51 protein-coding genes and 2 CRISPR repeat arrays (1 of these 53 running past the window's edge) are annotated in these 56,504 nt (G+C 73.3%); of the genes, 17 read left to right on the top strand and 34 right to left on the bottom strand.

The features are described from left to right. The 3 genes from ACFCY1_RS33785 to ACFCY1_RS33775 form a co-directional block, all read left to right on the top strand. Positions 1-138, top strand: partial view of a carboxymuconolactone decarboxylase family protein gene (locus tag ACFCY1_RS33785; protein WP_375877060.1) — the 3' portion only. 474 nt of this gene lie to the left of the window's left edge; 138 of the gene's 612 nt are visible here — the last part of the coding sequence; its start codon lies off the left edge, out of view; its stop codon occupies positions 136-138. Further along, positions 135-1,001 (top strand): RNA polymerase sigma-70 factor, encoded by an 867-nt coding sequence (locus ACFCY1_RS33780; RefSeq protein ID WP_375877059.1) that lies wholly within the window; start codon positions 135-137, stop codon positions 999-1,001. The genes ACFCY1_RS33785 and ACFCY1_RS33780 overlap by 4 nt, the downstream gene beginning before the upstream one ends. Before the next feature lie 111 nt (positions 1,002-1,112). Continuing rightward, positions 1,113-1,988, top strand: coding sequence for a class I SAM-dependent methyltransferase (locus tag ACFCY1_RS33775; protein WP_234348398.1), 876 nt, complete (start codon positions 1,113-1,115; stop codon positions 1,986-1,988). A 90-nt stretch (positions 1,989-2,078) separates the two neighbouring features. Next, positions 2,079-2,693: a CRISPR direct-repeat array (repeat unit 29 nt; unit sequence GTTGCAAGCCCTCCAGGGCTGATCACGAC). 89 nt (positions 2,694-2,782) lie between these two features. Here ACFCY1_RS33775 and cas2 read toward each other — a convergent pair. From cas2 to cas6, 8 genes are read right to left on the bottom strand one after another with little or no spacing between them, the layout of a single operon-like run. Beyond that, a complete protein-coding gene (cas2, locus tag ACFCY1_RS33770; RefSeq protein WP_049652019.1) occupies positions 2,783-3,046 on the bottom strand; it encodes a CRISPR-associated endonuclease Cas2 in 264 nt (87 codons plus the stop codon). A gap of 6 nt (positions 3,047-3,052) precedes the next feature. Beyond that, complete coding sequence (gene cas1b, locus ACFCY1_RS33765; protein WP_375877058.1) at positions 3,053-4,033, bottom strand: type I-B CRISPR-associated endonuclease Cas1b; 981 nt, start codon at positions 4,031-4,033, stop codon at positions 3,053-3,055. Further along, complete coding sequence (locus ACFCY1_RS33760; protein ID WP_049652021.1) at positions 4,033-4,554, bottom strand: CRISPR-associated protein Cas4; 522 nt, start codon at positions 4,552-4,554, stop codon at positions 4,033-4,035. Before ACFCY1_RS33760 ends, cas1b begins: the two co-directional genes overlap by 1 nt. Beyond that, positions 4,551-6,944, bottom strand: a complete 2,394-nt coding sequence (gene cas3 / locus ACFCY1_RS33755) for a CRISPR-associated helicase Cas3' (RefSeq protein ID WP_375877057.1) — start codon at positions 6,942-6,944, stop codon at positions 4,551-4,553. The genes ACFCY1_RS33760 and cas3 overlap by 4 nt, the downstream gene beginning before the upstream one ends. A 20-nt stretch (positions 6,945-6,964) precedes the next feature. After that, complete coding sequence (gene cas5 / locus ACFCY1_RS33750; protein ID WP_375877056.1) at positions 6,965-7,672, bottom strand: CRISPR-associated protein Cas5; 708 nt, start codon at positions 7,670-7,672, stop codon at positions 6,965-6,967. Then, positions 7,669-8,730, bottom strand: coding sequence for a type I-B CRISPR-associated protein Cas7/Cst2/DevR (gene cas7i, locus ACFCY1_RS33745; RefSeq protein ID WP_375877055.1), 1,062 nt, complete (start codon positions 8,728-8,730; stop codon positions 7,669-7,671). Before cas7i ends, cas5 begins: the two co-directional genes overlap by 4 nt. Next, a complete protein-coding gene (locus ACFCY1_RS33740) occupies positions 8,731-10,089 on the bottom strand; it encodes a hypothetical protein (protein ID WP_375877054.1) in 1,359 nt (452 codons plus the stop codon). It abuts the gene before it with no gap. Between the two features lie 50 nt (positions 10,090-10,139). Then, complete coding sequence (gene cas6, locus ACFCY1_RS33735) at positions 10,140-10,904, bottom strand: CRISPR-associated endoribonuclease Cas6 (RefSeq protein WP_375877053.1); 765 nt, start codon at positions 10,902-10,904, stop codon at positions 10,140-10,142. A 212-nt stretch (positions 10,905-11,116) separates the two neighbouring features. Continuing rightward, positions 11,117-11,666: a CRISPR direct-repeat array (repeat unit 29 nt; unit sequence GTCGTAATCAGCCCTGGAGGGCTTGCAAC). A gap of 1,835 nt (positions 11,667-13,501) precedes the next feature. Here cas6 and ACFCY1_RS33730 point away from each other — a divergent pair. Further along, on the top strand, positions 13,502-14,092 hold the full coding sequence (locus ACFCY1_RS33730; protein WP_375877052.1) for a hypothetical protein: 591 nt from the start codon (positions 13,502-13,504) through the stop codon (positions 14,090-14,092). A 333-nt stretch (positions 14,093-14,425) separates the two neighbouring features. Here ACFCY1_RS33730 and ACFCY1_RS33725 read toward each other — a convergent pair whose 3' ends face one another. The 6 genes from ACFCY1_RS33725 to ACFCY1_RS33700 all read right to left on the bottom strand — a co-directional run bounded on the left by ACFCY1_RS33725 (position 14,426) and on the right by ACFCY1_RS33700 (position 22,963). After that, on the bottom strand, positions 14,426-15,829 hold the full coding sequence (locus ACFCY1_RS33725) for a serine/threonine-protein kinase (RefSeq protein ID WP_375877051.1): 1,404 nt from the start codon (positions 15,827-15,829) through the stop codon (positions 14,426-14,428). 12 nt (positions 15,830-15,841) lie between these two features. Then, positions 15,842-16,603, bottom strand: a complete 762-nt coding sequence (locus ACFCY1_RS33720) for a serine/threonine protein kinase (protein WP_375877050.1) — start codon at positions 16,601-16,603, stop codon at positions 15,842-15,844. Between the two features lie 142 nt (positions 16,604-16,745). Beyond that, positions 16,746-18,830 carry a family 43 glycosylhydrolase gene (locus ACFCY1_RS33715; RefSeq protein WP_375877049.1) on the bottom strand — a complete coding sequence of 695 codons (2,085 nt, stop codon included), beginning with the start codon at positions 18,828-18,830 and terminating at the stop codon, positions 16,746-16,748. A gap of 119 nt (positions 18,831-18,949) precedes the next feature. Further along, positions 18,950-20,425, bottom strand: coding sequence for a hypothetical protein (locus ACFCY1_RS33710; protein ID WP_375877048.1), 1,476 nt, complete (start codon positions 20,423-20,425; stop codon positions 18,950-18,952). After that, complete coding sequence (locus ACFCY1_RS33705; protein WP_375877047.1) at positions 20,422-21,966, bottom strand: peptidoglycan DD-metalloendopeptidase family protein; 1,545 nt, start codon at positions 21,964-21,966, stop codon at positions 20,422-20,424. Before ACFCY1_RS33705 ends, ACFCY1_RS33710 begins: the two co-directional genes overlap by 4 nt. Before the next feature lie 13 nt (positions 21,967-21,979). Continuing rightward, on the bottom strand, positions 21,980-22,963 hold the full coding sequence (locus ACFCY1_RS33700; RefSeq protein WP_049655836.1) for an alpha/beta hydrolase family protein: 984 nt from the start codon (positions 22,961-22,963) through the stop codon (positions 21,980-21,982). A 284-nt stretch (positions 22,964-23,247) separates the two neighbouring features. Here ACFCY1_RS33700 and ACFCY1_RS33695 point away from each other — a divergent pair, with 284 nt between their 5' ends. Continuing rightward, entirely contained in the window at positions 23,248-24,612 is a 1,365-nt protein-coding gene (locus ACFCY1_RS33695; RefSeq protein ID WP_375877046.1) for a wax ester/triacylglycerol synthase family O-acyltransferase, read from the top strand. Between the two features lies 1 nt (position 24,613). Here ACFCY1_RS33695 and ACFCY1_RS33690 read toward each other — a convergent pair whose 3' ends face one another. From ACFCY1_RS33690 to ACFCY1_RS33650, 9 genes are all read right to left on the bottom strand, one after another. Beyond that, entirely contained in the window at positions 24,614-25,015 is a 402-nt protein-coding gene (locus tag ACFCY1_RS33690) for an NUDIX domain-containing protein (RefSeq protein ID WP_117486925.1), read from the bottom strand. Between the two features lie 69 nt (positions 25,016-25,084). Next, positions 25,085-25,690, bottom strand: coding sequence for an NUDIX hydrolase (locus ACFCY1_RS33685; RefSeq protein WP_375877045.1), 606 nt, complete (start codon positions 25,688-25,690; stop codon positions 25,085-25,087). A gap of 70 nt (positions 25,691-25,760) precedes the next feature. Then, complete coding sequence (locus ACFCY1_RS33680) at positions 25,761-26,429, bottom strand: HAD family hydrolase (protein ID WP_049655842.1); 669 nt, start codon at positions 26,427-26,429, stop codon at positions 25,761-25,763. Then, positions 26,426-27,730 (bottom strand): MFS transporter, encoded by a 1,305-nt coding sequence (locus ACFCY1_RS33675; RefSeq protein WP_375877044.1) that lies wholly within the window; start codon positions 27,728-27,730, stop codon positions 26,426-26,428. The genes ACFCY1_RS33680 and ACFCY1_RS33675 overlap by 4 nt, the downstream gene beginning before the upstream one ends. A gap of 104 nt (positions 27,731-27,834) precedes the next feature. Further along, the gene (folE, locus tag ACFCY1_RS33670) at positions 27,835-28,368 is read right to left on the bottom strand and encodes a GTP cyclohydrolase I (RefSeq protein ID WP_049650735.1); all 534 of its coding nucleotides are present in this window, start codon (positions 28,366-28,368) and stop codon (positions 27,835-27,837) included. A 104-nt stretch (positions 28,369-28,472) separates the two neighbouring features. After that, positions 28,473-29,555 (bottom strand): phosphoribosyltransferase, encoded by a 1,083-nt coding sequence (locus ACFCY1_RS33665; RefSeq protein WP_375877043.1) that lies wholly within the window; start codon positions 29,553-29,555, stop codon positions 28,473-28,475. Positions 29,556-29,584: 29 nt separating this feature from the next. After that, positions 29,585-30,079, bottom strand: coding sequence for a thiamine pyrophosphate-dependent enzyme (locus tag ACFCY1_RS33660; RefSeq protein WP_375877042.1), 495 nt, complete (start codon positions 30,077-30,079; stop codon positions 29,585-29,587). An 86-nt stretch (positions 30,080-30,165) separates the two neighbouring features. Then, the gene (locus ACFCY1_RS33655) at positions 30,166-30,675 is read right to left on the bottom strand and encodes a thiamine pyrophosphate-binding protein (protein ID WP_375877041.1); all 510 of its coding nucleotides are present in this window, start codon (positions 30,673-30,675) and stop codon (positions 30,166-30,168) included. Between the two features lie 9 nt (positions 30,676-30,684). Beyond that, on the bottom strand, positions 30,685-30,990 hold the full coding sequence (locus ACFCY1_RS33650) for a hypothetical protein (RefSeq protein WP_375877040.1): 306 nt from the start codon (positions 30,988-30,990) through the stop codon (positions 30,685-30,687). A 513-nt stretch (positions 30,991-31,503) separates the two neighbouring features. Between ACFCY1_RS33650 and ACFCY1_RS33645 the strand changes: the two genes are divergently transcribed. The 7 genes from ACFCY1_RS33645 to ACFCY1_RS33615 all read left to right on the top strand — a co-directional run bounded on the left by ACFCY1_RS33645 (position 31,504) and on the right by ACFCY1_RS33615 (position 39,717). Next, positions 31,504-32,670 carry a type III PLP-dependent enzyme gene (locus ACFCY1_RS33645; protein ID WP_375877039.1) on the top strand — a complete coding sequence of 389 codons (1,167 nt, stop codon included), beginning with the start codon at positions 31,504-31,506 and terminating at the stop codon, positions 32,668-32,670. Next, positions 32,667-33,791, top strand: a complete 1,125-nt coding sequence (locus ACFCY1_RS33640) for a hypothetical protein (protein ID WP_375877038.1) — start codon at positions 32,667-32,669, stop codon at positions 33,789-33,791. Before ACFCY1_RS33645 ends, ACFCY1_RS33640 begins: the two co-directional genes overlap by 4 nt. Next, a complete protein-coding gene (locus ACFCY1_RS33635) occupies positions 33,788-34,633 on the top strand; it encodes a hypothetical protein (protein ID WP_375877037.1) in 846 nt (281 codons plus the stop codon). The genes ACFCY1_RS33640 and ACFCY1_RS33635 overlap by 4 nt, the downstream gene beginning before the upstream one ends. Before the next feature lie 10 nt (positions 34,634-34,643). Beyond that, positions 34,644-35,744, top strand: a complete 1,101-nt coding sequence (locus tag ACFCY1_RS33630) for a Gfo/Idh/MocA family protein (protein WP_375877036.1) — start codon at positions 34,644-34,646, stop codon at positions 35,742-35,744. Positions 35,745-35,748: 4 nt separating this feature from the next. Continuing rightward, complete coding sequence (locus tag ACFCY1_RS33625) at positions 35,749-37,635, top strand: amino acid adenylation domain-containing protein (protein WP_375877035.1); 1,887 nt, start codon at positions 35,749-35,751, stop codon at positions 37,633-37,635. Positions 37,636-37,707: 72 nt separating this feature from the next. Further along, complete coding sequence (locus ACFCY1_RS33620; RefSeq protein ID WP_375877034.1) at positions 37,708-38,907, top strand: cytochrome P450; 1,200 nt, start codon at positions 37,708-37,710, stop codon at positions 38,905-38,907. 30 nt (positions 38,908-38,937) lie between these two features. Beyond that, entirely contained in the window at positions 38,938-39,717 is a 780-nt protein-coding gene (locus ACFCY1_RS33615; protein ID WP_375877033.1) for a hypothetical protein, read from the top strand. Positions 39,718-39,861: 144 nt separating this feature from the next. On the opposite strand, the gene ACFCY1_RS33610 is transcribed toward ACFCY1_RS33615, so the two are convergent. Next, the gene (locus ACFCY1_RS33610; RefSeq protein ID WP_375877032.1) at positions 39,862-40,692 is read right to left on the bottom strand and encodes an SAM-dependent methyltransferase; all 831 of its coding nucleotides are present in this window, start codon (positions 40,690-40,692) and stop codon (positions 39,862-39,864) included. Positions 40,693-41,007: 315 nt separating this feature from the next. Here ACFCY1_RS33610 and ACFCY1_RS33605 point away from each other — a divergent pair, with 315 nt between their 5' ends. The 3 genes from ACFCY1_RS33605 (at position 41,008) to ACFCY1_RS33595 (ending at position 42,994) form a co-directional block, all read left to right on the top strand. Next, positions 41,008-41,571 (top strand): RNA polymerase sigma factor, encoded by a 564-nt coding sequence (locus ACFCY1_RS33605; RefSeq protein WP_147409059.1) that lies wholly within the window; start codon positions 41,008-41,010, stop codon positions 41,569-41,571. Then, positions 41,568-42,266 (top strand): hypothetical protein, encoded by a 699-nt coding sequence (locus tag ACFCY1_RS33600; RefSeq protein ID WP_241853123.1) that lies wholly within the window; start codon positions 41,568-41,570, stop codon positions 42,264-42,266. Before ACFCY1_RS33605 ends, ACFCY1_RS33600 begins: the two co-directional genes overlap by 4 nt. A 155-nt stretch (positions 42,267-42,421) precedes the next feature. Further along, positions 42,422-42,994: a MarR family winged helix-turn-helix transcriptional regulator gene (locus ACFCY1_RS33595; protein ID WP_375877031.1), complete on the top strand. Its 573-nt coding sequence runs from the start codon at positions 42,422-42,424 to the stop codon at positions 42,992-42,994. A 3-nt stretch (positions 42,995-42,997) separates the two neighbouring features. On the opposite strand, the gene ACFCY1_RS33590 is transcribed toward ACFCY1_RS33595, so the two are convergent. The 10 genes from ACFCY1_RS33590 to ACFCY1_RS33545 form a co-directional block, all read right to left on the bottom strand. Then, a complete protein-coding gene (locus tag ACFCY1_RS33590; RefSeq protein ID WP_375877030.1) occupies positions 42,998-43,732 on the bottom strand; it encodes a gamma-glutamyl-gamma-aminobutyrate hydrolase family protein in 735 nt (244 codons plus the stop codon). Beyond that, on the bottom strand, positions 43,729-45,216 hold the full coding sequence (locus ACFCY1_RS33585; protein ID WP_375877029.1) for an aldehyde dehydrogenase: 1,488 nt from the start codon (positions 45,214-45,216) through the stop codon (positions 43,729-43,731). Before ACFCY1_RS33585 ends, ACFCY1_RS33590 begins: the two co-directional genes overlap by 4 nt. Positions 45,217-45,353: 137 nt before the next feature. Next, positions 45,354-46,802 (bottom strand): APC family permease, encoded by a 1,449-nt coding sequence (locus ACFCY1_RS33580; protein ID WP_049650721.1) that lies wholly within the window; start codon positions 46,800-46,802, stop codon positions 45,354-45,356. Positions 46,803-46,942: 140 nt separating this feature from the next. Then, positions 46,943-47,560: a TetR/AcrR family transcriptional regulator gene (locus tag ACFCY1_RS33575; protein ID WP_049650720.1), complete on the bottom strand. Its 618-nt coding sequence runs from the start codon at positions 47,558-47,560 to the stop codon at positions 46,943-46,945. Between the two features lie 27 nt (positions 47,561-47,587). Then, complete coding sequence (locus ACFCY1_RS33570) at positions 47,588-48,433, bottom strand: fumarylacetoacetate hydrolase family protein (RefSeq protein ID WP_074005209.1); 846 nt, start codon at positions 48,431-48,433, stop codon at positions 47,588-47,590. 12 nt (positions 48,434-48,445) lie between these two features. Next, on the bottom strand, positions 48,446-49,384 hold the full coding sequence (locus ACFCY1_RS33565) for a 3,4-dihydroxyphenylacetate 2,3-dioxygenase (RefSeq protein WP_117486940.1): 939 nt from the start codon (positions 49,382-49,384) through the stop codon (positions 48,446-48,448). Then, positions 49,377-50,840, bottom strand: coding sequence for an aldehyde dehydrogenase (locus ACFCY1_RS33560; protein WP_375877028.1), 1,464 nt, complete (start codon positions 50,838-50,840; stop codon positions 49,377-49,379). Before ACFCY1_RS33560 ends, ACFCY1_RS33565 begins: the two co-directional genes overlap by 8 nt. Before the next feature lie 53 nt (positions 50,841-50,893). Then, positions 50,894-51,700: an acetoacetate decarboxylase family protein gene (locus tag ACFCY1_RS33555; protein ID WP_049650716.1), complete on the bottom strand. Its 807-nt coding sequence runs from the start codon at positions 51,698-51,700 to the stop codon at positions 50,894-50,896. Between the two features lie 10 nt (positions 51,701-51,710). Continuing rightward, positions 51,711-53,033 carry an NAD(P)/FAD-dependent oxidoreductase gene (locus tag ACFCY1_RS33550; protein ID WP_375877063.1) on the bottom strand — a complete coding sequence of 441 codons (1,323 nt, stop codon included), beginning with the start codon at positions 53,031-53,033 and terminating at the stop codon, positions 51,711-51,713. An 84-nt stretch (positions 53,034-53,117) separates the two neighbouring features. Continuing rightward, complete coding sequence (locus tag ACFCY1_RS33545) at positions 53,118-53,306, bottom strand: ferredoxin (RefSeq protein WP_049656520.1); 189 nt, start codon at positions 53,304-53,306, stop codon at positions 53,118-53,120. Between the two features lie 422 nt (positions 53,307-53,728). Between ACFCY1_RS33545 and ACFCY1_RS33540 the strand changes: the two genes are divergently transcribed. Next, positions 53,729-55,084: a glutamine synthetase family protein gene (locus ACFCY1_RS33540; protein ID WP_375877027.1), complete on the top strand. Its 1,356-nt coding sequence runs from the start codon at positions 53,729-53,731 to the stop codon at positions 55,082-55,084. A 26-nt stretch (positions 55,085-55,110) separates the two neighbouring features. After that, the gene (locus ACFCY1_RS33535; RefSeq protein ID WP_117491489.1) at positions 55,111-56,400 is read left to right on the top strand and encodes a cytochrome P450; all 1,290 of its coding nucleotides are present in this window, start codon (positions 55,111-55,113) and stop codon (positions 56,398-56,400) included. The last annotated feature ends 104 nt before the right edge of the window (positions 56,401-56,504 follow it).

Here is a 56,504-nt window from a genome sequence, read left to right as displayed (position 1 = left end):
AGGAACAACACCGCGAACGGCGTCCGGTCGCAGGGCTTCTCCGACTCCTGCGGGATCCCGCTGGCCCGGCCCACCGTCACCGCCGACGATGCCGCCGACACCGCCGCTGACGTGTCGGCCGGAGTGAGGCCGGCATGACCGAGGACCCCTTCGTCGCCCACCGCAGCCTGCTCTTCACCGTCGCCTACGAGCTGCTCGGCTCCGCCGCCGACGCCGAGGACGTGCTGCAGAAGTCCTGGCTGCGGTGGGCCGGGGTCGACCGCGCCCAGGTGCACGACCCGCGCTCGTACCTCATCCGGATCGTCACCCGCCAGGGCCTCAACCGGTTGCGGACGCTCACCCGTCGACGCGAGCAGTACGTCGGCGAGTGGCTGCCGGAGCCGCTGCTCACCAGCCCCGACGTCGCCGAGGACGTCGAACTCGCGGAGAGCGTCTCGTTCGCGATGCTGACCGTGCTGGAGACGCTCGGGCCGACCGAGCGGGCCGTGTTCGTGCTGCGCGAGGTCTTCGAGCTGCCCTACGAGGAGATCGCCGAGGCCCTCGGCAAGACCCCGCCCACCGTCCGGCAGATCGCCCGGCGCGCCCGCGCGCACGTGGCGGCCCGCCGGCCCCGGGTACGGGTCAGCCGCTCCGAGCAACAACGGGTGGTGGAACGGTTCCTGACGACCCTGCGCATCGGGCGGCTGCAGGACCTGATGGAGGTGCTGGCACCGGACGTCGTCCTGATCGCCGACGGCGGCGGGATCGCGGCCGCCGTACCGGCCCCCGTGCACGGGGCCGAGGCCGTGGCCGCGCTGCTCGCGCGCACCGGGCGGCTGCCGGTCCCGTTCGACACCACCGCGGTGTGGCTCAACGGCGCCCCGGCCGGCCGGATCGACATCGGCGGCGAACCCTCGGTGGTGAGCCTCGCGGTGGAGAACGGCCGGGTCACCCGGGTCTACATCGTGCGCAACCCGCGGAAACTGACCCGCCTCGACACACCGGCCGACCTCACCCGGTAGCCTCTCCCCGTTCGCGTGGTGGTGCCCCGAGCCCGCTCGGAGCACCACCACGCTCCCCCACCGCTCCCTGGACGCTCCGCCATCACGTACCGTGTTCGGACCACCACAGGTTTGGGTACGTACCTCGGCGCGCCCGACGGCCGGGCGCCCACCGAGCAGGAGACCCAGCGGCCCATGGACCACAACCGCATCCCCCCGACCGTACGCCGGACGTACGGCGTCGACGACCTCAGCACCGCCCCGTCGTTCGCCGGAGGCTTCATCAACTTCGGCTACTGGCAAGGGATCGACCTCGCCGACCCGACCTCCGAGGACCGGGTGCGCAGCCAGGAACAGATGTACCGGCGGGTGCTGCGGGAGTTCCCGGAGCCGCGGGAGCGGCTGCGGCTGGCGGAGGTGGGCTGCGGCCGGGGGCTGGGCGCCGCCCTCGCCCTGCGGGAGTTCCGGTTCGCGGGCGTGACGGGCGTGGACATCCACCCCGACCAGATCGAACGGGCCCGCGCCGTCAACGCGAGAGCCCTGGCAACGTACCCCGATCGGCTGGCGTACACCCTCGGCTCGGCGGACGAACTCCCCTTCTCCGACGGCTATCTGGACGGCGTCTTCTCCGTCGAGGCCGCCCAGCACTTCCGCGAACTGACCGGCTTCGCCCGCGAGTCCGCCCGCGTCCTGCGCCCCGGCGGCCGGCTCGTCGTCGCCACCTTCTTCACCGCCCCCGGCCCCGACGTCGCCGAACGCCTCAAGATCCTCCTCGCCAGCTTCGCCGACGGCCTCGACATCGCCCACCCCCTCGACGACTTCACCACCTCCCTCACCCGCACCGGCTTCACCGACATCACCACCGAATCCATCGGCGCCGACGTCTGGCCCGGCCTCGACCGCTACCTCACCGACGCCGTCCCCGCCGCCCACTGGACCCGCCACTTCCTCCCCGCCTGGCGCGACGGCCTCCTCGACTACCACGTCCTCACGGCCATCCGCATCTGACCTCCGGCGCCGGTCGGCCCTGGGCCCGCTGCGGGCCCAGGGTCGACCACAACTGGTCCTGGTCGGCGGCTACGCCGGATCCGGGAAAACGTTGCAAGCCCTCCAGGGCTGATCTCGACGCGTGGAGACCCGGGCTCGGTTCGGCTACCACACCAGGTTGCAAGCCCTCCAGGGCTGATCTCGACCTGTCCCGAACAGCACGGTGGCGCGGGTCCACCAGCGTTGCAAGCCCTCCAGGGCTGATCACGACGCTCCAAGAGTGGGCCGACCGGTGGGGCGACGGACCGTTGCAAGCCCTCCAGGGTTGATCACGACGCGGTTCGGGTGGCGCCGGAAACGCGGGCCCCGCGCGTTGCAAGCCCTCCAGGGCTGATCACGACCTCACGCCGCCACCTCCGATCCGGTGGCGGGCACCAGTTGCAAGCCCTCCAGGGCTGATCACGACTCCACCAAGCTCGGCGAACGCGGCCTCACCGGCACACTGTTGCAAGCCCTCCAGGGCTGATCACGACCAGCGTCTGCTCGGCATCGTCGCCCGGCAGATCGCGTTGCAAGCCCTCCAGGGCTGATCACGACGATCCTCGGCGAACGCGGGTACCGGGTCCTCGTGATGTTGCAAGCCCTCCCGGGCTGATCACGACCGCGGAGAAGTCCGTCCTGGGCGGCATGATGCTGTGTTGCAAGCCCTCCCGGGCTGATCACGACCCGAGGGTAAAGCCCAAGGTCAGCGCACCTACGGGCGTCGCCGTAGGCAGCGGAAGCGCGGCGACCGGCCGGTACTGCAGCGGCACTGGTCACAGGATCTCGCCCGGCCCGCCGAGGGTGGCGCCGAGTGTTGCCCTGTCGATCATGTCCGGGGAGCGGGCGGTGTAGGTGACGATGCTGTCGTAGCTGGGGTCGATCACGCTATTGAGGGTGTGGGTGAGGGCGCGGTACTGGGCGGCGGTGAGTTCGCCGTGGAAGACGCTGCGCTGGGTCCAGTGGAGGTACTTGCGGCAGGTCTTCAGCACTTTCGGGTTGCGTTCGGCTGCGGTGTCGTAGACCAGGATGACGAACATCGGCGGCTACCACCAGGGCCGGAAGGGCTTGTACGGCGTGCCTTCCAGACACAGCCGGACGAGCTTGAGTGCTTCGAGGTGGATGAGCTCCTCGTAGCTGACCTTTCGCTTCAGCGTCCGGTGGTGCACCGTCGTCGCGAGTTCCTCCCGGACGAGGGCGGCGATCTTCTTGCGGCCGTCCACACTGAGTGCGGCGCGGCCGACTTCCGTCTCGAAGTCGCTGGGCTTGAGGTGCTTCTGGCCGGCGGCCCGTCGCAGTAGCCGTTCGGCGAGCAGGGGTTTGAAGGGTTCGGCGAGGTCGAGGGCGAGGGTGTTGCGGCGGCGGTCGGTGTCGCTGTGCAGGAAGCCGATGGCGGGGTGGAGCGGGGTGCTGCGCAGGGCGGTGAGGACGCGGGCGTAGGTGAGGGCGTTGAGGTAGCTGATGAAGGCGTTGCCGGCGTTGGTGGGTGGTCGGCGGTTGCGTCCGTTGAGGCGGAGCCAGGCGGGGAGGCGGGTGTCGAGGACGGCCCAGGCGGTGCGGCGGAAGTTGCCTTCCTGGCCCATGAGTTCGTCGGTGTCGTGGCAGTCGGGCAGGGCGGTGCGCAGGGTTTCGAGTGCCGGGTCGAGGAGGTCGGTGTCGAGGGCCCAGCGGAGGTTCTCGGCGGTGGCGAGGAGAATTCCGCGCGCGACCGGGAGGCGTTGCGCGGGGTCGCCGGTGATCTCGACCTGTCGGCGGAGGACGGTGGCGGAGGACATGGCCTCGGCGGGCGCGAAGTGTCCGGCGTAGTTGCCGTAGTGGTCGAGGATGTGGACGGTGACGCCGTGGCGGCTGAGGAGGGACATCACGGAGGTGTTGAGGTCGACGTGCTCGAAGGCGACGAGGTCGCGGATGTCCGTGATGGGGATGCGGACGGGGCTGCCGTCGGCACGCTCGATGCGGATGCTGTCGTCCTCGCGGCGGATGCGGCAGGGTCCGGTGAGCCAGTAGGTACGGCCGACGGCGGGCATCAGTCTCCCCAGCAGTAGTCGAGGTAGGAGCAGCCGCGGCAGGCGGCACGGGTCCGGCGGTCGGGGGGTTCGGCCGAGGCGATGACGGCGCGGGCCTCGTCCTCGGCGGTCTCGGCCGCTTCCCGCGCCTCTTCGTTCCAGGGGACATCGGTGGTGCGGCGGATGAGGGGGTAGTGGACGGTGCCGCCGCGCACGTTGACGCCTCGGCGCTCCAACAGCAGGCAGTAGTGCCGGACTTGGGCGTCGTGGGCGGGTGATGGGCTGCGGGAGGACTTGGTCTCGTGGATGACGGCCCCGGCGGTGACCCAGTCGATGCGGGCTTCGCCGAGGTCGACGTCCCGCCGTCGCGTGAACGTGGTCTCGCTCACGACCTCCCCGAAGGCGACGAGGTCGCTGCCGCCTTCGGGCCGGTAACCGCGCGTGTAGAGCCAGAGTTGGCGCGGGCAGTGGCGCAGGTACTTGATGTGGACGCCGCCGAGGCCCTGGTCGTCGCCGAGTGGACTCGCAGGGATGGGTTTCACAGGATCGTCTCCGTTTCGGCGGGCGGGCGGAGGCCCAGGACGGGGTCGTACTCGCCCTTGACGAGATGGACGCCTAGCGACCGGTCGAACGCGTGGCTGTAGATCTTCAACTGCCCGTAGCCCAGCGGGATGAGCAGTCCGGCGGCGAGGAGCGGGTCCGCCTTCCTGCCGACCGCGAGTCGGCGGTACTCCGCGGTGTCCTCCTCCAGGAGCACCTCCACGGTGTCGAAGCGTTCGCCGAGGGACTTCGCGTACTCGGTGCGGTCGTGGAAGGGGTCGGCGAAGGTGAGGAACTCGGCGGTGAACCCGTCGCGGGCCTCCCGAGCCCTCTCAGCCCACTTGTGGCCCCAGTCGGTGTCGTAGGCGAGGGCGAGGAGGCGGTCGATGTCCTGTTCGCTGAGGTCGGTGGCGCCTTCCCCCGCCAGGGTGGTGAGCGCCGACCAGGCGGCCTCCACCGCGCCCTGGTCGTACGGGCGGTGGCCGTCCGTCCGGTGGACCCGGAACTCGACCGCCCCGTCCGGGTGGAGGCCTCGGCGGTTGACGCGTCCGGCGCGCTGGGCGACGGCCTCGATAGGGGCGTTCTCCACCGCGCCCCGGTCGAAGTCGAGTTGCAGCGAGACCTCCACCGTCTGCGTGGCCACGACCAGACCGCCTCGACGCGGCGCGTCGTCGGACCGGCGCTCGCGGTGGCGTTTCAGGAGTCGGCGTTCGATCTCGTCGCGGTCCTTGTTCTTGAAGCGCGAGTGGAGGAGCAGCGCGGCGTCCGGGTCGTCGGGGCGCTGCTCCCGGGCGTGGTCGGCGAGGGCGGCGAAGAGGGCCTGCGCCGCGGCAACCCTGTTGACGACCGCCAGCACGCTGTGCCCCTCGTCGATCCACCCTTCCAGCCGCGCGATGCTCTCCGGGTCCGTCAGCGCGAGCTCGTCGACGACCAGTCGGTGCCGCACCGGCGCCGTCCCGGGCTCGGCCCGGTGGCAGGTGACGGGCTGGCGCAGGCTCTCGTCGACGATGGTCAGCAGCGGCGGGGCGAGAGTCGCGGACAGCACGGCGATCCTGCTGCCGAGTTGTTCCCACAGCCGCATCGCGGCGCAGAGCCGGCCGAAGGTCTCGGGGTCGTAGGCGTGGAGTTCGTCCAGGACGAACAGGGAGTTGGCCTGTTCGAGGAGGACGGAGGAATGGGTGGGCCCGGCGATGGCGGCGGCGAGGAGTTGGTGGGGCGTGGCGACGCGCAGGCGTTGGGTGAACAAGCGCATGGCGTTGGCACGGGCGCGGGCTTTGCGGGCGTCGTCCTTGGTGGGGCCGCTACAGCAGTCGTCCTCCGACGCCTCCGTGAGGAGGGTACGGGCGAGGGCGCCGTGGAGGAGGCCGATGTCGGGCTGCTTCTCCCCCGCGGCCGGGTGGAGGGTGTGCTGGAAGCGACGTCGGGCGGCGTTGAGGGAGGCGCGGTAGGGCAGGGTCCACACGACCCTGGGCATGCCCGCCATCGTCGCCAACTGCCGGGCAGCCCAGGAGAGTCCGGCTTCGGTCTTGCCGCTGCCCGTGGGGGCGATGAGGACGAGGTGGCCCACGGTCGTACCGGCGTCGTGCTGGTGCCGGTGCGGCGGGTACGGGAGCCGCGCGAGGTAGTCGGTGGGCAGCGGCATGTGGGTCTGGAGGTCCACGTGGGCGGAGCCGGCGTGGTCGGCCAGGGTGAGGGCGCCCTGGGCCAGGACGGCGAGCAGGCCCTGGTGGGCCTTCACCGGGAGCCTCCAGGCGGTGAGGACGTCCTGGAGGAGCAGGCGGGCCCGGTCGGCGAGCACCGGGTCGTTCGGCCCCGGTGGTGCGGGTTCGGTGCCGAGGGAGCCGGCCAGCCAGGCCAGGAGTTCCTGGTGCAGGCCGCGCGGGACCTGCGGCCGTGGGCCGTCCGGGCCGGGCACGTGGCCGAAGGCCTCGTCCCAGCGGGTCCGTTCGTTGTAGAGGCGGGACAGGGCGGGCTTGCCGCCGCCGAGGGAGGACGCCGCGTGGAGCGGCCGGTGGTGGCCGGCGACGAGCGTGGCGATCAGCAGGCGCTCCTCGCCGCCCCACCCCGCTGCCAGGGCCAGCAGGTCGACGTAGGCGAGGGAGAGGACCTCGTGGCGCTCGCCCCAGGGTTTGCCGCCGGGTTCGACCTGCCGTTGGAACAGTTCGGCGATCTTGCCCGCGTCGTGCAGCAGCGCCGCGACGCGTACAAGGCTCCAGAACTGCGGTTCGGTGGCGATGACGCCGGCGGCCCCGATGCGCGCCTCCAGCTGGGCGACCGCGTCGTGGACGGTGCGCAGGTGGGTGGTGAGGCGTTCGGGGTCTTCCCGGGGCAGCGACTTGGCCCGCAGGTCGGTGAGGGCGCGCCTTCGTGGTGGGGTCAGGGGTGGGATCAAGGGTGGGGCCAGGGGTGGGGTCAGGGGGTCAGCAGCCATACGGCTTGGGTGTCCTCGTTACTGGTGGGTGCTTCTCGGTAGGCGCCGCGGACCGGTGCCGCCCCGGCGGGTTCGTCGCACCATAGGTACGGCGACCAGCGGGTGGTGAGGCGGTCGGCGGAGACGGTATCGGCGAGGCGGTGCTCGTGGGCGGAGGGCACGTCGTGGCCGTCGGCGGGGGCGAGGGCGTGGCCGACGACCGCCCGCTCGGCGGGTTCGAGGACGACGTGAGCCAGTCCGGTGAGGTGGACGAGGTCCTGGGAGCGGCCCAGGCGCAGGGCGTGACGAGGCCGACGCAGCGCCCGGGCGAACCGGTCGCCGTCCGCTCCCGGTTCGGGCAGCCACAGGGTCAGGTGGACGTCGGCGAGGAAGGGCCGGTCCTTGGCCGTCGTACCGCCCTTTCCGGCCCGGATGCGGCCGCCGGCGGACGGGTTGCTGCCGTCGGCGGCGATCGGGTGGTAGGTCTCGGTGTCGGTACCGTGGCCTTCCGACCAGGCCGCCATGCCGAGGACGAAGGGTTCGGCGTACGCGCCGGTGGCGGCCGCCAGCAGCCCGCGGACGGTGGACGGCGGCGGCACCGGGAGAACGCGGGTGACACCGGGGAACAGCGGGTCCCGGAAGGAGGCCACGGGCGCGTGGAACGTCGCACGCAGGGCCCGTACCGGCCCGCCCGGTGGCGCCGGGGTCATCGCGGCTCCGGGTCGTCGAACCAGCCGTCCAGCTCGCCCGCGCGCAGTTCCTCCGCCAGCTTGAGCAGAACAGTCCGGGGGTGGTCGACGACGATGGTGCCCTCGGCCAGCTGCCGCTCGCACTGCTTCTCGAAGTCCTCGCGCGCCTGGTCGCGGAAGCCGGGCCGCCAACCGATCCGTACCGGCCCCTCCCACTCCCCCGCCCACGCTTCGAGCTCCTGGACCAGGACGTCCCCGCGCACCCGCACCCCCGTGTCGGGGTCGCTGTCGATCACGTGGCCCAGCGGGTTGATGCCGCCCTTGAAGGGGACCAGGACGATCAGCGCGGGCACCCGGTCGCCGTAGTGCAGGGCCTGCTTCGCCCCGCCGCTCAGGTGCGCGATCGCCTCGGGCAGCAGCGCGGCCCGGCGGCGCCGCTCCTCCAACGGCAGCCGGACAGCCGGCTGGTCGCGGAACGATCCGGTGGTCGCGCCGAGCGCGGCGGCCTCCGCCACCTGGAGCGCCTGCTCCTGGGTGAGGTAGTTGGGCCGGCCCACCCCGTCCGCGCCGGGCAGGGTGAACGTGCCGATCCTCGGGAGGTCGAGCAGGAAGGGCGCGGCGAGGTCGGCGGTGTAGAACTCGTGTCCGTGCAGCACGGGTTCGGTCACCCCCCGGGACATGACGCCGAAGTCCTCGGTCGGGTAGGCGGGTTCGACGGACATCAGGGTGCCGAGCATGAACGGGCTGTCGCGCAGGGTGGTCGCCGCGTCGTCCTTCCTCGCACCCGCCCGCATGTAGCCGAACAGGTCGTCGTCCGGGTAACGAACGGGATCCGCCTGGGTGTTGGCCTTCTGCGCCTTACCCTGCGCCTTGCCGACCCGGGTGACGGGGGACGGTACCGAGCCGCGCTCGACCATGGTCTCCCGGATCCAGCGACGCGCCGCCTGCGCGGACACGTACGGGTACTTGCGGCCCCTGACCCGCGCGAACTTGACGCGGGACACCGTCTCCTCGCTCCGCCCGTTGTTGGGTGCCCCGGCCTGCACGGAGAGCACCATCATCCCTGCCAGGTAAGCCATTTACGCCCGCTCCATCTCGTATGCGTCGTACTCGTCCTCGGCGTCCACGCCGAACGCCGGTTGCTCCGCCAGCTCCTCGATCTCGCGTTCCTGCTGCGGGTCGGGCTCCTTGCCGCTGATCGCGACCCCTCGGCGCTGGAGCATCACCGACACCAGCGCGAACAGGAGCATCCGCTGCTCCCAGGCGCGCGGCCGGCGCCCGATCAGCGGCTTCCACAGCTCGGGGCCCGCCAACGGCGTCTTGTTTCCGTCCAGTTGCAGACGCGTGTAGGCCTTCACCATGAGCGCGCCGAGCTGGTAGTCGTTGAGCGCGGCCCTGCGGTACTCGGCCAGGCGCCCGCGCGAGCCGTCCTGGGCGATCCAGTCGGCGATCAGCGTCGCCACCGGTTCAAGATCCGTTTCCATTCCGAAGACCTCCTCGGCGTAGGTGAAGGCAAGCCGGACCAGGGCCTCGCGGTCGTCGACGCTCCACGCGCCGTCGGGATCCGCGAGGAGGCGGTGCACCTGCCCGAGCAGCGGGCGACTCCGCCCGTCCTCCGCCTCGAACAGCAGCCGCGCCGCCTCACTCGCGCCGCTCCTCCCGGCGTCCGGCCAGGCCAGGACACGACGCAGCAGGTGCCAGCCACGACGCAGCGGCGCGTTGCCGTCGACGGTGGCGAGGAAGGCCGGGACAGCGCGCCGGGTGCGGGTGACGCGCAGCCAGGGCTCCTGGTTGTCGTTCTTGAAGCTCCACAAGGTGGTCGCGCACAGGCCGTCGGTGGCGTCCCGCAGCCCGGCGAGGACGACGAGCTCGGGCCTGGCCCCGGCGGGCATCCCGGCGAAACCGGCCTGCATGACGCGACGGGCACGCCGTACGTTACGGCGGGCGAACTCCCGCTCGGCGCCCGGTTCCTGGCAGGACAGGACGGTGGCCGAGCCGGCCGTCACCCAGGCGCCGTAGGGCAGCGCCCACATCGTGATCCGGCACCCCCGGCAGACCGGCCAGCCGGGGACGCCGGGCGGCAGGGTGTTCAGGGCCTTGCTGGTGTCGAACAGGGGGAGATTCGACTTCGCCCAGACCACCGCCGTACCGGCGCCGCAGAACGTGCACGGCCGCACCGGCCCGGACTGCGGGGCGTCCGGGGCGAAGAGCCTTTCGATGTCCGGCCTCAGCACGTTCGGGTCGGAGGGCCGCTTGCCGTGTGTGGCCTTCGAGTTCGGGTACAGCGCGAACAGGACCTTCCACCAGTCGTAGCGGCCGCCGCTGTCCTTGGGTGCCGTCGCGGCCGCCAGCACGTCCGCCACCAGGGTGGACGCCATGGCGTCGAGGTCTGCGGCGCTCACCCGGCCCGGGACGTCGCGCTCGGCGATGACGGCCACGGCCCAGGCACCCGCCCGCTGCAAGGGATGACCGGACGCGACGAGGGCCGTCACCGTACCCACCCGAAGCCCTGGATCGTGTCCAAGCCCAGCCCCCAGGAACGGATCGCGTTCACGAACCGGCCGTCAGCCTCCATCGCCACCCGCACCCGCGCCCCGATCCGCGGCGCCCCACGCACCGTGAACCGCCGCCGGGGGCCAGCTTCCAGCACCCGCAGACCGTGCGGGGCCGGCAGGCCCAACACGTCCGCCTTGTGCGCCAGGTTGTGCTGGAGGCGGTCCAGGTAGTGCTCGTCGCCCGGGAGCAGGTTCCAGCTCTCGTGCTTGAGCACGACCGGCGTCATCGTCTCCAACTCCGCCGGCCCCTCCCCCGGCGGCAGCACCGCATCCATGTCCACCGCGACCCCGCGCACCCGCAACCGCGTTGCGCCCCACACCAGTTCATCGGCCCCGGCCAAAGCGCGCACCAGCACGGACGCGATCTCCGGCACCGGCGACCCGAACCACACCGAACCGTCCCGCGACGTGGAGTACACGCCCCTCTTCCGCGGCGCCCCCAGAAACAGCGGCCCGGCCACCCCCACCGGCTTCAACGGCTTCCCCCGCCACCCGCCGTCGTGCAGGGCCTGTGCCAGGGCCTCGTCCTGCCCACCGAGCAACCCGTACACCACACCCCGCGCCGCCCCGTGCACGTCCTCCCACCGCACACTCGACGCATCCGGCGTCACATCGACCCTCACCCGCACCAGACTCTCCCGACCCGCGTGCCGCAACCCGAACACGCCGCAAGGTAGTCGGGCGTGAACGATCGACACCGCATTCCTCACGATTTGGAGCAATAGCCAGCCATATGTGCTAGAGGCCCCGGCGTCACCGCCACCAGCCCCGCGACGGGAATAGCGTCCACCCGCAGAGGCACCAGCCCCAAAACGCCCTGACCTGCCACGATGCACTACCGCCGAGTCGCCGCAACGGCTTCGCCGCACGCCAACCGCGCACGTCGCTGGGCCTGGTGCTTTACCCTCGGGTCGTAATCAGCCCTGGAGGGCTTGCAACTCAGGTCCGCCGCGGTGAATACGGCGGCCGCGTCCCGTCGTAATCAGCCCTGGAGGGCTTGCAACGCCGTGGTGGGGTCCGCCTTGAGGCCGTCCGGGGTGGTCGTAATCAGCCCTGGAGGGCTTGCAACGCCGGAGGTCCTGATGGCCAAGAAGATCAGCAAGAAGTCGTAATCAGCCCTGGAGGGCTTGCAACCCGCCGGCTACGACTGGACGACCCGCCTCACCCCCGGTCGTAATCAGCCCTGGAGGGCTTGCAACGCTACAAGGCCTCCGCCTGGGGCGGCCAGCTGTCCCGTCGTAATCAGCCCTGGAGGGCTTGCAACTTGTAGGCGGCCATGCTCCACGCCCGGGTCTCCCGCGTCGTAATCAGCCCTGGAGGGCTTGCAACGGGATCAAGGAGGCGAGGCCCCGGGACAGAGGCTGGGCGTCATAACCAGCCCTGGAGGGCTCGCAACACGGTGTGGGTAATGCGGTCGGCGCCGAGCTTCATGTAGTGATCAGCCCTGGAGGGCACGCAACGGGGCGAACGGGCTCACGAGGCTCTCCCGATAGGGGCGGTGATCGTTGCTGAGCTCCGACGAAGGCCGCTAGCCTTGGCGGGCCGACACTCGTACGGTGCCGTCGTGGCGCCGGTCAGGTTCGTTCTCATCAGCCCTAGAGGGCTTGCAATGAGCGCGCCATAGAGTTGGCCGAGAGGCTGGCGGCGGTGAAGTCCTCGGGCGGACACCGCCGCTGGCCAACACGCTCATCCGAACCAGTCTCGACAGCTCCGCGACCAACGCTCAGGGTCGACGTAATCACCCATGCGCGGTGCCAGTCCGCTCCCGGTGCCACTGCTCCCGAACTTGCTCGCAGGTTGATTCATCGGAGCGAGTCATCTAGTTCGCTGATGAGCTCACCGGCATCGCGAGGGCCCACCAATCAAGACGGGCGTCCCACGATCGGGTGACATCAGCCCCGGGCCGGACTGCTCCCAAACCACACTCATCATCCGACACTTAGCCTCTCACCTGCGGCTTTATCAACTGTCGGATGCAGCAGCCAAGCCCAGCGGCCAGCAAGCCTTGGGCTGATCCATGAAGGACCAACCAATACTGGTGCTGCCCTGAGCGCGAAGACCCCAGCACTATGCGCGGCTTGTCGCCAAGGCCTCTGTCCCGTGGGGGGATGACCAGGTGAACGTCTCGGAATCCGTTCTCGTGCTCGTCGACGCGCTGCTGGCCGCCGTCGTGCCGGGCGCTGCGGTTGCCCGCGTAGCGCCATCCGCAGCGATGCGTCCGGATTGGCATCGCGAGCGGCGCGTTCAGGGACCGCATCCCCTCACCCCGCTGTGCGCCCGCCGGCGGCGGCGGCTGGAAGCCCGAATAGATCCTCCGCCAGCCGCGTGCGTCCTGAGGTCGGGTACCGAAGGTGTGCCGGAGCCGCTGGCCATCGCCTGTGGAGTCGCCCGGCTCCGGGTACCTCTGGTTCCCCGGGCTCCCGGGAGGGCCGACGCGGCCGGTCGTTCCGGGGTGGGCGCCCACGGGCTGGGTGTCGGCCCGGCCGCGTGATCTACACCCCTCCAGCATGTCGATTCACTGGAGGATGGAAGTGCGGTTCATGGAATTGCTGTGGCAGGACGAAGCTGCGGTCAAGGTCGTGGGAGTAGTCCTGAGCATCGTGTTGGAGTGGTCCCTTCAGTTCATCAAGGGCCGCGCCAGGCGGCGGGCGGATCTGCCGCCCGGCACAGCGGTGGAGCCATCCGTACGGCGCCCGCGCCGTACCCGGCGATCGTCGCGTCGGGTGGCCGAGTTGAAGCGGTCGAGGACTCGGTTCGACCGTGCCCCGAAGCCGCGTCCGAAGGGGGGTGGCCGGAACAGTGCCCGGCTGCGCCGGCCCGGGCAGCGCCGCCGTCCCGGCAGGCGTGCCTCTTGACCGCGGGCACGATCGGCCCGTGCGCCCGGAACTGGATGCCGGGCGTTCCGTAGAGCCGGTTGCAACGCCGTAGCGGGCTGCCAGGGTACAGAGTGGCCTCCAGCCCGCCCACCGACGGGTTACACGGGAGTGTGCGCCGGCGGCTCCGGAGGATGCAACTCCCCTGCCGGGGCGACATACTGGATGTCCCCCTGGGAAGCCCCGGGCGTGCGGCCTCGTTCGCACGCCCGCGCTCTGCCTCCTCTGATGTACCGCCAGAGGCGATCGGCGGGTCCCGGCCCCGGAGGTCCGGCCACAAGGGGACCATGAGACTCCGTGGATCGTGCGGGCCCGTCCGTGGGTCCGCTTCGTCGTCGTCCGTCGTGCCTCCGGTGCGGCGCTCCCGTGCGCACCGTGCGCGCCGGGTGCTTCCGCTCGGGCGGCCGGGCGTGCTGCTCGGGGTGCCTGTGGCGTTGTGCTGTCTGCTCGCGGCGGCGGCTCCCGCCCACCCCGCCGTCCCGAGGACGGCCCGCTCCCCGACCCTGGCCGACCAGCCCCACGGCCAGCAGGCGTACGGCAAGGCCGACATCTACCTCTTCAAGGTGCCCGAGGGCGTCACCTCGCTGAACCTGTACGCGCTCGGCCCGGGGGGCGGGGGCGCGCCCGGTGGCGGAGGTGGGGGTGAGGGCGGCGGAGGAAGCGGTAACTGGACCTTCCTCGGCAGCGCCACGGGCGGCGGCAGCGCCGGAGGGGCCGGTGGCGGCGGCGGGGGCGGCGGAGCGGCCCTGGCCTGCACCGCCGTGCCGGTGACCCCGGGCATGCGCCTCGTGGTCATCGTCGGCCGGGGCGGCGTCCCCGAAGGTCGGAGTGGCGATGGCGGTGCAGGTGGTGGGGGCGGTGCGGCGGGCGCCACTCTGCGCCCGGCCGAACCCGGTGCTGCGGGGACGGCGGGGTCCGTCGGCGCGAGGCCCCGCAATGGCGGGGACACCTTCGTCCGCGTTCACAACGGTTCTGCGATCACCGGATCCTCCGGGGCGGGGACGGAGGCGTGAGCGGCGGCGCGGGCCGGGGCGGTGGCGGCGGCACCGGCGGCAGCAGCGGCGGGGCAGGGGCGGGAACGGCGGCGCACCACCGCCCGGCCCGGACGACCAGTCGGGTACCGGTGGCGGCAGCGCCAGGAACACCGCTGTGAGCACCGGCGGTGACGGGTACGTCCTGATCACCCGGTAGCCCGCTGCCAGGGCATTTCCCGCCCGTTCCGTCCGCACACCCACTGCGCGGACGGGACGGGCGCGGTCGCGACGGGCCTGGTCGGCGGCGGTGCGGCCGTAGGACGGTGGCGACCTCGCGGCCGGGGTCGGGAAGACCGATGGCGCGTAGGGCGGTTATGGGCAGCGGAGCAGGGCGGGGCGGTCGCGGGTGCGGACGGCGGGGAGCCAGGCGGGGGTGTGGCCTGGGAGGCGGATGCGGTACCAGAGGGTGGAGGTGAGGTCTTCCTCGTTGATGACGGGGAGGCCGGTGGGGAGTTGGCAGTCGGCGTCGAGGGTGTCGTTGTGCCAGACGCGGACGGGGCCGACGTTGTCGGCGGTGTAGGGGCGCAGGGGGTCGACGGCGAGGCCGAGGCTGCACTGGGGGTCGCGGTCGGTGCGGTCCTGGCAGCCGCGTTCGGCGTTGAAGACGCGGACGTGGGCGGGCTGTCCGGGCGGCGGTTCCGGGTGTGGCCAGAGGGCGGTGGCGGTGACGGCGGCCGTGGCGCAGGAGGCCAGGGCCAGCAAAGCGGTGCTCGGACGGCGCGGGCGGCGCGGGCCCCGGTCGGCGCGGATGCGCGCGAGCAGGCTCTCCGCCGTGTGCGGGGCGCGGGCGGCGTGGGTGGGGGCGAGGCAGTCGGCGGCGAGGGCGCGCCAGAACGGGGGGACGGCGGCGGCCAGTCGCAGGGCGGCGCGGCCTTCCGCGTACTGTTGGGCGGCGGCGCTGCGGGCGGTGGGGGTGACGCCGGGGAAGGGGCGGCCGCCGTCGGCGAAGACCTCGTGGATGACGATGCCGAGCGCCCAGATGTCCGCTGTGGTACGGACTTTGACGCCGTGTTCGCCGAGCGGTTCCGTCCAGCGTTCCGGCGGGAGGTAGTCGGGGGTGCCCATCGGGGAGCAGTGGCCGTGGGTGCCGGTGAGTTCGATGGCGAGGCCGAAGTCGGAGAGGCGGACCTCGCCGTCGGCGCCGATGAGGACGTTCTCCGGTTTGAGGTCGGTGTGGACCCAGCCGGAGCGGTGCAGGTGGGCCAGGCCTTCGCAGATGCCGGTGACGATCCGGGCGCCCTCGGCCTCGTCGACGCCGAGGGCGAGCAGGTCGCGCAGGGTGCAGCGGGCGCGTTCCATGACGAGGACGATCGCGCCGTCGAGGGTGGGCTGGTCGGGGGCGGCCAGGACGAGGGTGTCGAGCAGCCGGACCAGTCGGGGGTGCGGGGCAGTGCGGCCCAACTCGGTTTCGCGGCGGGCGGCTTCGGCGACCTGGCGGGCCTGGCGGGGGGCGAGTCCGGCGGTCGGCAGCACCTTGAGGGCGACCGTGCCGTCCGCGTCGTCCGCGCGGCCGGCCCCGCCGTCGGCCCGGCGGGCGGCGTAGACCGTCGCCCAGCCGCCCTCGCCGAGCAGCCCGGTGACGGTCCACTCGCCGACCCGGTGGCCGGCCGGCAGCAGTTCCTCGCCGTCCCCGGGGAAGTCCTGCTCGGGGACGCCCTCGCTGGGGACGCCCTCCCTGGGGACGGCCTCCCCGGGAAAGGCCGGGTCTTGCGGCATCTCCGCCCCTCCCTACCGTCCGGTGCGGGCGGGTTCGGGGGCCGGCAGGAGCGCGAGGTGCTCCTCGCGGACGATGCCGAACTTCAGCGCGATCCCCACCACGGCCTCGCGTTTGCCGCTGCGGCGGTCCGCGCGGTCGCCGTCGGGCAGGTCGATGCGGAGCTTCTCGTCGGCGAGGTAGTCGAGGTGCGAGCTGACGGCGCGGGCGGTGAGCCGGGCGCAGGCGGGGTGGCCGTGCAGCCGGGCGACCACCTGCGGGGTGGTGGGGACGGCGGCCGGGGAGCGGTCGCGCAGCCACGGTTCGCAGAGTGCGACCAGGACCAGGAAGTAGGTGGCGGTCTCGTCCAGCGAGTACGCCGTCATGGTGCGGCTCTCCCGGGAGCCGCCGTGGGCGTCCGGGTCCAGGTAGACGTGGTCGGGCGCGAACACCTGGAAGGAGAGCGGGGTTTCCCGCCGGGAGGGCAGCACCACCCGGGAGAACTCGAAGGGGATCGGCGCGCCGATCCGCCGTGGCGGCACCCGCAGGTACTCGCCGGCGCCCTCCGGGTTCTCCACCAGGTAGGCGTGGGTGTTGCTGAGGTTGCTCAACTGCCAGTGGTCGTCGGTCGCGTGGATCTCACCGGCCAGTCGGGAGACCGTCTCGTCGCCGAGGCGCAGCTCCACGGGGATGCGGGCGGAGCCCCGGCCGAAGCGGGCCCGTTCTCCCGGACCGAGCCGTAAGGTCACCGTGTCGTCGCCGTTCCCCTCCGGCAGGTGGACGACAATCCCGCTCACCGCTCCTCCGTCCCGCGCACCGCTCCCCCGTTTCGCGCGCCGGCTCTTGCCGGACGGACGAACGGTACCTCTTCGCGTACGACAATAAACCGGATGCCGCAGGCTACTTGACAAAGCGGGAGCGGAGGGTACAGGCGTTCGGTCAGCGCATCGGCGCCCCCGAACGCACGGGTGCCACCGCACCCATCGGCGCCCCCGACCGCAGCGGCGCCACCAGCCGGTCGCCGAAGGCGGCCCACGGCCGCCAGCCGCCACCGGGCCGGTCCTGGACGCGGGTGCGCACCCGGCCGTCCTCGGCCACCGCGAAGACGTGCAGCCGCCCGGTGGAGTCGGCCGCGGCCGAGGGCGGCGCCGCGAGCACCAGGCCGGGCTCGCCGAAGTCCTCGCCGAGCACGTCCGTCGGTGCCCAGGCTCCGGCGGGCGCCGACTGCCAGCGGTGGGCGAGGCGTTCGCCGCCCGGGGAGAGGGTGAAGGCCTCCAGTCGGCCGTCCGAGCCGGCGATCACCGGCGGCGCGGCGGTGGACCAGCCGAGCAGCGGCTGCCAGGCGTCCCAGCCCCCGCTGGGCACCGACTGGCGGCGGTGGAAGGCGGCCGTGCCGGACGGGGCGATCGCGGTGACGTTCAGCCGCCCGGTGCCGTCGCGGGCCACCCTGGGCGCGGCCCCGGCGGGCGTCCCGAAGGGCTCCCAGGCGGACCAGGTGCCGCCGGGCGAGGTCTGCCAGCGGTGCAGCAGCGCGGCGCCGCCGGGCGCGAGCGCGAACACCTCCAGCCGGCCGTCGGCGTTGGCGGCGACGGCCGGCGGCGCGCCCGCCGGGCCGCCGAAGCCCGGGTCCCAGTCGTCCCAGCCGGTCGAGCCGGGCGAGGACTGGCGGCGGCGGGCGATCAGGGCGCCGCCGGGGGCGAGCGCGAAGACCTCCAGCCGGTCGTCGGCGTTCCGGGCGACGGCGGGGGCGGCGCCGGCCGGGCCGCCGAAGGCCTCCCAGTCCGACCAGCCGCCGTCGCTCCGCTGGACGCGGTGGTGCAGGGCGGCGCCGTCGGGGGCGAGCGAGAACACCTCCAGCCGGCCGTCGGCGTTGCGGCCCAGGACGGGCACCGCGCCGGCGGGTGTCCCGAACACCTCCCAGTCCGACCAGGTGTCGGTGTCCGGGCCGGTCTGGACCCGGCGCAGCACCGACCGGTCGGCGGCGTCGAGGGCGAACACGGTCAGCCGGCCGTGGACGTCCGGGGCGGCGACGGGGTTGTCCGGGCTCTGCCAGGGCGGCGGGGTGGACCGCCAGTCCAGCGGGGCCAGGTAGAGGCCGCGCCGGAACCAGCCGGCGGTGCTGGCCCACCACTGCCGCCCGTCGGTGACCACCTCCACCGCGTGGCCGGGCACATGGCCGGCGTAGCCGTCGAGGGAGAAGCGGAACGGGTCCTGGGAGGCGAGGACGTCGGTGCCCTCATAGCCGTTCCGCGGTCCGATGAACAGGTAGTACCAGCCGTCCCGGGCCACCACGAAGGGCGACTCGGTGACCGAGACGCCGTCCGCGGCGGTGGCCGAGTCGGCGAAGGCCACGCCGGGCTCGCCCCAGGTCAGCAGGTCGGCGGAGCGCCGGTAGCAGACCTGGTGGCGGCCGCCGGGGCCGGACAGCTCGGTGTAGTACATCACCCACTCGGCGCCGATCCGCAGCACCATCGGGTCGCGCGCGGCGGTCCCGCGGAACAGCGGACCGGACGGCAGCCTCGTCCAGGTGGACAGGTCGGTGGAGGTGGCGGCGTTGACCGCCGCCCCGGCGCGTCCGCCCGCCGCGTAGAACATCCAGTGCACGCCGCCCGACTCGACGACGTGCGGGGCCCACAGGTGCTCCTCGCCGAAGTACGAGGCGTCGACGGTCAGCGCGTCCGGGTGGCTCCGCCACGGCCCGGACGGGGAGGGCGCCGAGGCGTGCGCGAGCGAGACCTCGGCCGCGCTGTCGGGCGCCTGCCCGGGCGGCGCGCTGTCGCCGACGATGCTGAACAGGTGCCAGCGCCCGTCGGCCTGGACCAGGGTGTGGTCGTTGAGGTAGCGGCGGCGCGCGGTGGACGGGTCGTAGACGTGGTCGAACGGGCCGGCGCCGACCCAGGCGGCGCCGACGGAGGCGCCGGTCGGGACGGCGTAGGCCGCCGGGGCGGTACGGCCCGCGAGCGGGAGCACGAGGGCTCCCGCTCCGGCCGCCCGCAGCAGGCCGCGCCTGCTGATCGGGTGCATCACTGCGCTCCAGAGGGTTTCCGGCGGGGCTTCCGGCGTCGTCAGCCGGCGGGGGGTCCGGGTGTGGCCAGTCGGCGGCGGGTCCGGGTGTGGTCAGCCGGCGGCGGGTCCGGGTGTGGTCAGCCGGCGGCGGGTCCGTGGGTGGTGTTCAGCCAGGCCCACTCGGACCAGGTGGAGAAGCCGGTCTGCCACTTGTGGTGCACGCCGTCGGTGTTGGCGCCGAAGACCTCGATCCGGCCATCGGCGTTGTTCGCCGAGCCGATCTCGGTGCCGCCGGTGCCGAAGGCGTCCCACTGGCCGTACGGGGCGTTCAGGCCGGTCTGCCAGATGTGCTGCGCCGTACTGCCGTTGATGGCGAACACCTCCACCCGGCCGTCCGGCGAACGCCCGCTGGTCAGCTGCGCGTCGGCGGGACCGCCGGTGGCCTCCCAGCCGGACCAACTGGTCGGGTCCGTCTGGTACTTGTGGTAGACGCCGGCCGGACCGGAGGCGAAGACCTCGAGCCGGCCGTCCTGGTTGTGGCTGACGGTGAGGTCGTGGCCGCCGGTGCCGAAGGTGGAGTCCCAGGCGGACCAGCCGCCGTTGACGGCGGTCTGCCACTGGTGCTGGAAGACGCTGCCGTTGAGGGCGAAGACCTCCAGCCGCCCGTCGGGGGCCTTGCCGAGTTCGATCTCGCTGTCGGCGGGGCCGCCGCCGGTACCCTCCCAGCCGGACCAGCCGCTGTTGGGCGCCGTCTGGTACCGGTGGAAGACGCCGACCGGTCCCGAGGCGAAGACTTCGAGCCGCCCGTCCTGGTTGGAGCCGACGGCGAGGTCGTGGCCGCCGGTGCCGAAGTCCTCCCACCCGGACCAGGCGCCGGACGGCTGGAGCTGGTAACGGTGCTGGAGGGTGGTGCCGTTGAGGGCGAACACCTCCAGCCGACCGTCCGCGTTCAGGCCGATGGCGAGTTCGGCGCCGCCCGGGCCGCCGAGGTCCTCCCACTCCGACCAGCCGCCGTTGATCGCGGTCTGCCAGGCGTGCGAGACGCCGTTCTTCCCGGCCGCGAAGACTTCGAGGCGTCCGTCGGCGGACCGGGCCGAGACCACCCGGCCGGACTCCGCCGGGTACTCCAGCGGTGCGGGGCCGGGCTCGTGGTGGCCGAGCCGGTCGACGGCGGCCTGGGCCTCCTCCAGGTGCCGCACGTGGGCGCGCGCGCTGTAGGTCGACCACTGGTGCCAGTCGAGGCCGCCGTTGGAGATCCGGTAGGCCGCGTCGGCGTTGCACTGGGCGTCGTAGGCGCAGGCGTCGGAGACCTCCTTGTGCCAGTGGTCGTTGATCTCCCACAGGCCGCGGTCGATGGAGTAGTCCGGCTGGTTGCCCTGGCGGTTGGAGGCCAGCGGGTTGCAGCTGGACTCGGCGAGGCCGACGGCGATCGCGGTCACCAGGGCCTCGCCCCGGAAGCCCGCCTGGTAGGCGACCTCGGCGCACAGGTCGCTGCCGGTGGCGGCCGGGGCAGAGGGCGCGGCGACCGTCAGGCCCGCCGTGACGCCCAGGGCGGCGATCGCGGACAGCAGGGCGCGGTGGGGCGCCCGGCGGGCGTGCTGCGGTCCGGTCACGGGGTGGCTCCTCGACTGGCGGCGGGCCCGGGAGTGGTGTTCAGCCAGGCCCACTCGGACCAGGTGGAGAAGCCGGTCTGCCAACGGTGGTGCACGCCGTCGGTGTTGGCGCCGAACACCTCGATCCGGCCGTCGGCGTTGGCGGCGGCGCCGATCTCGGTGCCGCCGGTGCCGAAGGTCTCCCACTGGCCGTACGGGGCGTTGAGGCCGGTCTGCCAGATGTGCTGCGCGGTGCTGCCGTTGATGGCGAAGGCCTCGACCCGGCCGTCCGCGGTCAGTTCGCTGGTGAGCCGGGAGTCGGCGGGGCCGCCGGTGGCTTCCCAACCGGACCAACTGGTGGGGTTCGTCTGGTACTTGTGGTAGACGCCGACCGGCCCCGAGGCGAAGACCTCCAGGCGGCCGTCCCGGTTGTGGCTGACGGTGAGGTCGTGTCCCCCGCCGCCGAAGGTCGCGTCCCAGGCGGACCAGCCGCCGTTGACGTCCGTCTGCCACTGGTGCTGGAAGGTGTCGCCGTTGAGGGCGAAGACTTCGAGGCGGCCGTCGGGGGCCTTCCCGAGCTCGATCTCACTGTTGGCCGGGCCTCCGCCGGTGCCCTCCCAACCGGACCAGCCGCCGTTGGGCGCGGTCTGGTAGCGGTGGAAGACGGCGGCCGGTCCCGAGGCGAAGACTTCGAGCCGCCCGTCCTGGTTGGAGCCGACGGCGAGGTCGTGGCCGCCGCCGCCGAAGTCCTCCCAGCCGGACCAGGCGCCGGACGGTTGGAGCTGGTAACGGTGCTGGAGGGTGGTGCCGTTGAGGGCGAACACCTCCAGCCGGCCGTCCGCGTTCGGACCGATGGCGAGTTCGGCGCCGCCCGGGCCGCCGAGGCTCTCCCACTCCGACCAGGCCCCGTTGACCACGGTCTGCCAGGCGTGCGAGACACCGCTCGCCCCGGCGGCGAAGACCTCCAGGCGCCCGTCCGCGGACCGGGCCGACACCACCCGGCCGGACTCGGCCGGATACACCAGCGGCGCGGGCCGGGGACCGCTCCCGGGGACGCAGGGCACGGTGACGCCGCGCTCCGTGAGGTACGGCTCCGGGTCGGTGCGCTGGGACGCGTTCGGGTCGGCCCAGACCCGCAGGTGCAGGTGCGGGCCCGTGGAGTTGCCCTCGCTGCCCATCAGCGCGATCTGCTGGCCGGCCCTCACGTCGTCGCCCTCGAACACGTCCCGCCGCTGCATGTGCCCGTACTCGGTGATGGTCCCGTCCGGGTGCAGGATGCGGATCCACTGGCCGTAGTCGGACACCGGGCCGGAGATGACGACCTTGCCGTCGCCGACCGCGTAGATCGGGGTGCCGCGGTTGTTGGCGATGTCGATGCCGTTGTGCTCCGCGGTGTAGTGCTGGGTGATGGCGCCGTCGGTCGGGCAGGCCGCCGCGAACCCGGCGGCAACAGCGGGAGCAGCGGTAGCGGCGGGAACGGCGACAGCGGGAGCGGCCGGGACGGCGACCGGCAGCAGCAGGGCCACCACGGCCAGGGCCCGCCGCGAGGTGCGGGAGATCATCGGTGCGGCCCCCTCACGCCTTGCGGAGGCGGCCGATGATGCCGTCGATGTCGCGCCGCATCATGTCGGGCCGGATGAAGTGGCCGCCCGACTCCTCGTGGGCCTCGTACGGGATGCCGGCACCGTCGAGCAGGGCGCGGAACTCCCGCTGCCCGGCCAGCACCGCGGTCTCGTTGAAGGTGTCGAAGGGGTTGGTCGGGTCGGGGCTGGTGCCGGCGACCAGGAAGATCCGCTTGTTGCGGTAGCTCTCCAGGCGCTCGACCGGGTTGTCGGCGGTCACCCTGGCCTGGTCCCACAGCGGCGCGCCGTAGATGGTGCCGCCGGCCAGGTCCTTGACGGCGGCGGAGACGTTGGCCCAGTGGACGACCGCGCCGTTGTCGCGGCGCAGGCTGGCCGGGCCGGAGTGGGCGCTGACCGAGGCGAAGTGGCCCCAGTACTTGGCCGCGTACTTCAGGGCGCCGAAGCCGCCCATGGAGAAGCCGGAGACGGCGCGGCCCTCGGGCTCGGCGAAGGTGCGGAAGTTGGCGTCGACCCACGGGATCAGCTGGTTGATGTGGAAGGACTCCCAGTTGCGGGGGCCGACGTTGGTGCTGACCGGGTTGGAGTACCAGCCGGCCTGCCCGCCGTCGGGCATCACCACGATCAGGGGCTTGCCGATGGTCCAGTCGCGGACGCCCTGGCGGTCGAACTCGATGAAGTCCTGGAGGCCGCCGTGCAGGAGGTAGAGGACGGGGTAGGTGCGCCCGCTGGTGTGGTAGTCGTCGGGGAGCAGCACGTTGACGGCCGGGTCCCAGCCGATCTCGGCGGTGTGGAAGCGGTAGTACCACATCCGGGCGTCGGCCTCACCGCGGTCGGTGATGTGCAGGCCGAAGCCGTCGTCGGCGGCGTGGGCGGTCGAGGCCGTCGCGAGGACGCTCGCGCCGCCGAGCGCCAGCGCGGCGCCGAGCCCGCCGGCGGACTTGAGGATGCTCCTGCGGGTGGGGTGGTTCGCGGTCACCGTGACCTCCTGAGGGCGCGTGTCGGCGGCCGGTCCGCGACCGCCGGATGTCCGTCGTTCGGACGGTTCGGACGGTAGCCACCCGCCGAGGGGCGCGGAATCCGGAACCATACGGACTGACAGCGGCGGGGCCGGGCGCGGAGACTGGTGCGTTCCCGGAGCGTCGGGTCGTCGGCCCGCGGACAGGTGCCGATTCGGCCGCGCGTCCCTGTCCGACGGTGCGCTCTTGTCCGGCGGTGCCGCCGCCACCAGACTGGTGACCGGACGCGGACAGGAGGGGTGCTGTGGCCAGGATCAGGATGCCCGACCGGGTCTTTCTCGCCTTGGAGTCCGCCACCACTCCCCAGCACGTGGCGCTCCTGGCCACCTTCGGGCCGCCCGCCGGTGCCGAACCCGGGCCGTACGTACAGCGCCTGTTCGAGCGGCTCGTCGCCGCGCCCGTCGCGGCCCCCTTCACCTTCCGGCCGCGCCACGCACGCTGGGGGGCCTTCGACGGCACCTGGGAGGAGCTCGCCGGGCAGGACGTCGACCGGTCGTACCACCTGCGCCGCTCCGCGCTGCCCGCGCCCGGCGGCGAGCGCGAACTGACCGACCTCGTCTCCCGGTTGCACGCCCGGCCGCTCGACACCACGCGGCCGCTGTGGGAGTGCCATCTGATCGAGGGCCTGGCGGACGGCCGGTTCGCCCTGTACGTCAAGGTGCACCACGCGCTCACGGACGGGCTCGGCGTCCAACAGCGCCTGCGGCGCATGCTGAGCACCGATCCGCGGGACGAGGGGCTGCGCCCGCTGTGGAGCATCGCCGCCCCCGCCGACCACAGCACCGGGGCGGAAGGACCGACGGCCCGCGGGCTCGCGGCCACCGCGCTGGGCCTCGGCCGGGCCGCCAGGACCATGGCTCGGGGCGTGCGGGCCAGGGCCGACCGCACCCGCGCGGTGCCGTTCCTGGTCCCGCGCTCCCCGCTGAACGCCGCCGTCGGGCGGCAGCGCCAAGTGATCACCCGCAGCTACGAGTTCGACCGGTTCCGGGCGGTGGCGAAGGACGCCGGAACGACCGTCAACGACGTCCTGCTGGCGGTGTGCGGGGGCGCCCTCCGGCAGTGCCTGGCCGCGGCCGGGGCGCTTCCGGCGCGGTCCCTGACCGCTGGCACCCCCGTCTCGACGAGGGAGGCGGGCGACGCGTCCACCGCCAACTCCTTCGCCATGACGGTCATGAGCCTCGGCACCGACGTGGCCGACCCGCTGGAGCGGCTGCGCGCCGTGGCCCGGTCCAGCGCGCTGGCCAAACGGGAGCTGGGCGAGCTGCCGAAGGGCTCCACCGGGCTCTACGGGGCCCTGTTCACCTGGCCGTTCGTCGCGCAGAACGTGCTGGGCCTGGGTGGCGCGACCCGCCCCCCGTACAACGTCGTGGTGTCGAACATCCCCGGCTCCGCGCAGCGGATGTACTTCGCCGGCTGCCCGTTGGCGACGGTCCACCCGCTGGGCAGCGTCTGCCACGGGGTCGGCCTGTTCATCGCGGCCCGCTCGGCGGGCGGCCGGTTGAACCTGGGCCTGGTGGGGGACCGTTCCCTGCTCGCCCCGCTGGACGGGCTGGGGGACGCGCTGGGCGACCAACTCGGCCTCCTGGAGGACGCGTTGGAAAGAACGTAGGTCAGCGCAGCAGCCCGTCGGCCCGCAGCCGGTCGAAGATGATCCGGTCCACGGGGGACGTCCGGTGCCGGTCGGCGTGGGTGAGCCACACCAGCTCGGCGATCTCACTGGCCGGCGCGAGCACCCCCTCGTACGCGGCGGTGTAGCAGGTCATGCGGACGACCACGCCCTGGCCGTGCCCGTGGGCCTGGGCCTCGAAGACGCCCAGCAGGGCGGCCGAGTCCCGTACGACGGCGACGGACAGCTCCTCCTCGATCTCCCGGCACAGCGTGTCGAGGTCGCTCTCCCCCGGCTCGCGCTTCCCCCCGGGCAGGTAGTAGGCGTCCTTGCCGTGGGAACGCGTGCTCAGCACCAGGCCGTTCTCCAGGTGGATCCACGCCACCTTGTCGATGAGCGCCGCCATGGACCAGTCCTCCTGTTGCTCCGACCGGTTGCTCCGGCCGGTCCCCGAGGATACCGCCCCCACCGGCCCTCAGCCGTCCAGCAGTTGCTCCGTGCAGGTGGTGACGACCTGCCGCACGGCGTGGGTCAGGTCGGCCGCCAGCGCTTCGTCCAGCGTGAGCCAACGGGGCGCCTCGCCCTCCTCGTTGACGGTGACGCGGCCCCCGTCCGGCACCGTCAGCAGGTACACGTGCCAGACGTGGGCGTCGGATCCGCGTCGGCAGGAGTCGCCCGGGATCGGGAACGTGGCGACGAACCGGAGCCGGCCGCCGGCGGTCAGGCCGACCTCCTCGCGCAGTTCGCGGGCCGCGGCGTCGGCCGGGTCCTCGTCCCGGTCGACATGGCCGGCCGGGACCGTCAACGCGTAGGGGAACGCGACGCGTTGGAAGAGCAGGAACCTGTCCGCCGGATCGCGGACGAAGACCGCCGCGGTCTCGTGCCAGTACTCGCCGTCCTCGGCGGACCACCAGGAGATGCCGGGGTCGATGACGATGGCCCGGGCGCTGCGCCCACCGCAGTCGCCGCAGCGGACCTCCCGCCTGCCCCCGGCCGTGGTCCAGGTGACGGGGCCGCCCCGGCAGAGCACGCAGTACTCCGCGTAGGTGTCCGGGGCCGGGCGTAGCGTCTCGATGTTCATCCTGGCCTTCCGCGCCGGTGGACGCCCACGGACGCCCACGGACGCCGGTGGACGGGGTGCGCCGCCCCGGTCAGGGCAGCAGGTCGGGCAGCTGCCGTACGTCGTCGAGGACGTGCTCGGCACCGGCCCGTTCGAAGTCCTCGCGCGTGTGGAAGCCGGTGGCGACGCCGACGAAGCGCAGCCCGGCCCCGGTGGCCGCCGCGAGGTCGATGAGGGCGTCGCCCACGTACCAGACGTCGTCCACGCCGACCCCCCTTCCGCTCAGCGTCGCCAGCGCGGCGTCGAACACCCGGGGGTCCGGCTTGTGGTGGGGGCTGTCGTCCGCTCCCTGGAGCAGGACGAGCCGGTCCGTCCGCACGCCGATCCGTTCGACGTCCCGGAGGGCCGAGAGGCGGTTGGTGGACGTGACGACGCCGACGCCGACGCTCCGGCGCCAGAGCTCGTGGACGACTTCGACAGCGCCGGGGAGGGGCCGTTTGAGGAACTCCTCCTCCAGCGAGAGGTTCGCCTCGCGCATCCGTTCCAGGGTGTCGCTGTCGCGGTAGAGGGCGCGGATCATCGCGTCGAAGGGCTTGCCCCAGTGCAGCGCCAGCTCGGCGTCCGTCAGGTCGATCCCGTAGAACCGCCGGGCGACCGCCTTGTGGTGGGCCCACTTGACCTCTGCGGTCACCACCAGGGTGTCGTCCAGGTCGAAGAGGACGACGCGGGGCCCGCGGCCCGCACGCGTTCCGGACGTCATGACGTGAGATCCCTTCCGCCGGGTCCTCCGTACGGTACCGTCGCCCGGTCCCCCGCCGCCTCCGCCTGCCCGCCGCGTGACCGGGGTCGGGCGGGACCGCGCGGCGCGGGCAGGGAGACCACCAGGAGCAGCGCGACGCCGACCACCGTGAAGGCCAGCGCGGCCAGCCCGGCGCCCGCCCATCCGGCACCGTCCACGGCCAGGCTGAAGGCCGGCGGCCCGACCAGCGTGCCGAGGCTGCCGAGCTGGGCGACCAGCCCGTTGGTGACGTCGGCGCGCCGGGGACTGCCGGCGATCCGCGGCACCGCGGCGAACATCGCGGAGATCATCACCCCGTCGACCACCAGGCCGACGCAGGCCAGGACCATCACGGCCACCATGGGGAGGCGCAGCGCGAAGACCAGGAGCGCCGAGACGGGCAGCAGGGCCAGCACCGGAGTCATCGCGAGCAGCCCGACGCCCCGGCGCAGCAGCAGCCCGCTGAGCGCGCTGCCGAGCACGCTGCCGAGGGAGACCACGGCGGCGACGACGCCGGCGGTGGCCGTGGACGCGCCGCGTTCCTCCGTCAGGAACGTGGGCAGCAGCACGACGATCGCGACCCCGGCCAGGCAGACGCAGGCGAAGCTCAGCGCGAAGAGCACCGGGGGGATCCAGCCGGTCCGCGGGGGCGGCGCTCCGGTGTCCCCGGCGGCCGGGTCCGCCGTCGGCGCGCGGGCGGCGGCGGGGCGGGTGGCGCCGACCGCGACCGCCAGCACGAGCGGGAGGAGCGCGGTCGCGCCCATCCAGCCGCGCCAGCCGATCGCGCCGCTGACCGCTCCCCCCAGGGCGGTGGCCAGGGCGAGTCCGGTGGGGACGCAGGTGCCCCACAGCGCCAGCGCCGTGGCCTGCGCCCGCCCCTCGGCCAGCCGGGTCAGCATGATCGGCCCGCCGACGAAGACCAGGAGGTAGCCGAAGCCCTGCGCGGTGCGCGCCGCCAGCAGCGGCGACCAGCTGCCCGCGAAGGCCGTCGCCGCCACGGACAGGGTGGTGAGGAGGAGCCCGCCGGCCAGCGCCTTCCGGGCGTCGAGCCGGCTGATCCACCACCCGGCGGGGACGCCGAGGACGGCGCTCACCGCGGTGATGCTGGAGGTCGCCCAGGCGAACTGGCCGAGGGAGAGGTGCAGGTCCCCGCGGATCTCGGACCCGAGCGGGGAGAGCGCGCCCAGCCCGAAGGCGGCGAAGACCCCGGAGAGCCAGGTGGTCACGACGGCCGGCCACGGTGACCCGGTGCTCTCGCGGCGCGCGACACCGTTCTTGCGCATGGTTCGCTCTCCAGGGAAGTGGACGGGCTGACGGGCGGGCCGGCACCGGCCGGTCGTGTGATGAGAGGGGAGGAGGAGTCGGCACCCTCCCATCACACGACGCGTCAGTGCTGCGGGCCGTAGGCCGTCAGCAGTTCGACGTCACCGGTCACGTACGTCGTGTCGGTGATGACGGTCTGGTCGGACGGGCCGCGGCTGCACATGCACATGTGCCGGCCGCTCGACTCCACGCGGACGGCGCGGGCCCCGCCGGAGGCCATGATCTCCTCGGCGATGTCCTTCACCAGGTGCTCCTGGATCTGGAACCGCTTGCTGAAGGCCTGGACCAGGCGCGGGAACTTGCCGAGCCCCAGGATCCGGTTCCCGGGGACGTAGGTGATGTCGACCTTGCCGTAGAAGGGCAGGAAGTGGTGGGCGCAGATCGAGTAGTAGTTGATGTCGTGCACCCGGACGACGCCCTGGTGGTCGCCCTCGACCAGGACGGTCGTCTTGAGGATCTTGGAGGTGTCGGTCTCGTAGCCGCTCAGCAGCTCCCGGTACGCGCGGACGATGCGGGGCTCGCACTCGGGCTCGGTGTACCAGTCCAGGGCCCGCTTGTCCGTGGTGACGTTGTCCCGTAGCCACTCGGCGATCGTCATGTGGTCTCCGTTCTCGGTCCGTCCGGCGGACTCCGCCGCCGGCCTCGCCGGGGCTCCGGCGAAGTCTTCTGGTGGGGTGGGAGGTTGAAGACCGTCGGCGGTGCTCAGCGCGGCGGCTCCCCGGGTGCCAGGCGTGCGTCGGCGTAGGCGTCGAGGGAGGCCGTCTCCGCGTACTCGTGGGCCCGGCGTCCCAGCGCGTGGAGTTCGGCGTGGTCGACGCCGAGGTGCCGGACGTTCTCCGGCGCCGCCCAGCCGATCCCCTCCAGCCAGTCGTCCAGGGGGCGGGCGTACCGGTCGAGTCCGGCGGTGCTCCGGCCCAGGTCGGCCAGCGAGAGTCCGGCGGCGCTCCCCCGCCGTCGCACCTCCGTCCACCAGTCCGCCCGGAACCGCCGGTGCTCGCCGGGCGTGAAGGCGCGCACGCCGCCGTCGTAGACGGCGCACTTCTCGAAGAGGCTGTCCCGGCGGCCCAGCCGGTGCAGTTCGAAGTCCGGGGTCGACCAGCGGGGGGACCGCAGGAAGTCGAAGGGCAGTTGGGGGAAGGACTGCCCGAGCCGGGTGCGGTCGGGCAGCTCGAACAGTGCCTCCAGGGCCACGATGACGGCGCTGAACCGCTCGCCCCGGTGGGCCAGTTCGGCGAAGTAGTCCCGCAGGCGCCGCACGCCCTGCCGGGATCCGACGGTCAGCACCAGGTAGCCGGCGATCTCCGCGCCGCGGCCGTGCGCCGCCTGCCGGGCGGCCCGGAGCACCTTCTCCACCGTCGCCCCGGTGCCGATGATGTCCCCGAGCACCAGCAGCTGCCGCCCGGCGAACTCCCAGCGCTCGTACGAGATGTCGAGCGGGTGGGCGGCCCCCCGGTCGGTGCCGACGAAGCTCACCGCCTCGGGGGAGCCGAAGCGGTGCGACAGCGCGCTGTCGACGCCGAAACTGAGGCCCCCGCGCAGGATGGTGACGACCGTCGTCGCCTCGGTCGCCAGGGCTCCGGCCACCGCCGGATCGGCCTCCGCCACCAGGTCGAGCGCGGTCGACACCGCGGTGCCGAGCAGCGAACGGTACCGGTGGCCCGAGACGGCCGGGTCGGTGAGGAGGGTGCGCGAGGCCGCGGTCGAGCAGACGAGGACCCGGGTCGGGGAGCCGGCGGGGTCCAGGCCGTAGCAGGCCGCGTCGTCGCTGTGCAGGAGGTACTTCACCGGATGATCCACCAACTCCACGGGTAGGGTCACGGTTTGAGCGCGGGCCGCCTCGGCGTTCGCCCGGTGCGTTCGGCCAGCACCCGCTCCACCTGGTACGAGGACTCGACGCCGTCGACCGTCTTCAGCGCGTCCGGTGCGGGTGCCGGGTTGTGCACGGAGGCGATCAGCACCGTGCCGGACAGCGGCAGCACCTCCGGCACCTGGTGCGGCGCTTCGACGAGGACCGACTTGAGTCCGACGGCGCCGAAGAGCGCGCTCCAGTCCAGGGCCGTCCCACGACTGGGCAGCCCGCCGCCGGACTCGTACAGGTGGTTGTCGATGACGGCCAGTGTGTAGTTGCCGAGCCTCGGCAACTGGTCGCCCAGTGCGGTGAGTACGGACAGGTTCATCAGGAAACCGCCGTCGGTGTCGATGCCGACCACGGACAGCGGGGCCGCCGCCATGGCCATTCCCAGGGAGATCGCGGTGACGTCGCCCATGGTGTCGGTGAAGAGGGTGTCGGCGGGACGGAGCGCGTACATCACCTCGCTCGTCCGACCGAGCGGCGCGACCGACACCGAGTCCGCGGGGAGCCTGGCGTACAGGGCTTCGAGGAATTCGGCGGTTTCTATGGCGCACCCCTCAGTTCCGCCGTCATCCCGGCGTTCGCCACGAGTGCCACGCTCCGCTGCCCGGTGTCGAGCGTGGCGTAGGCCTTGCGGAGGCTTTCCGCCAACTCCGCGCAGGAATGGACGTCCGCGGTCACCAGGGAGAGCATCGCCGTGTGCCGGTGCATCGTCTCCTCGTGCGGAATTCCCCACCAGTTCGGTTCGCCGAAGGCCCCGCGCCGGGACATCAGCAGCGCGGTATGCAGCCGGTGGCTCATGGTCAGGCGGGCCAGGGTCTCGCAGGCCCGGCGCAGCCCCGAGTTCTCCATCACGACCAGCGAACGGGCGCCGGCCAGTCGGGCGCCGGCCGCCAGGCCGACCGCCGTGGCCTCGTCGTTGACCTGCACGTACCGGATCTCACGCCGTGCCGACGCCTCCCGGCACAGCGGTGCCAGGAGCGAGTCGGGCACCGCGTAGACGATCTCCACACCCGCCTCGACGAGCGCCTCGTACGCCGCGACAGCCGACATGGGGCAGCCTCACCTGGTGGTGGCCAGCAACTCGACGATGATGTTCGAGTAGTGGCTGTCCCCGATGTTCCGCAGCAGGTGCGGCTGTCCGGCCTCGTGGTAGACGGCGTCGCCGAGCTTGTCCTCCCCGACGTAGCCGGTGCCGTCCTTGTGCACGGTCTCCGCCCGGCCGCTCTCCGTGGCGACGTAGACGTAGTCGCAGGGGTGCTGGTGGATGATCGTCTCCTCCCCCGGGTCCAGCTCCAGGACCCACACCCTGACACGGTCGTCGGAGTAGACGAGTTTGGTACCGACCTGCTCGATGTGCTCCTGCATGTGCGTACCCCGATCTGTCCCGTGAGCCGCTGCTGGTGGCGTGTTTCGCGTGACCGAGAATCTGCGGGTATCGAACGTCGTCAGACCACGGCCGATGCCGAGACTCTAGAGGCGCGCCCAACGGACAGCAACGGACCACCATCACCCCAACTCGTAATGAGCCAACCTGAGTTGAGCCCACCCGCGCACGGCGCGCCGCCCCGGGAGACGGATCCGCCGACCCGCCGGACCGACGCCTGACCAGCCGTCTCCCGGCGTCCGCCGACCGGCCCGGGAAACCGGAACCCCGTCACCCGGAAGTGGCATGACATGACCGAAAGCAGCCACCGGGCTCCAGGGGGCCTTGTCCTCCCCGGCCCGGCGGGGTCTCCTGAAGCCCGTCAGAAGGTGCGCCCGCACGACTCATGAGGAGCCCTCGGTTCTATGGACGTCGAGGTCGGGGAAACGACGACGAGAACGGCGTTACCGGAAACCCGGTGGGAGACACCGGCCTACCTCTACGACCTGGCCGCCGTGAGCGACGCCCACCGCCGACTGGTGGGCTCACTGCCCGGCCCGGCCACCCTGCTCTACTCCCTCAAGGCCAACCCGCACCCCGCCGTCCTCGGCCGGCTGGCGGCGCTCGGCTGCCACGCCGAGGTCAGCTCGCCCGGCGAACTGCGCGCCGCCCTCCAGGCCGGCTTCCCGGCCGACGGGGCGCTCTACACCGGCCCCGGCAAGCGCGACGAGGACGTGGCCGGGGCCCTCGCGGCGGGCGTCCGGCAGTTCTCCGTCGACTCCCCGCACGCCCTGGACCAGCTCGACCGGATGGGCCGCGCCGCGGGCACGCGGGTGCGCGCACTGCTGCGGGTCAACCCGCCCGTCCCCCCGGCCGGGGCCGGTCTCGCGATGACCGGCGGCCCCTCCCAGTTCGGCGCCGACCTGGCCTGGGTGCTGGAGCGGCCCGAGCTCTTCGCGGACCGGGAACACGCGGAACTGGCCGGCCTGCACCTCTACATGGGCAGCAACCTGACCCGGGTGGACGCGCTGCTCGCGGTGTTCCGCTACGGGCTCGACGTCGTGCGGCGGATCGAGAAGGCGCTCGACCGCCGGCTCCCCGTGATCGACCTCGGCGGAGGCTTCGGCGCACCGTACGCCGTCCCCGGCGAACTGCCGCGGTTCGACGCGCTCAGGAGCCGGCTCGACACCCTGCTCGAGGAGGGGCTCCCCGGCTGGCCGGAAGGGGAGCGGCGGGTCGTCTTCGAGTCGGGCCGCTACCTGACGGCGGGCTGCGGCCGGCTGCTGACCAGGGTGCTGGACGTCAAGCGCTCGCAGGGGCGGCGCGTCGTCGTCCTGGACACCGGCGTCAACCACCTGGGCGGGATGTCGGGGCTCCGCAAGGAGGACCGGATCGAGCCGCGGTTCCAGTGCGGTGACGATCCCCACGCGTCCGCCGTCCCCGACGGGACCATCGTCGCCGGCCCGCTCTGCCACCCGCTGGACGTCTGGACCAGGGACGCGCGCCTTCCGGACGTGGCCGTCGGAGACCTGCTGACGGTGCCGAACGTCGGCGCCTACGGCCTGCACGCGGGGCTGGCCCTGTTCCACTGCCACCCCATGCCGCTGGAGGTGGTGCTCGACGGGGAACGGGAGGTCGCCCGCGGCAGGTACGTCCTGGGCCGCGAGCGGAGCCCGCGGTGATCCGCGCCGTCCCCGGCCACCACCTCGCGCACCCCGACCACCACCTCGTACGCCCCGACCCGGGCTCCGACGTCACGACCCGCATCGAGGCCCCCGCCACGGGCGCGTTCACCATCGTCATGCGCGACGACACCTCCTACTGCGTACGGACCCTGGACCGCGCACCGGCCGGGTGCGGCACCGTGTCGCCGGGCGGCTCGGCTCCCGCCGTCGCGGAGGCCTACCGCGCCTTCCAGCGGGACCTGAGGGACGCGCTGCGCACGGTAGTGCCACGGCCGGGCGGCCTCCGGTTCCACCTGGTCGACGCGCACCGGCTCGAACTGGCGGTCCGCCGCCGGGTCACCGGCGGGCCGCCGGTGAGCCTCGATCCGCTCCTCGACCGGGCGGTCCGGCCGCTGCGGGTGTCCCGGGGCTTCCTGCTCGGCGGCCGCCGGCAGGTCGGGCTGGTGCCGCGGCCCGGCGCCGCCCCCGTCCGCGACCAGATCGCCTCGCTGCCACCGGACCCGGCCGGGCGGGGCTACACCCTCATCGAGGACGACATCGCCACCGGCGGGACCGTCGCCGCCGTCATCCGCCTGTTCCAGGACACGGGACGGCGGGTCCGGCACGTCATCCCCGGTATCCGGCTGGGCGGTTCGGCACATTCCCCCATCCTGGGCGCCGCCGTCGACCCCGTGCTCCACTACCGGACCGCCGCCGGGCCGGACGGGCCCGCCCTGGAACTGCTCGACCCGAGGAACTTCCTGCTCGGCCTCTCGGGGCTCGTCGTCCGGCTGCCGGACGGAACGTGGGGCCGCACACCGTACTGGCTCCCCTTCGTCCGGACCTCGGCCCGGCTCGGCAGCCCCGCCGGGGCCGACCGGGAGTTCGCCGTCCTCATGCTGGAGGCCAACGCGCGCTTCTTCGCCCGCGTCGACCAGCTGCTGCGGCGCACCCTCCGGGTGGCCGACCTGCGACCCGACGCGCGCCGGCCGCTGTTGTCGCTGGGGATGGCGGAGCCGGGCGAGCCGGTCATATCCGTCCTGCGCAAACTCCAGACGGGGATGGACAGTTGGTCCGAACTGATCGCGGAGGTCGAGGAGCGGGGCACGGACGTGCCGGCCGGATCGGCCGCCCGGTGACCGGGCCCGGCCACGAGCCGTTCGCCGTGGTGCTCCTCGACGTCAACGGCACCCTGGTGCCCTCGGTCCCCAGCGGCCCTCCGGACGCCCTCGCCCTGCAGCGCTTCCGGCGGCTGGTGCGGCACCTGACCTCCGCGGGCGTCGCCGTGGGCCTCTGCTCGGACTCGCCGCTCCGGCAACTGCGGGAGTTCGGCACCCGGATCGGCCTGGGCACGGCGCCCGGGTTCCCGGTGATCGCCGAGAACGGCAACGTGGTCGCGGTCGACGGGACCGTGCGCGTCACCACCCCGTTCCCGGCGCTGCGAAGCCTTCGCGCCGAGGTGGCGGAGGCGGCCGCCGCCCACGGACTGACCCGGGTCGGCGACGCGGTGGCCCCCGAGTTCGGGGGCCGGCCGCCGACCGGCCGCACCTGGGCCTTCGGGGCGAACCGCCTGGCGTCGGCCAGCGTCTTCGGGCCCCCGGACTTCATCCACGACGTACGGCACCGGCTGACCGGCTGGAGCACCGGGAGCCGCGTCGCCGTCTCCGTCGAGCTCGGTCCGGGCGGCTCGTACGCCGGGATCCACCCCTATCCGCGCACGGAGTCCGGAAAGCGCGTGGCCCTGGCCGGACTGGCCGCGCGCGACCCGAGGAGCACCCTCCTCGTCGGGAACTCGCCCGCCGACTGGGTCCCCGGGGTGCCGGGCGTCAGGTGCGCGTTCGTGGCGGACCCCGCCGTGCCCCGGCACATACGGGACGCGGCCTGGTACGTCTCGCCGGCGGCCGACCTGGAGGGGGTCGTCGACGTCCTGGGGCACGTGCTCCGACGACAGCCGCCGGCACCAGGACCAGCCCGTTTCTGAGGAGGCCGATATGGTACGTGTCCGTGTGGGGGTCGTGGGCTGCGGGATGATCGCGCAGCTGGTGCACCTCCCGTATCTGGCGGCGCTGCGCGACCGCTTCGACATCGTGGCGCTCTGCGACCGGTCCTACGACCTGGCCCGGTCGGTGGCCGAGCGCTTCCACGTCCCGAACGCCTACGCGGCCGTCGAGGACATGCTGGCGAAGACACCCGAACTGGACGCGGTCCTCGTCCTCACCACCGACCACCGGGAACCGGTGCTCACCGCCCTGGAGCACGGCAAGCACGTGTTCACCGAGAAGCCCCTCGGCCACACGATCGCGGAGACCGAGGAGGTGATCGCCGCCGCCGACCGCACCGGCTCCAAGGTCATGGTGGGCTACATGAAGCGGTACGACAGCGGCGTCCGGCGGGGACTGGAGGAGATCGCGCGGATCACCCGGCCCGTCATGGCGAGGATCCACATCGTGGTGGGCCCCGAGTACGGGAACTGGATCATCCCCGAGCTGTCCCGGATCACCCGCCCCGGCGATCCTGACGGGGCGGCGGGGCCGGACGAGCGGCGCGGCCGGGTCGCCCGGGAGTTCGGCGCCGCCTCGCCCGAAGCGCTGGAGGCGTACATGGACATGTTCGGGGTGTGGAGCCACGACGTGAACGTCTACCGGGCCGCCTTCCCCGCGCCGCCGGCCTCCATCAAGGCGCACTGCTCGCCGGACGGCACGACGCTCACCGCCTCGCTCCTGTACTCCGACGGGTTCCAGTGCGTCTTCCAGGGCTCGTCCACCTCGGTCCGCCGGTTCGAGGAGAGCCTCACCGTCTGGGGCGAGGACCGCACGGTGATGCTGGACATCTCCAACCCCTTCCTGCCCAACGCGCCGTCGACCGTACGGATCTGGCGCGACGAGGCACCGGCGGGGCCGGGCGCCGGCAGGGGGGCCGCCGTGGAGGAGACCGTCACGGGGTCCTACGAGGAGGCGTTCAAGGCCCAGCTCGCGCACTTCCACGAGTGCGTCGGCGCGCCGGGAGCGCAGCCCCTCACCAACGCGCACGAGGCGCTCCTGGACACCCGGCTGATGATCGACATCGTCCGGGCAGCAACGGAACGGCCGTAGCGCCGTGAGCGGTTCCCCGCACGACCTCGACGGAGCACGGGCCGACGCCGGGACCCGGGCCGACGCCGAGGCACGGGCCGACGCCGGGGCGCGCCTCCACCGGCTGTTCGCCGAACAGGTGGCGCGCACACCGGAGGCGCCGGCCCTGCTCTGGCAGGGCCGGCGGATCTCCTACCGCCGGCTCCTCGACAGGTCCCACCAGCTCGCCCGGTTCCTGCTCGCCCGCGGGACCGGCGCGGGGGACCGCGTCGGGATCTGCGTGGAGCGGGGGCCGCACCTGATCAGCGCGCTGTTCGGCATCCTCCGGGCCGGCGCCGCCTACGTCCCGCTCGACCCCGACTACCCCGTCGAGCGGTTGCGGTACGTCCTGGAGCACAGCGGCGCCACCACCCTGCTGACGCGGAAGGGCCTCACTCCGCTCTTCGCCGACTACCGGGGCGGGATCGTCGACCTCGACGACGTCCGGACCCACCTCGACACGCTGCCCACCGAACCACCGGCCGGCTCCACTTCAGCCGACTCCGGAGCGGACCCCGCCTACGTCATCTACAGTTCCGGCTCCACCGGCAGGCCCAAAGGCGTCCTGGTCGGTCACCGCTCGCTCGCGAACCACAGCTCCGCGGTGAACCGTCACTTCCGGTTCGGGCCGGGCGACCGGGTCCTGCAGTGCCGGCCCCTCGGCTTCGACGCCGCCGCCGAGGAGATCTTCCCGCCGCTCCTGCACGGCGCCGCCCTGGTCCTCGACGGCGACCCGCTCCGGCAGACGTACCGCGCCCTCACCCGGCAGGTGATCGACACCGGGACCACCTTCCTCAGTGTCCCCACCGCCTTCTGGCACGGCTGGGTGCGGGAGGAGGACTGCCTGGTCCGGCTGGCCGAGGAGTCGTCGCTCCGTCTGCTGGTCGTGGCGGGCGAGCAGGCGTCGCGCCAGGCCCTGCTGACCTGGCGGCAACGGGTCGGCGAGCGGATCCGCTGGTGCAACGTCTACGGCCCGACCGAGGCGACCATCACCTCGACCGTCTTCGAACCGGGGGCCGACTGGAGCCCGGACCGCTTCTCCTCCGTCCCCATCGGCCACCCCGTCGCGAACGTGCGGTGCCACATCCTCGACGAGTCCCTGGCCCCCGTCCCGGCGGGCACGGTGGGCGAGCTGTACCTGGGCGGCGCGGGCCTGGCCATCGGCTACCTCGACGCGCCGGCCCTGACCGCGGAGCGCTTCGTGGCGGACCCGTTCCCCGGAGCGCCGGGAGGCCGCCTCTACCGCACCGGGGACCTGGCACGGTCGGACGCCGACGGCTGCATCGAGTTCGTCGGCCGCCGGGACCACCAGGTGAAGATCCGCGGCTACCGGGTCGAGCCGGGCGAGATCGAGGCGGTGGCCGGCGAACACCCCGCCGTCCGGGCGTGCGCCGTGGTGCTGGACGACAGCGACCCGGACAACCCGGCCCTGGGCCTTCACGCGGTCGTGAACGCGCACATGGCCCTGACGGAGCGGGAGTTGATCGGATTCCTCCGCCGGAGACTGCCGTGGTACATGGTTCCCCCCGGCGTCCGCTTCCTCGCGGAGCTGCCCCTGACACCGCACGGGAAGATCGACCGCGCCGCCCTCACCTCCGCCGCGGACACCGGCTCCGCCGACGCCGGAGCCTCGTACACCGCTCCGCGCACACCGGTCGAGGCCGCGCTGGCGGCCATCTGGGAAGAGCTCCTCGACCGGCGCGACATCAGCGTGGACGCCGACTTCTTCCAGCTCGGCGGCCACTCCCTGCTCGCCGCCGGCCTGATCACCCGGATCCGTGCGCGGCTGAACGTCAGCCTTCCGGTCCGCGTGCTGTTCGAGTCCCCGACCATCGAGGGGCTCGCCGCGGCCGTGTCGGACGCCCTGCTCTGACCGCGCTCCCGCCGACCGTTCACACCCCACCTCCACTTCCACCTCCACCTCCACCGACATCCGGAGCCATGGATGACCATCGACCTGTCGGATCCGCTGCTCTACCAGACCTCGGATCCGGAGCCGGTGTGGGCGCGACTGCGCGCCGAGCAGCCGGTGTACCGGAACGAGCGGGCCAACGGCGAGTTCTTCTGGGCGGTCATGACGCACCGCCTGTGCACGGACGTGCTGACGGACCCCCGGGTGTTCAGCTCCGAGAACGGCATGCGGCTGGACTCCGACCCGCGGGTGCTGGCCGCGGCGGCGGGCCGGATGCTCAACGTCACCGACCCTCCCCGGCACGACAGGATCCGCAAGGTCGTCAGCTCGGCGTTCACGCCCAGGACGGTCGACCGGCTGGAAGCCACCATGCGGCGGACGGCCGCGCGCGCCATCGAGGAGGCGGTGGCCGAGGGCGGCTGCGAGTTCACCCGCGTCGCGCAGACGCTGCCGGTCTCGGTCATCTGCGACCTGATGGGGGTCCCGGAGGCCGACTGGGAGTTCATGGTCGACCGGACCCGCTTCGCCTGGAGCTCCACCGCGCTCGACGCGGCGGAGGAGGCCAGGAAGGTCCAGGCCCACACCGAGATCCTCTGCTACTTCCAGGAGCTGGCCGAGGAGCGGAGGAAGCAACCGCGGGACGACCTCCTGAGCGCCCTGGTGTGCGGCGAGATCGACGGGGTGCCGCTGACCGAACAGGAGGTCTTCTACAACTGCGACGCCCTGATATCCGGCGGGAACGAGACGACCCGGCACGCCACCGTGGGCGGGCTGCTGGCCCTCGCCCGCGACCCGGAGCAGTGGCGGATGCTCCGGGCGGACCCCGGCCTGATGCCCTCCGCGATCCAGGAGATCATCCGCTACACGTCCCCGGTCATGCACTCCCTCCGCACGGCCAGGGAGGACGTGGAACTCGGCGGGCGGCCCGTCCGCGCCGGCGACCACGTCGTGGCCTGGCTGCCGTCGGCCAACCGCGACGAGGAGGTCTTCGCCGACCCGGAGCGCTTCGACATCGAGCGCTCCCCCAACCGCCACCTGGGTTTCATCGTGGGCAACCACTACTGCATCGGCGCGGCGCTCGCCAAGCTCGAACTGACCGTGCTGTTCCAGGAACTCACCCGGCGGGTCCGGGCGGTGGAGGTCACCGGCCCGGTCCGTCGCCTGCGCTCGAACCTCCTCTGGGGGTTCGACTCGCTCCCGGTGGCGTTCGTCCCGAGCCTCGACAACCACTAGCGGAAGCCGATCCGAGGAGGCCGGTCACCAGTGCCCCGTACCGTGCGAAGAGACGCTCTCCTCCCCGACGCCCGGCGCACGGTGGAGACGTACGAGCGGAACCACGACACCCGCTTCACCCACCTGCTGCGGTTCGACCCCCAGGTACTGGAGTCCCTGCACGCCCCGGGCGAACTGCCGGGCAGCGTACGGGTCGCCTCCGACCAGCACCCCGGCGTGGTCGAGCGGATGGCGGTGGTGACGGCGGTCGCCAACCTCCCCGAGCAGCAGGCGGCGCACCGCCGCCGCTACCTCCGCGCCCTGCTCGACATCTACGGCATGCTGCCCGTCCGGGTGGCGGACGCCGCGTCCGTGCCGGGGGCGGTCGTCGTCGCACCGGAACGCGAGGGGCGGATCCTGGCCGAACTGCTCGGCGTGCTGCCCCGCCACCAGGGCTGGACGCCGCAGGCCAAGCGCATGCCCGCGGCCGGCGGCCTGCTCGTCGGCGTCGACCACCGGCTTCCCGCCCGGAGCGACCGGCTGGTGGTCGTCGACGGCGTCGTGGCCAGCGGAGTGACCCTCATGGCGGTGATGCACCTGACGGCCCGGCCGGGCGCCGCCGTCGACGTCTTCACCTGCCACGCGACCGCCGAGGGGGCGCTCGCGCTGGCCCGGTACGCGGAGCGGCGGGAGGTCTCGTTGACGCTCCACGTCGGCCACCTGTCGGGCGTCCTCGACGAGAGGTTCTACTCGGTGGACCCGGAGGACCGGGCGACCCTCCTCCTGGGCGACATCGGCGACACCATCAGCCCGGTCGCCCCGGGGACGTAGGGACACCGGAGCGGTACGGCGGCGGCCGGGCCGCCGCCGTACCGCTCCTCCCCGACGGGCGGTCGCGCGGTGATCGGGGTCGATTCGTCGTGACGGGCTTTCACATCGCGGGCGGCGGACTGCCAGACTGGTGCCGGGGGCCGGTCAGGGGCGGATGGCCACGGCGGCGAGGCAGGACGCCTCGGCGTCACTGACGTGCGGGGCGTCCGGTTCGGGGCGCCAGCGGGGGGTGGAGGTGATGCCGGGGGCGAGGATGTCCCAGCCGGTGAAGAACCGGGCGAACTCGTCGGCGGCCCGGGCGCGGACCGGGTTGCCGTTGTCGCGGTAGACCTGCTCGATGCGGGCCGCGTCCTGGGGGGCGTAGTCGGGGGTGAAGTGGCTGATCACCAGGGCGGAACCGCGGGTCGGCAGCGCGTTCCCGAGCGTTTCGGCGATCTCGTGGGCGCCCTCGGGGACGAAGTGGAGCAGGGCGACGAGGCTCAGGGCGATCGGCCGGGTGAAGTCGAGGACGCCGGTCGCGCGGACCGCGTCCAGGAGGGCGTCGGGGTCCCGGACGTCGGCCTGGACGTAGGCGGTCCGCCCTTCGGGGCTGCTGCGCAGGAGCGCCTGGGCGTGGGTGAGGACGATGGGGTCGTTGTCCGCGTAGACGATCCTGGCCCGCGGTTCGATGCCCTGGGCGATCTCGTGGAGGTTGGGCGAGGTCGGGATGCCGGTGCCGATGTCGAGGAACTGGGTCACGCCGCCGCGGGCGAGCGCGCGGGTGGCGCGGTGCATGAACGTCCGGTTGGCGCGGGCCGCCGACCGGGCCTGGGGGAAGACCGCGAGGGCGTGCCCGGCGGCCTCCCGGTCGGCGGGGAAGTTGGTCGTGCCGTCGAGGAAGTAGTCGTAGATCCGCGCCGAGTGCGGGCGGTGGATGGCGAGGTTGACCTCGGCGCCCGGCGGATTGGCGATGTCGTCGTGCTGCTCTGCTGCCATGGTGCGTTGTCCCCCTGCGTCGGCGTCATGTCGTGCCCGCAGGCCGGCGCGCCACAACCCGTGGCGCAGCGTGGCGAACCCTTGCGCGGGCCATCGTTCAGCTCAACGTGACGATATCTGATCGCATGTGACTGATCACCATCTGACAAGTCATCACATGCCAGTTCATACAAACCTTTTTGGGATCCCCTTCACATCAGGCTTTTCAGGACGATTGGATGTCCGTACGGAGGACGGCCGTTCTCCACCTGACTCCACCGTTCCCGACCCCCGGGTCGGCCGAACGTCGTCCGCACGGGCGACGAGGAGGATCATTTGACCAGCGACGACGAGTGGGCAGCCGTGCGCCCCACTCATCGGCTGTCCTACCAGGCTTTCTGCGACAGCCGCGAAGAGACCTGGCGCGGAGTCGCCTGGGCCCGGTTGCACGACCAGGAACTCGTCGACCAGGCGGTCCGCAGCACCCGCCGGGAACTGGGGCAGGACTGGCTCGGCGCGCTGAGCCAGCCCGACATCGAGGCCCACGCCTGGATGATCGCCAAGCGGTGCATCGCCGACCGGGAGATGAGCGCCGGCCAGGCCCCGCCCAGCGCGGTCGTCCCGGACTGGATCGTCGCCATCCGAGGCGCCCAAGCCCTGGCCCGCGTCAGCCTGGAGAACCTCGACAACGACTACGAGGAGCTCTACAAGGCGATCCTGCGGCTGCCGGAGCGCCAGTACGACATGATCGTGCTCCGCTACATGCTGGACATCGACTACCCGACGATCGCCACCTACCTCGGCATCACCGAGACCAACGCCCGCACCACCACCAGCCACGGCCTGGCCAAGCTCCGCCGCCTCCTCGGCACCGACACCACCATGGGGGACATGCAGTGACACGGGGACACGACCGCCGGGCAGCCACCCCCCGGGACCGGTACGACGGGAACGGCGACGGACCCGACGGACCGGTCGAGCTGCCCGACGGCGTGTCCGGTCCCGACCTGCGCCGACTCGTCCGCGCCCGCGCCCCCCTGGGCGCCGAGCACCTCCAGGCCCGCCACGAACTCGACCTCGCCGCGACCCTGATCATCGCCCAGCCCGAGGCCGCCGACTCCCTGGAGGCCCTCACCAACAACCGGCGCCGCATCCACCCCGGCGGCGCGCTCGTCCTGGCCGCACTGCTCCACCTCGCCGGACACGACGACGGCTGCCAGTTCTGGCTGCAGTTCGCCGCCGGCGGCGGCAGCACGACCGCCGCCAGCTGCCTCTCCTTCCTGCACGCCGCCCGCGGCGAGTTCCGCGACGCCGACTACTGGCGCAACCAGGCCGACCAGCTCGCCGCCGAAGCCCGTAACCCGGCCGCGCCGCCCGCGCCCTGGCCCGGCCGGCCGCTCCCCCCCGCCGTGTGGGCCGACACCCTCGCCGCCTGCCACGACGGCCTGACCCTGCGCCTGCCACCGCGCGTGGCCGCCGTCGTCCACCAGCTGCCCGTCGCCACCGACGACGAGGACCACGGCGAGATCCCCCAGCCCTCCCCCACCCTCGTGGACGACCTCGCCCACGCCTCCGCCCCCGCCGCTCGCGCCTGACCCCCGCCCCGCCCCGCCGCCCCGCCCGGGCGGTCGCGCAGCGGGTGGGCGGATCCGGCCATCTAAGATGCCTGAGTCACTGGTACGGGCCCAAACCTCCGTGCCGGCGGCGCAGGCCATGTCCGATGCGGTGACGGCGAGACGAGGGAGCACCGGTGCCCAGCCAGCGGTCCATCAACGAGGCGGAGCGGCTCGTCCAGGCGAAGCTCGGCGGCATTCCGATCCGCCGGGAGCGGATGGCCGCGGTGGCCAACATCTACCGGGCCGCCTCCGCCGTCCGGCAGCACCTGGAGAACTCCGTGCTGCGCGGCTCGGACCTGACCTGGACCGCCTTCGTGGTGCTGTGGGTGGTGTGGGTCTGGGGCGAGTCCGAGACCCGGCACGTCGCCGAGGAGGCGGGGATCTCCAAGGGGACGCTGACCGGGGTGTCCCGCACGCTGGAGTCGCGCGGGCTGCTGCGGCGCACCGACCACCCCACCGACGGACGGCTGGTGCTGCTCGCGCTCACCGAGGAGGGCGAGGAGTTCATGCGCGAGGTGTTCCCCGCGTTCAACGAGGAGGAGTCCTTCGTCACCGGCCGGCTGAGCGACGCGGAGTGCGTCGGCCTCGCCGACGGGCTGCGGCGCGTGGTGCTCCAGGTCGAGGAGTCGGGCGAGGAGCGGCGCCGCTCACTGCTGAACGGCGAGGAGCCCGCCCCGCGCCGCAGCGGCCGGCGCGCCCGTCGGTAGGACTCAGTCGGCGGCCCGCACCAGGGCGTCGAAGAGGCGCTGCTGGGCCGGGTCCTCGTGGGCGGTGTCCTCGGGGTGCCACTGCACGGCGGCGAACCAGCCCTCGTAGTCGGGGAGTTCGACGGCCTCGACGGTCCCGTCGACGGCCCGGGCGGTGACGGCCAGGCCCTCCCCGAGGCGGTCCACGTGCTGGTGGTGGTAGCAGGACACCCGGACCTCCCCGGCGCCGGTGATCCGGGCCAGCGCGGAGCCGGGCGCGAGCGGGACGGGGTGCCGCAGGTGGCGGTGGTCCCGTCCGGGGCCGCCCATGTCCTGGTGCAGGGTGCCGCCGAGCACCGTGTTGACCACCTGGAGTCCGCGGCAGACGGCCAGCAGCGGCAGTCCGCTCGCGAGGGCCCGCCGGGCGAGTTCCAGGTCGAACGCGTCCTGCTCCTCGTCCACGTCGTAGACGGCCTCGTGGGCGTCGGGCGCCCCGTAGCGGTGGGGTGCCAGGTCGCCGCCGCCGGGGAGCAGCAGCGCGTCGAAGCGGGAGAGCCGGGCGGCGACCTCCTCGGGGTCGGCGGTGCCGCCGGGCGCGTGCGGGTGCAGGGTGGCGGGCTCGCCGCCGGCCCGCCAGACGGCCTCGACCAGCGCGCGGGCGTTGACCTCCGCGGCGTACCGCAGCGCGGAGGTGGTGGCGGCGAAGCGGGCGGGGACCGCGACGAGCGGGCGGCGGGCCGTGGGCGGGCGACGGGTCACAACTGGATCCAGGTGGTCTTGAGTTCGGTGTACTTCTCCAGCGCGTGGGCGGACTTGTCGCGTCCGTTGCCGGACTGCTTCATGCCGCCGAAGGGCACGGTGAGGTCGCCCTCCTCGTAGCAGTTGACCCAGACCGTACCGGCCCTGAGGGCGCGGGAGACCCGGTGGGCGGTGGACAGGTCGGAGGTCCACAGGCCGGCCGCGAGGCCGTACTCGGTGGCGTTGGCGAGGGCGACGGCCTCGTCGAGGTCGTCGAAGGCGAGGACGGAGAGCACCGGGCCGAAGACCTCCTCGCGGGCCAGCCGGCTGTCGGGGGCGACCCGGTCGAAGACGGTCGGTTCGAGGTAGGAGCCGCCGGTGCCGGCCAGGGTGCGCCCGCCGCCCGCGCGCAGGCGGGCGCCGTCGTCGAGGGCGGTGCGGACGTGGCCGAGCACCCGGTCGAGGTGGTGCTCGCCGACCAGGGCGCCCATCTCGGTGGCCGGGTCGAGGGGGTCGCCCACCCGCAGGGCGCGGGCGCGCGCCACGACGGCCTCGGTGACCTGCTCGGCGACGGAGCGGTGGACCAGCAGCCGGGAGGGCGCGGTGCACATCTCGCCCTGGTTGAAGAAGATGCCCCAGGCGGCGGTGGCCGCGGCCCGCTCCAGGTCGGGGGCGTCGGGCAGGACGATGTTGGGCGACTTGCCGCCCAGCTCCAGCCAGACCCGCTTGAGGTTGGAGTCGGCGGAGTAGCGCAGGAAGTGGCGGCCGACGGCGGTGGAGCCGGTGAAGGCGAGGACGTCCACGTCGGGGTGGAGGCCGAGGGCGCGGCCGGCCACCGGTCCGTCGCCGGCCACGACGTTGAGCACGCCCGACGGCAGCCCGGCCGCGAGGCCGATCCGTCCGAGCAGCAGGGCGGACAGCGGGGAGTGCTCCGAGGGCTTGAGGACGACCGTGCAGCCGGCGGCCAGGGCCGGGGCGATCTTCCAGCCGGCCAGGGTGAGCGGGAAGTTCCACGGGACGACCGCGCCGACGACCCCGGCGGGCTCCCGGGTGACGAGGGCGAGGGCGTCGGGCGCGGTGTGCGGGGACTCGTCGGTGAGCTTGTCGGCGAGCCCGCCGTACCAGCGGAAGGTGGTGATGACGGCCCGCAGTTCGATGTCGTGGGCGTCGGTGACCGGTTTGCCCATCTCCAGGCTGATGGTGAGCGCCAGTTCGGTCCGCTGTTCCTCCAGGAGGTCGGCGAACCGCAGCAGGATCCGTCCGCGGTCGGCCGGGGAGAGCCGCGGCCAGGGGCCGTGGTCGAAGGCGCGGCGGGCGGCGGCGACGGCCGCGTCGACCTCGGCCGGGCCGGCGTCGGCGGCCTCGGCCAGCACCCGGCCGTCGCGGGGCGACACCACGGGGAAAGCGCCGTCGCCGGGTTCGTCGGCGCCGTCGATCAGGTGCGTGACGGCCGGTTCCAGCGCCTCGGCCCGGCGCAGCCAGTCGTCGTGGGTGGCGAGGGTCATCGGGTCCTCCGGAGCACGTGGGTGCGGGGTGGGTGGCGCGCGCCCTGCCTGCGGGCGCGCGCCGGGGAAAGCGTCAGCCGGGCAAAGCGCCAGCCGGGGAAGGTGTCGACCGGGGGAAGCATCGACCGGGGGGCGCGTCAGCCGGTGCGTCGGCGCCGGATGCGCTGGTTGGCCACGCCGAGCGCCATGACGACCGGCACGGACAGGACGAGCCACAGCGCGGTGCCCGCCTCGCCGCCGATCAGGGTGGTGAAGTTGGCCAGGATGAGCCAGATGGCACCGGCGATGCCGAGCGCGCCCAGCACGGGGGCGATCACGGTGTTCCACAGCCTGGTGTCGACCCGTCGGCGGCGGAAGTAGACCACGACGGACACCGAGGTGAGCAGGTAGAGCAGCATCATCGCCAGGACGGCGAGTCCGCTGAACCAGGAGAAGAGGGTGAGCACCGGGTCCTTGCCGGCCAGCGCGAAGGGCACGACCAGGAGGACGGCGATGGCGGTCTGCACCCGGCCCGCGACCGCCGGGGCGTGCCGCCGGTTCAGCCGGCACAGCGGTGCGGGCAGCTGCCGGTCCCGGCCGAGGCAGAACAGGTACCGGCTGGCGGAGTTGTGGAAGGTCAGGACGCCGGCGAACAGCGAGGTGGCGAGCAGGACCGGCAGGACGCCGCCGATCCAGCCGCCGAACAGGTCGGCCACGGGGGCGAAGACGAACCCGGCGGAGTCCCCGGCGGCCACCGCCTTGGCGGCCGCCGCAGGGGCCTTGGCGGCGCCGTACGCGGAGATCAGCATCCACGAGGTGAGGGCGAAGAAGACGGTGACCACGGTCACCGAGAGGTAGGTCGCCCTCGGTACGGTCTTCTTGGGCTCCTTCGCCTCCTCGCCGTAGATGGCGGTGGCCTCGAAGCCGAACATCGAGGCCAGGGCGAACATCACGGCGACGCCCGGCGCGCCCTGGAGGGCGGCCGACGGGGAGAAGCTCTCGGCCACCCCGAGCCCTTCCGGCCCGCCGCCCTTGACCAGGGTGACCACGCCGAAGACCAGCAGGATGCTGAACTCGGCGAGGACGAACGCGGCCAGTACCCGGGCGCCCATCTCGATGCCCAGGGCGCCGAGGGCCTGCACCACGGCCATGGTGACCAGGGTGTAGACCCACCACGGGAGGTGGAGCGGGGTGTGGTCGGAGACCAGCCCGCTGACGATCGAGCCGTACAGGCCGTACATCGCCGCCTGGATGACGCAGTAGGCGAACAGGGCGACGCTCGCGCTGCCCGCGCCGGCGGCCCGGCCGAGGCCGGTGCCGATGTACGTGTAGAAGGCTCCGGCGTCCACGACGTGCCGGCCCATGGCGATGAACCCGACGGAGAAGAGCAGGATCACCGCCCCGGCCACCACGTAGGCCGCGGGGGTGCCGGAGCCGTTGCCGAGGGCGACCGAGATCGGGGCGGCGCCGGCGATGCCCGTCAGCGGGGCCTGGCCGGAGAGGACGAAGAAGAGGATGCCCAGGACACCCAGGGCGTTGGGTTTGAGCGTGGCCGCGGTGGGGGCGTCCCGCTCGGTCCGTTCGGAGGACGTCGTCCGACTGTCCACACGGATCACCTGCCAGGTCGAAGTGGGGGAAGGTCCGGAGAAGGTCGTTTCAGGTCAAACGAGTTGCCTCATCGTGGGGCGGCGCCATGCGTTTGACAAGGGGTCGGGAAGCAGGAAAAAGGGGCTTGGACGGCGCGGCGTCAGCGCCCGTCGGGCTCCTCGGCCAGCCCGGCCAGCAGGCCCCTGAGCTCCGCCAGCGCCTCCTCGGTGGCCTCCCGCTCACCGAAGACCAGCTGGTGCAGCACCAGGCCCTCCAGCGCGGCGAAGACCAGCCGGGACATGCCGCGGCTCACCGGGCCGGGCAGGATCCGGCCCAACTCGCTCCGGCTGGCCTCGAAGTACTCCTCGTAGAGGCCGCGCAGGTGCGGCAGCAGCTCCGGCCGGCGGCGGGCCTCCAGCAGCAGCTCGTACTGGAAGGCCTGCACCTCGGGACCGGACTCGACCATCTCCACGAGACCGGTGGCGAAGTCGGCCGCGGGGCCGGTGCCGACGCCGAGCGCGCTGACGCTCAGCGAGGAGCGGATGGCGTGGGTCAGCGCCTCCTCGATCAGCGCGTCCCGCGTACCGAAGTAGTGCACGACGAGCCCGTGGGTGACACCGGCCTCCTGGGCGACGGCCCGGTAGGTGAGCTTGCGCAGACCGCCCCGGGCCACCACGCGCACGGCGGCGTCCAGCAGGGCCGTCCGTCCCGTCCCGTAGTTCGTCACGCGCTTGCGGGGGCCGCGCTCGACGGTGGTGGGCTTGACGGGATCGGTCATGTGATCGACCCTACCGGCGCGCACCGGTCAGCGCTTCGGCGGCCGGATGCCGCGGAACTCCCAGTCCCCGCCCAGGGCGGTGGACAGCACCTCCTCCGACTCGGTGGGCTGCGCCCCCACGTCGGTGCGCACCGGGGTCGGCCCGGCGACGATGCGGTTGGCGAGCCGGCCGAGGCCCTCCACCTCCACCTCGACGAGGTCCCCGGGCGCCACCGGCCGGGAGTTGGCCGGGGTGCCGGACAGCAGCACGTCGCCGGGGTACAGGGTGATGGTGCGGGCGATGTCGGCGACGAGGTAGTGCATGTCCCAGGTCATCTCGTCGGTGGAGCCGTCCTGGACGACCTCGCCGTTGACGTAGGTCCGCAGCCGCTTGCCGTGGAAGTCCCAGTCGGTGACCAGCCCGGGGCCGAGCGGGCACAGGGTGTCGGAGCCCTTGACCCGGAGCATGGAGCCGGCGTCGGTGTCCCGGAAGTCGTGCAGGCCGTAGTCGTTGGCCACGGTGTACCCGGCGATGTACTCCCCCGCCTCGGCCGGGGAGACGTTGCGCGCGGTGCGGCCGATCACGATGGCGACCTCGCCCTCGTAGTTGAGCCACTTGCAGCCCTCGGGGCGGACGACCGCGCCCCGGTGGGAGTTGAGCGCCGAGGTCGGCTTGTGGAAGTAGGTGGGGCTGTCGGGCAGGCCGATCCGGAACTCCTCCACCCGGCTGCGGTGGTTGAGGTGGACGGCGATCACCTTGGAGGGGACGACGGGCGGCAGGTGGTGGGCGTCCTCGGCCGCGACGCGCCGGCCGTCGCCGGCCACCAGGTCGTCGCCCTCGCGCACGGTCTGGACGGCGGCGCCGTCGAGCAGGATGCGGCGGTACTCGGGCATGGCGGGGCCTTTCTAGCGGAGGCTGTGGGGGTTGCGCGGGCCGGCCGAGGCGGCGGACGGGCCGGTGCCCGTCCAGCCGCCCTGCGGGCGGTCGAACCAGAGGTGGGCCTGGCCGGTGCCGATCGCGTTCTCGTACTCGCCGTACTGGCGCGCCGTCGCGGTGCAGGCCCGCTCGCCGAGGGCGCCGGCCATCATCAGGTAGTGGGAGAACCCTGCCTCGGGCCGGTGGCGCCGGAACTCGTCCATGGTGTCGAGGACCCGGTCGTGGCGGCCCTCCTTGAACCAGGCGATCCGCTCCCGGTCGGCCGCCCGGGCCTCGGGGGTGAAGATGTGCGCCGGGTCGCCGGACTCGTGGTCGCGCAGCTCGCGCAGCGGCCAGAAGGTGTGGGACAGGGCCCCGGAGGCGATCAGCAGCACCCGCCGGCCCGGGGTGGCGGCGATGCCGTCGGCCAGGGCGCGGCCCAGCCGCAGGTGGTCCTCCGCGTCGCCGGTCTGGCAGACGCCGATGGTCACCCAGCGCTTGTCCGGCAGGCCCTCGCCGAGGAACTTCCACAGGTTGACGGTGGCGTAGTAGATCGGCAGGTACGCGTCGTCGACCGGGGTGATCCAGGTGCCGTGCCGGTCGGCGAACGAGGCGATGGCGCGGGCGAGTTCGGGGTCCCCGGGGAAGTCGTACGGCATCCGGCACATGCCGCGCGGCAGCTCCTCGGAGGTGAACAGCCCGGCCCGGCGCTGCTGGGCGGTGACCACGAACTCGACGGTGGTCGCCCAGTGGGAGTCCAGGACGACGACGGTGTCGTAGTCCGCGCGCTCGAAGACCTCCTCGCGCAGCTGCCGCAGGCCGGTGACGAGGGTGATCTCCCGGCCGTCGTTCAGCCGGCGCCTGGTCTCCTCGGGCAGCACGATGGTGGGCACGTGGGCCAGCAGGCCGGCCCCGACGATCTCACCCATGGCTGGTCCACCCCTTCGGCGAGGTGACGGTGTTCTTGACGTCGCAGTAGAAGTCGAAGCTCCAGGTGCCGCCCTCGCGGCCGACGCCCGAGTGGCGGGAGCCGCCGAACGGGGCCTGGAGGTCCCGGACGAAGAAGCAGTTGACCCAGACGGTGCCCGCCACCAGCCGCGCGGTGACGCGGCGGGCGCGCTCCGGGTCGCCGGTGGCCACGGTGGCCGCCAGGCCGAAGCGGGTGTCGTTGGCCAGCCGGACGGCCTCCTCCTCGGTGCCGAAGGTCTGGAGGGTCAGGACGGGGCCGAAGACCTCCTCCTGGACGATCTCCGCGTCCTGGGCGACATCGGTGAGCAGGGTCGGCGCGTAGTACCGGCCGTCCCGGGGCCGGCCGCCGATCACGGTGCGGGCGCCGGCCGCGACGGCCCGCCGGACGAAGCCGTCGATCTTCTCCAGCTGGCGGGGGTGGACGGTGGGGCCGATGTCGGTCGCCTCGTCCCGCGGGTCGCCCTGCACGAGGCGTGCGGCCCGCTCGACGAAGCGCCGGGTGAACTCCTCGGCGACCGTCTCCTCGACGAGGAGGCGGGTGGCGGCCAGGCAGACCTGGCCGGCGTTGTCGTACTGCTCCACCGCGAGCTCGACGGCGAGGTCCAGGTCGGCGTCGGCGAAGACCAGCAGCGGGGACTTGCCGCCCAGTTCGAGGCTGAGCGGGGTGAGGTTGGCGGCGGCCGACGCGGCGATCCGCCGGGCGGTCGGCACGGACCCGGTGAAGCTGATCCGGCGCACGTCCGGGTGCGAGGTGAGGGCGTCGCCGATCTCGGAGCCGTACCCCTGCACCACGTTGAGGACGCCGGCCGGCAGCCCCGCCTCGGCGGCGATCCCGGCGAGCAGCGAGGCCGTCAGCGGCGACCACTCGGCGGGCTTGAGGACGACCGTGTTCCCGGCCGCCAGGGCCGGGGCGACCTTCCAGGTGGCCAGCATCAGCGGGGCGTTCCAGGGGGTGATCAGCACGCAGGGGCCGGCCGGGTCCCAGCTGACGTGGTTGGTGTGGCCGCGGGTGTCGAAGTCCTCGTGGCCGAGCCGCAGCAGCCAGTCGGCGAAGAAGCGGAAGTTGTGGGCGACCCGGGGCATGACGCCGCGGCGGTGCGAGCGCAGCAGGGCGCCGTTGTCGGCCGTCTCCACGACGGCCAGCTCCTCCAGCCGGCGCTCCACGCCGTCGGCGACGGCGTGCAGGAGGCGGGCCCGCTCCTCGCGCGGGGTGGCCGCCCAGGCGGGGAAGGCGGCCTTGGCGGCGGCGACCGCGGCGGCGGCCTCGGCCGCGGTGCCCCGGGCGATCTCGCCGAGGACGGCGCCGTCGACGGGCGAGACGTCGGTGAAGGTGCCGGCGGAGGCGACGCGTTCGCCGCCGATCCAGTGCCGGGTGTCGACGGCGACCCCGGCGACGGTGGTGGTGTGTTCGCTCATGTCCTGCGCTTCCTCGTGTCTCCGGGTTCCTCGTGGGCGGTGCGGCGGCGGGGTCACTCGGCGCCGGAGGTGCCGGACTCCAGCAGCCGGCCGCCGTCCCACACCACGCCGACCTGCCGGTAGTAGGCGGCGATCGGCTCGCGGACCTCCAGCCGGGCCAGCTCCTCGGTGGGCGCCTCGAACAGCTCCAGTTCGGCGTCGCCCACCCAGGGCTGCCCGGCCTCGAAGGAGGCGGCGCCGGACTCGACCAGCTCGTCCAGGGCGAGGCCCTTGCCCTTCTCGATGGAGGGCAGCCAGCGGTGGTGGAGCATCGGGTGGCCGTTGACGAAGCCGTTGCTCTCCGACGGCTCGCGCAGCGTGACGACGGCCTGGGCCAGGCGCCGGTCCGCGGCGGCGAGGGTCGCGCCGAACCGGGCACCGGCCTCGATCCGCGGGGCGGGCCCGTACGGGTGCGGCCGGGTCTGGTGGATGGAGCCGAGCTTCTTCGGGTAGCCCTGGTGCAGCCCCCGGGCGATCGCGAAGTCCTTGTCGACCCAGATGTGCGCGCAGCGGCTGTACGTCCGGCCCCGGTACGCGCAGCGGACGACGGCGAACGCCTCCTTGTACTGGGCGCGCACCGGGTCGAGCAGCTCCCGTCCGGAGTCGGAGCAGGACTGCCAGTCGGCCCAGATCAGCGCGACGGCGCCCGGGTCCTCGTCGGCGAGCTCCAGCGGCTCGGGCAGCAGCTCGCGCACCCGGGCCGGGTCGGTGCGGTACTCGACGGTGAGCAGGTCGCCGGAGTAGCGCCACGGCGGCGGGGGGATCAGCGACGAGTCGCCGGTCGCCGTCTTGGGGTGGAAGTATCCACGGACACTGGCCACTTGGGGTTCCTTACGCGGTGGGAGCGGGGTGGGGGAGGGCGGGCCGCGCTACGGCCGGCTGCGGGAGGGCGGGCTGCTCTACGGCCGGCTGTTCGACGGCCGGCTGCTCGACGGCCGGCTGCTCGACGTCCGGCTGCTCGACGTCCGGCCGCCGCAGCAGCTCGGCGCGGTAGCGGGCGGCGGCCGCCGAGGCACCCCGCCCGCCGAGGGCGACGACGCCGACCAGGCGGCCGGCCCGGTGGTAGCCGACCAGGACGTCCCCGTCGGGGTCGCCGTCGAGGTCGCCGGCCAGGACGCGCGCGTCGTCCCGGCCGAGGCCGGGGGCGCCGAAGGACTGCAGCCGGAAGTCGTGCTGGTCGCTCCAGAAGGTCGGCAGCGGGGCGAACGGCGCGAGACCGTGGTCGGCGCCGGCGAGGTGGGCGGCGAGCACCCTGGCGGCGTGCTTGGCCGTGTCGGTGGGGATGGACCAGTGCTCGACGCGGCGCGGGACGCCGTCGTACCGGGCGTTGGGGAAGCGGGCGACGTCACCGACGGCGACCACCTCCGGCCGCCCGCCGGCCCGCAGGTGCTCGTCCGTGCGCACGCCGTCGGAGAGGTCCAGGCCGTTGCCCTCGAGCCACTCGGTGTTGGCCACCGAGCCGACCGACTCCACCACCACGTCCGCGTCCAGCACCCGGCCGTCCGCCAGCGCCACCCCGGTGACCCGGTCCTCGCCCCGGAAGCCGGTCACCCCGGTGCCGAGGGCGAAGCGGACGCCCCGCCGCCGGTGGCGGCCGAGCAGCGACCCGGCGAGCAGTTCGCCCAGCGGGCCGACCATGGGCAGCGGCTGCGGGTCGACGACGGTGACCTCGGCGGCGCCGAGGGCGACGGCGGTGGCGGCCACCTCGCAGCCGATGAAGCCGGCTCCGACCACGACCACCCGCGCGCCGGGCCGGGTCAGCGCCTCGCGCAGCCCCCGGGCGTCGGCCTGTGTCCGGACGGTGTGCCGTCCGGTGGCGGGGCCGGGGCAGCGCAGCCGCCGGGCGCGCATGCCGGTGGCCACGACGAGGGCGCGGTAGGGCAGGGTCTCGCCGCCGTCGAGTTCGACGGTCCGGCGGTCGAGGTCGGCCCGGACGACCGCGGTGCCCAGGCGCCAGTGCACGTCGGAGACGCCGGCCCGGGGCCGGAGGGCGAGCGAGTCGAAGGAGGCCGTGCCCGCCAGGACCTCCTTGGACAGCGGGGGCCGGTTGTAGGGCATGTGGGGCTCGTCCCCGACGAGGGTGATCGGCCCGTCCCAGCCCGCGGCGCGCAGCTGTTCGGCGGCGCGCAGCCCGGCCATGGAGGCGCCGGCCACGACGACGGGTGCGCCGGCCCCGGCGGTCGGCGTGCCGGCCCCGGCAGTGGGTACGCCGGCCCCGGCGGTGGGTGCGGTCACGGCTCAGTCCTCGATCCGGATGGCCTGGAGCGGGCAGACGTCGGCGGCCTCCTCGACGTCGGCGCGCAGGCCCTCGTCGGGGTGGGCGACGTACGCGAGGTGTCCGTCCTCGTCGAAGCGGAAGACGTCGGGGGCGGCGAAGACGCACTGGCCGTGGTCCTGGCACTTGTTCATGTCGACGACGACCTTCATGGCCGGTCCTCCTGGTGGTGGGGGAGCGTCGCGGGAAAGGGAGGGAACGGGGGGATCGCGGGGGGCGTGGGGCCGCGGGGGCCGGATCACGGCCGAGGGGGCGGCGGACGCCGGAGGCAGGGGGCGATGGCCGCCGAGGAAGGCGGTGACGAGCGACCGCCAAAACGTTTGATGTCAAATAACATAGGAAGCAGCCGGCCTCTGGTCAAGAGCTATCCGGATGGATAAATTTCTGGGGCAGACCCCTTGCGGGAGAGCGACCGGCGTCCCTACCGTTTGCCACCAGCGAGCGAGCGTGTCCTGCCCCACCCCGCAGCCCGAAGCCGCCGCGCCCCCTCCCCCACCCCGCCACTGCCGTGCGCCCTGGCCTCCCGACGCCGTGAACGCGGGGAGGCGCCCCACTTCCCCCAGAGGAGACACCGGTGAGCGCATCCGACATCCCGCCCGTCCGCCACCACCTGGAGCGGCTGGCCGCCCAGGGCATCGACGTGGTCCGGGTGACCTATCCCGACCTCATCGGCACCGAACGGGCCCGGGACGTCCTGCTGGACCACCTGCCCTCGGCCTGCGAACACGGCCTCGCCTTCTGCCGCGCCGTCTACCACACCAGCCCCCAGGGCGACGTGGTCCCCGTCCCCGGCGGCCTGGACGCCGGCCTGCCCGACATCTGCGTGCGCCCCGACCTCGACACCCTGGCCGCCCTGCCCTGGGAGCCCGGAGTCGCCAGCTGCCTCGGCGACGTCACCGACCCGGCCACCGGACGGCCCGCCCCGGAATCCCCCCGCGACCTGCTGCGCACGGTCGTCGACCGGTGCCGGGAGCACGGCCTGCACCCGGTCGTGGGGCCGGAGTTGGAGTACTTCCTGTGCGACGCCGCGCCCGGGACGCCGCAGGGCTGGCGCCGCTACAGCGAGGCCGCCGGCGTGGTCTACACGGCGGGGCTGCGCGCGGACGCCGACAACCACCTGCTGCGCACCCTGCGCCTGCTGCGCGACCTCGGCATCGGCATCACCAACGGCAACCACGAGTTCGACGGCTCCCAGTTCGAGATCAACCTCAACCACTCCGACGCCATGGCGGCCGCCGACCGCGCCTTCCGCTTCAAGTCCGCGGTCAAGGAACTCGCCCGCAAGGAAGGCCGGTTGGCCACCTTCATGGCCAAGCCCTTCCAGGGCGCCGGCGGTTCCGGCTTCCACCTCCACCTGTCCTGCGTGGACGGCGCGGGCGGCAACGTCTTCGCGGACCCGGCCGCGCCGTACGGGCTCAGCGCGACCGCGCGCCACGCGGTGGCCGGCGTCCTCGCCCACGCCCCGGCGCTCGCGGCGCTGGCCAACCCGACGGTCAACTCCTACAAGCGCTTCGGCCCCGACACCCTCGCCCCCTGGCTGATCGACTGGGGGCTGGACAACCGCAGCGCCATGGTCCGGATCCCGCCGGAGCGCGGCTCCGGCAGCCGCTTCGAGCTGCGGCTGGGGGACGCGAGCGCCAACCCCTACCTGCTGATCGCGGGGACCGTCGCGGCGGCCCTGCTGGGCGTCCTCGCCGGCGAGGAGCCCGCCGCCCCGCTGGAGGGCTACGGCTACGACCGCGCCAGGTCCGCGCTGCTGCCGACGTCCCTGCCCGAGGCGCTCGACGCCCTGGAGGCGGACCAGGACCTGACCGGGGTGCTCGGCCGGGACTTCGTCGACGCCTACCTCTCGTACAAGCGCGACGAGGTCGCCCGCTTCCAACGGCACGTCACCGACTGGGAGTTCACCGAGTACGCGTACCACCTGTGAGACCGAGGAGACCAACCGTGACCACCGTGCCGTCCACGCCGCCCGCCTCCGGCGCCATCGACGAACCGCTGCCCCTCGACCAGGTGGACCTGGCCGACCTCGACAACTTCACCGACGGCGTCACCCCGTGGCGGATGTTCCACACCCTGCGCCACCAGGACCCGGTGCACTGGCAGCCGGAGGAGGCGCCCAACTCCGGCTTCTGGGCGGTCACCCGGCACGCCGACATCGCCCGCGTCGACCGGGACGCCGAGACCTTCACCTCGACGAGGTTCGTGAACCTGGAGGAGGTCGACGACGACCAGATCAAGAAGCGCGCCTCCATCCTGGAGCTGGACGGGGTCCGCCACCGCGCCCTGCGCAGCATCCTCCAGCGCCAGTTCGGCGCGGGCGTGATCAACAGCTACGCCGACTTCCTGCGCGGCCTGACCGCCACCACGCTGGACGCCGCCCTGGCCAAGGGCCGCTTCGACTTCGTCAAGGAGGTCTCCGCCGACTTCCCGATCAACGTGCTCGCCCGCCTCCTGGACGTGCCCCCGGAGGACAACCAGCAGCTCATCGACTGGGGCAACCGGATCATCGGCAACACCGACCCGGACTACGCCGACGTCCTGCTGCACAGCGCGGAGAGCGAGAAGTACCGCGACCTGCCGTTCCGTTCGCCCGCCTCGCTGGAGGTCTTCGCCTACGGCCGCGAACTCGCCCGGCAGCGGCGCGGCGGCGCCGGCACCGACCTGGTCTCCAGGCTGGTCAACGAGACCCCCCGCGACGGGGTGCCGCTCTCGCCGCAGGACTTCGACAACTACTTCCTGCTGCTGGTCGTCGCCGGCAACGAGACCACCCGGCACACCATCAGCCACTCCATGCTGGCCCTCCTCCAGCACCCCGAGCAGCTCGCCCGCCTCCAGCAGGACCCGTCCCTCATCCCCGGCGCGGTGGAGGAGTTCCTGCGCTGGGCCTCCCCCGTCTACCACTTCCGCCGCACGGCCACCCGCGACGTCGAACTCGGCGGCAGGCGGATCAGGGAGGGCGAGAAGGTCGTGATGTGGTTCGCCTCCGGCAACCGCGACGAGGAGGTCTTCGGCAACCCCTACGACTTCGACGTGACCCGCCGCGACAACGACCACGTCACCTTCGGCAAGGGCAGCCCCCACCTGTGCCTGGGCAACCTGCTCGCGCGCACCGAGATCCGCATCATGTTCGAGGAGCTGATCCCGCGGCTGGCGGGCATCGAACTCGCCGGGGACGTCCCGCGGGTGCGCTCCAACTTCGTCAACGGCATCAAGCGGCTCCCGGTCGAGGTCACCCTCGCCTGACCCCGCCGCACGAGGTCGGACGGGCCGCCGCCCGTGCGGGGACCGCGGGGGGCCCGGGGCCCGGGGGGCGGGGGGGGAGCGCCGCCCGGCGGGGGGGCGGTGGG

The sequence above is a fragment of the Kitasatospora sp. NPDC056273 genome, assembly GCF_042268845.1.
Taxonomy (GTDB): Bacteria; Actinomycetota; Actinomycetes; order Streptomycetales; family Streptomycetaceae; genus Kitasatospora.
This window is presented reverse-complemented; position numbering and strand designations above follow the sequence as displayed.

What these genes read in the sequence shown, in the direction of transcription:
- ACFCY1_RS33780 (WP_375877059.1), top strand. Translation starts at nt 135, where the DNA reads ATGACCGAGGACCCCTTCGTCGCCCACCGCAGCCTGCTCTTCACCGTC.
- cas2 (WP_049652019.1), bottom strand. Translation starts at nt 3,046, where the DNA reads ATGTTCGTCATCCTGGTCTACGACACCGCAGCCGAACGCAACCCGAAA.
- cas1b (WP_375877058.1), bottom strand. Translation starts at nt 4,033, where the DNA reads ATGCCCGCCGTCGGCCGTACCTACTGGCTCACCGGACCCTGCCGCATC.
- cas5 (WP_375877056.1), bottom strand. Translation starts at nt 7,672, where the DNA reads ATGACCCCGGCGCCACCGGGCGGGCCGGTACGGGCCCTGCGTGCGACG.
- cas7i (WP_375877055.1), bottom strand. Translation starts at nt 8,730, where the DNA reads ATGGCTTACCTGGCAGGGATGATGGTGCTCTCCGTGCAGGCCGGGGCA.
- ACFCY1_RS33725 (WP_375877051.1), bottom strand. Translation starts at nt 15,829, where the DNA reads ATGCCGCAAGACCCGGCCTTTCCCGGGGAGGCCGTCCCCAGGGAGGGC.
- ACFCY1_RS33715 (WP_375877049.1), bottom strand. Translation starts at nt 18,830, where the DNA reads ATGCACCCGATCAGCAGGCGCGGCCTGCTGCGGGCGGCCGGAGCGGGA.
- ACFCY1_RS33705 (WP_375877047.1), bottom strand. Translation starts at nt 21,966, where the DNA reads ATGATCTCCCGCACCTCGCGGCGGGCCCTGGCCGTGGTGGCCCTGCTG.
- ACFCY1_RS33690 (WP_117486925.1), bottom strand. Translation starts at nt 25,015, where the DNA reads ATGGCGGCGCTCATCGACAAGGTGGCGTGGATCCACCTGGAGAACGGC.
- ACFCY1_RS33685 (WP_375877045.1), bottom strand. Translation starts at nt 25,690, where the DNA reads ATGAACATCGAGACGCTACGCCCGGCCCCGGACACCTACGCGGAGTAC.
- ACFCY1_RS33680 (WP_049655842.1), bottom strand. Translation starts at nt 26,429, where the DNA reads ATGACGTCCGGAACGCGTGCGGGCCGCGGGCCCCGCGTCGTCCTCTTC.
- ACFCY1_RS33675 (WP_375877044.1), bottom strand. Translation starts at nt 27,730, where the DNA reads ATGCGCAAGAACGGTGTCGCGCGCCGCGAGAGCACCGGGTCACCGTGG.
- folE (WP_049650735.1), bottom strand. Translation starts at nt 28,368, where the DNA reads ATGACGATCGCCGAGTGGCTACGGGACAACGTCACCACGGACAAGCGG.
- ACFCY1_RS33660 (WP_375877042.1), bottom strand. Translation starts at nt 30,079, where the DNA reads ATGTACGCGCTCCGTCCCGCCGACACCCTCTTCACCGACACCATGGGC.
- ACFCY1_RS33655 (WP_375877041.1), bottom strand. Translation starts at nt 30,675, where the DNA reads ATGTCGGCTGTCGCGGCGTACGAGGCGCTCGTCGAGGCGGGTGTGGAG.
- ACFCY1_RS33650 (WP_375877040.1), bottom strand. Translation starts at nt 30,990, where the DNA reads ATGCAGGAGCACATCGAGCAGGTCGGTACCAAACTCGTCTACTCCGAC.
- ACFCY1_RS33630 (WP_375877036.1), top strand. Translation starts at nt 34,644, where the DNA reads ATGGTACGTGTCCGTGTGGGGGTCGTGGGCTGCGGGATGATCGCGCAG.
- ACFCY1_RS33620 (WP_375877034.1), top strand. Translation starts at nt 37,708, where the DNA reads ATGACCATCGACCTGTCGGATCCGCTGCTCTACCAGACCTCGGATCCG.
- ACFCY1_RS33610 (WP_375877032.1), bottom strand. Translation starts at nt 40,692, where the DNA reads ATGGCAGCAGAGCAGCACGACGACATCGCCAATCCGCCGGGCGCCGAG.
- ACFCY1_RS33585 (WP_375877029.1), bottom strand. Translation starts at nt 45,216, where the DNA reads ATGACCCTCGCCACCCACGACGACTGGCTGCGCCGGGCCGAGGCGCTG.
- ACFCY1_RS33575 (WP_049650720.1), bottom strand. Translation starts at nt 47,560, where the DNA reads ATGACCGATCCCGTCAAGCCCACCACCGTCGAGCGCGGCCCCCGCAAG.
- ACFCY1_RS33570 (WP_074005209.1), bottom strand. Translation starts at nt 48,433, where the DNA reads ATGCCCGAGTACCGCCGCATCCTGCTCGACGGCGCCGCCGTCCAGACC.
- ACFCY1_RS33565 (WP_117486940.1), bottom strand. Translation starts at nt 49,384, where the DNA reads ATGGGTGAGATCGTCGGGGCCGGCCTGCTGGCCCACGTGCCCACCATC.
- ACFCY1_RS33560 (WP_375877028.1), bottom strand. Translation starts at nt 50,840, where the DNA reads ATGAGCGAACACACCACCACCGTCGCCGGGGTCGCCGTCGACACCCGG.
- ACFCY1_RS33545 (WP_049656520.1), bottom strand. Translation starts at nt 53,306, where the DNA reads ATGAAGGTCGTCGTCGACATGAACAAGTGCCAGGACCACGGCCAGTGC.